Source organism: Acidovorax sp. LjRoot129 (genome assembly GCF_964253765.1).
In the GTDB taxonomy this organism is placed as follows: domain Bacteria; phylum Pseudomonadota; class Gammaproteobacteria; order Burkholderiales; family Burkholderiaceae_C; genus Acidovorax.
Window position 1 is genome coordinate 4323831 of the sequence record NZ_CAXUSE020000001.1, and the last position, 56842, is coordinate 4380672.

Here is a 56842-nt window from a genome sequence, read left to right on the forward strand (position 1 = left end):
GCCCCCGTCGCTTCCCAGCATGGCCATGGGCACAGGCTCTCCTCCCAGCAGCTTGAGGCTGTAGGCAATGTTGCCGGCGCACCCGCCGAAATCGCGGCGCAATGACGGGACCAGGAAGGACACGTTCAGGATGTGCAGCTGGTCGGGCAGGATCTGCTCGGCAAACCGCCCCTCGAAGGTCATGATGGTGTCGAACGCCAAGGAACCGCAAATAAGGGCAGCCATATCGGAAGGTTGGTAGGTAGTGGGGAGAGAACTAGCTCAGGGGTAGAACGCAAGCAGGCGGTAGCCCGCAACACGCGCCCCGCCCGTGGTCACGATTACCGATACCGCGGTGGACCACTCACCTCGGGCCGGCAATTCTACAGGCGCGCCCATGTCGCCCGGCAGCAGGACGCGGCGAAGCACCGGCTGGTCCTGGGCATCGGTCAAGGTGAGCTCCACGGCGGGCATGGCCAGCGGAATATTTGCCTTGCTCTTCATCGCCAGCGTGAGCTGATAGCTGTCGCCCCGCGCCTTGTTGAATGAAGAGCTGTCGATGACCACATCGGCGATCTGGCGCTGTGGCGCGATCTCGCAATGCAACGGGCCACACAGCGCTGCCAGCCAAGGCCGCGTGCGCGCGTCCTTGGCCACAATGTGAGCACGTTCTTGGAAAGCCACCTGGAGCGCCAGACCCACGGTGGCCAGCAGCATGAGCATCACCAGCACCGTTCGCACCACAGGCTTGCGCCAGAAGGCCTTGCGCCGTGCGGCGACCACAAAGCTCACTTCTTCTTCGGCGGCCTGCCCTTCCTCGGACTCGTCGGCAGCATCTTCACGCGCCTTTCGAGACCTGGGCAGCAGAACTGCAGCGGGGGAATCGTCTTCGACCAAGGCCAGCCCCTCTAGCATTTCCCCCGAGGGCTGCTGAGACGGGTGCGATGGACGTGAGCTCTGGACAAAGTCCACAGATGGGAGATCTTCTTCGCCTGCACTTTTTTCTTCAGTGCCGGGGAGGGGCAATGGTCCACCATCACCATCCAAGCGGTACGCAGGCTCCGGGGCGGGAGTCGCCGGCGGCACTGGCTTCGCAGGCAGCTCCAGAGGCGGATAACCCATAGGGGTCAACTCCGCAGGCACAGTCACGTCAAACGAAGGCGGCGGGGTGTCGTCGAGAAGCGCCTCTTCCTCGTCCCGCAGGTCAGCAAAAGGCAATTCATACCCCGCTGGCGCGCGAGGCACCGTCACCTCCTCTATTGCTGAGTTCGCGGAAGGCAGGGCCGCCGGCGCCGGCACAGGAACCGGTGCAGCAATAGGCACAGGCGACGCCTCATCGGCCAACGAGGGAAGAACATGCACCGGTCGGCCCAGGTCGACATCACCGACAGGTGCGCCATGCCGGGCCGGTGAGCCGCTGGATGCGCCCCAGCTGAACGGAGTCAGAGGATGCAGGGAAAGCTCGCCATCGAAGGAGCGGCCTGCACTGCCCGCGGCAAGAAACGCGGGTACCGCAGGTTCCGGGACTGCCAGCACGGGCTCGGGTGCCGCTTCTAGAGTGACAGACGTTGCAGGAACGGCGGCAGCAGACGAGTCAGTCGCAAGCAGTGAAAACTCCGCCCCGCTGAGCAAAGGCGAGGCCGGCGCAGGAGTTGCTGAAGCCGTGGCGCCCGCAGGAGGCTGGGACTGCGGAGGGGGCGGCACCTGCCCCCAGGCCCGTGCAGTGTCTGCCTGGCGCACCACCGGCGCCGGGGGTGGCCGCACATCCGTCAACGAGACATCGGGCAACAGCGGCGGAGGCGCCGCCGGCAGCAGATGCGCCGCTGCGTCGAAGACCTCTTTGCATTGGCCACAACGCACCCACCCTTCCGAGATGCGCAATTGGTCCGCGACCACCTTGAAGGAGGTGGAGCAGGACGGGCAACGGGTGATCTGGCTCATCAGCGGGCGATTGTAGGGGCCGATACTTTCCCACCGGGGGTGGGCAAGCGGCTCAGCGCCGGGCGGTCATCAATATCCAGCCGTCTTCCGTGTCCGCCACCTCGAGCTGGAGCCAGGGCGCGTAGGCTTCCTTGAGCTCATCGCGCTGCCGCTCCAGGATGCCCGCCAACACAAGGTGGCCTCCGGCTGCGACGTGTGCGCAAAGCAAAGGCGCGAGCACCCGCAGCGGGGTTGCAAGAATGTTTGCCAGCACGGTCTGGTACTGGCCCTGCGCCTTGTCTGGGAGCCCTGCCCGCAAAACCACGTCGTTGGCCGCCGCGTTCTGGGCGGTGGATTCCACGGCCGCAGGGTCGATGTCGACCGCGTCGATCTCCGTGGCGCCGAACTTCGCAGCGCCGATGGCCAGAATGCCGGAACCGCAGCCGTAGTCCAGCACACGCCCCAGCGGATTGCCCGCAGCCTCATCGGTGGCGCCATGGCGTGCGATCCAGCGCAGGCACATGCGCGTGGTGGGGTGCGTGCCCGTGCCAAAAGCAAGGCCCGGGTCCAAGCGAATACTGCGTTTGGCTTCGGGGGGCAGCTCGTGCCAGGTCGGGACGATCCAGAAATCCGGCGTGATGTCCACGGGCGCGAACTGCGACTGCGTGAGCCTCACCCAATCCTGCTCCTCGACCTTCGCAACGCCCAGCGCCTGACATCCCTCAAAGAAATCCTGCATGGCCAGCAGATCACGCGCCTCGGTAGCCAAAGCCTCGGACGCGAACAGCGCCACCACCCGGCTGCGCTGCCATCCGTCCTTGGGCGGCGGCATGCCAGGCTCACCAAACAGCGCTTGCTCGGCATCGGTCTGGGCATCGGCATCTTCGACCGACACCGACAGCGCATCCAGCGCATCCAGCGCGTCGCTGACCGCTTCGATACTGTCTTCCGGGCACATCAGGCTGAGCTCAAACATGGGCGACTCTCAGAAAAAATGAAATGCCGGCCCCCGTTGCCAGAGGCCAGCATATGGATGGAGCACGCAACCCTTGCAGGCCGCGCCAACGCGGGAAGACCTATCGCTTGTGTTGCGACAGCCACTCTTCCAGGTAGTGGATGTTGGTGCCGCCGGCCATGAACTTGGCGTCCACCATCAGTTCGCGGTGCAGCGGCACATTGGTGTTGATACCTTCGATCACCGTCTCGTTCAACGCCGTGCGCATGCGGGCCAGGGCCTGCTCGCGCGTGTCACCGTGCACGATGATCTTGCCGATCATGGAGTCGTAGTTGGGCGGCACGAAGTAGTTGGTGTAGGCATGCGAATCCACCCGCACGCCCGGCCCGCCCGGTGGATGCCATGTGGTGATGCGTCCGGGGGATGGGATGAACTTGTAAGGGTCTTCAGCATTGATCCGGCACTCGATGGCATGGCCGCGGATCTCGATCTGGCGCTGGGTGAACGGCAGTTTCTCGCCCGCTGCAACCATGATCTGCGTCTTCACGATGTCCACGCCCGTGATCCACTCGGTCACGGGGTGCTCGACCTGCACGCGCGTGTTCATCTCGATGAAGTAGAACTCGCCGTTCTCGTACAGAAACTCGAACGTGCCCGCGCCGCGGTAGCCGATCTTCTTGCAAGCGGCCACGCAGCGCTCGCCGATTTTTTCGATCAGCTTGCGGGGAATGCCGGGCGCCGGTGCCTCTTCGATCACCTTCTGGTGGCGGCGCTGCATGGAGCAGTCGCGCTCGCCCAAGTACACCGCATTGCGGTGCTTGTCGGCCAGGATCTGGATTTCGATGTGGCGCGGGTTCTGGAGAAACTTCTCCATGTACACCGCAGGATTGCCGAACGCAGCGCCAGCCTCGGCCTTAGTCATCTGCACGGCATTGACCAGCGCGGCCTCGGTGTGCACCACGCGCATGCCACGGCCACCGCCGCCGCCTGCGGCCTTGATGATCACCGGGTAGCCCACTGCCTTGGCAATGCGGCGGATCTGCACTGGGTCATCGGGCAACTCGCCCTCGGAGCCGGGCACGCAGGGCACGCCCGCGCGGATCATTGCCTGCTTGGCCGAGACCTTGTCGCCCATCGTGCGAATGTTGTCCGGCGTGGGGCCGATGAACTGGAACCCGCTCTTTTCCACACGCTCGGCAAAGTCGGCGTTCTCAGACAGGAAACCGTAGCCAGGGTGAATGGCCTCGGCATCGGTCACTTCAGCCGCAGAGATGATGGCTGGCATGTTGAGGTAGGACAGCGGCGACGGCGCGGGGCCGATACACACTGCTTCGTCAGCCAGCTTGACGTACTTGGCGTCTCGGTCGGCCTCGGAGTAGACCATCACGGCTTTGACGCCGAGCTCACTGCAGGCGCGCTGAATGCGCAAGGCGATCTCGCCGCGATTGGCGACCAGTATCTTTTTAAACATATTCGGTATCCAGGGTACATCGCGCTGCCCGCGACGCTTGAAACAGACTTGTCGCCGCACCGGCGAACGCCGCATGGGGCCCACCCCGCCGTGCTGTCGTCGTCCCGCTTCCCGGCGCCAGCCGGACGAAGCGGAAAGCGGCGCAGCCGCTCAGGGGGTGGCTCCCACTCATTCGATAACGAACAGCGGCTGTCCGTATTCCACCGCCTGGCCGTTTTCGCCCAGGATGCGGGTGACCGTGCCCGACTTGTCGGCTTCAATCTCGTTCAAGATCTTCATGGCTTCGATGATGCAGATCGTCTCGCCTTCCTTCACCTGGCTGCCCACTTCCACAAACGCTTTGGCGCCAGGGCTGGACGAGCGGTAGAACGTGCCCACCATGGGGGACTTGACGATGTGGCCGGTGGGCGCTGCAGCGGCCGGCGCTGGCAGTTCGGCCACCGGGGCGGCGGCTGGGGCAGCAGCCGCCGGGGCCTGCATGGGGGCCGCAACATATTGCTGGACAACCGCACCACCACTCTTGACGATGCGGACTTTGCCCTCGGCCTCGGTGATTTCGAGTTCAGACACGTTCGACTCGGAGACAAGGTCGATGAGGGTTTTGAGTTTTCGCAGATCCATGGAAGCTCCAACGGCTATAAAACTGAATAGGGCGCGAATTTACTCCAATTTCACCCTATTCCCGTCTTCCACGCGCATTTTTGATGAACTTCTGCATCCGCCACAAGGGGCGGGGCAGGCTGAAGAGGGAGCCGAAGGGCTCGCGCGCTAGCGCAATGCCGACCAAAGCTGCAAATCCTGCGGGGTCACCTGCCCCATTTTACGATGGAGCACTTTACCGCTGTCCCCCAGGACCACGGTGAAAGGGAGCCCGCCCGTCAGATTGCCCAGCGAGCGGCCCAATTCGGTTCCTCCCAATCCGGCCAGACCCACGGGAAACTCCAGCGGGATACGCGTGAGGAATTTGCGTACCGCCGAAGGCTGATCGATGGCCAAACCGAGAACCTGCCAGCCGTTCGCGGCATGTTCACGGAAGAAGGCATTGAGCATGGGAAGTTCTTCCACACACGGGGGGCACCAGGTCGCCCAGAAGTTGAGCAGCAGGGGTTTTCCCGCCAGCGACTGGAGGGCAATGGTGCCGCCCTCCGGCCGCTCGAACTCCAACGCCCAAAGCGCTTGCTCTGCCCCACTCTCCATGGCGTGCGGCTGGAACTTCCACCATGCTAGGCCCGCACCGCCCAGTGCGGCCGCGCCGGCCACCCCCGCATACAGCCAGCGCCGGCGCGCGGGCGATGGTGGCAACGTCGGGTCTGCCGCGGCAGACGGCTCAGAAGAAACAGGGATGTTCATGGACTGGCATTTTCCTGCAGCAGGCGGAGCACCGCTGTCATGTCGCCACGCGGTGTGCGGCCTTTGGAGTCAGGGCGCAGGGCACCGCGTAAATCGTCCAGGTCGTAAATCATCAGGTGCACACCGATCATTTCGTTGAGCTCTGGTGACTTGCTGCCCAGGCTCAGCGCTTCCACCGATTCGCCATGGAATCCGGTCACGGTGCGCGGCTCGTAGTCCACGTGGTGATCGATGAGGGCAATTTCTGCAGATTTGGAGTCATCGCAGAACAATTGCAGATAAATGTCCGACAGCCGTGTGGCCGTGCCGTGCCAGACAGCCCCGGCCAGATGGGGGCGAAAGGCGGCCATGCGCTCCATCCAGACCAGCGCCAGCTGCCGCAGCGCCCGCAGTTCGCGTGGTTGGGTGTCCGCGCAAAAGAGGTCGATGTATTCACGCACTGCCGACTCGACCTGGTCGTTGTCCGGTAGGGGTGTGCGTGCGGGCAGGCCCATCTGGCGCAGCGCCCGGCGCTTGGCCGGCCCCCATTCCAGGCCTTCTTCCACCACCAGGCGGGCCGTGGTGTGGGCGATTTCTTCGCTCAGGGGAGTGTGCATGGCAGTGAAGGATGGCTGGGGAACATCACCATTGTGGCCTCAACCGGCGCCGTAGCCATGGGTTGACCCTCAGACCCGCTCAGGTCAGCGTTCCATAATTTCACTTGCTACATTTTTAATAGCAATAAATGATTGATGAATAAGCGCTAGAGCATTATTTGGCTCAAATTTGGCATCACGACCTGGGTGGAAGGTTCCGCCTGAATCTGTCCGCCCGCTCTCATCTGCGCGCCGGCCGGGTTGAACGGCTGCTCTCACCCAACCCCGGGGAGCGCAGCCGCCCCCACCCACCACATTTCACCCCTGACCCCCGCGGGCCCCGGTCCCTAGCCCGGTCGCCATGGGCCGGCTCTTAGAATCTGCGCCCATGCATATACACATACTGGGCATCTGCGGCACGTTCATGGGCGGCCTGGCGGCGCTGGCGCGTGAAGCGGGCCACAAGGTCACCGGCTGCGACGCGGGGGTCTACCCGCCGATGAGCGACCAGCTCCGGGCCCTGGGCATCGATCTGATCGAAGGTTTTGGCGCCGACCAGCTGGCCTTGAAGCCCGACATGTTCGTGGTCGGCAACGTGGTGAGCCGCGCCCGCCTGCCGGATGGCAGCCCCAAATTCCCCTTGATGGAAGCCATTCTGGAAGCCGGCCTGCCTTACACCAGCGGCCCGCAATGGCTGGCCGAACACGTGCTCCATGGTCGGCACGTGCTTGCAGTGGCTGGCACCCACGGCAAGACCACCACCACGTCGATGCTGGCGTGGATTCTGGAAAGCGCCGGGCAGCAGCCTGGTTTTCTGATCGGTGGCGTGCCGCTGAATTTCGGCCTGTCGGCGCGTCTGGGGGCCGCCAAGCGCCCCACCCCCGGCAGCACGACGCTGGGCGAGTCGCCGCTCTTTGTGATCGAAGCCGACGAATACGACACCGCCTTCTTCGACAAACGCAGCAAGTTCGTGCACTACCGCCCCCGCACGGCCGTGCTGAACAACCTGGAGTTCGACCACGCGGACATCTTTGACGACCTCCCCGCGATCGAGCGGCAGTTTCACCACCTGGTGCGCACCGTGCCGCCGTCCGGCAGGGTGGTGGTCAACGGGCTGGAGGAAAGCCTGGTCCGTGTGCTGCACATGGGCTGCTGGAGCGAGGTCAGCAGCTTTGGCGAGGCCGTGAGCGACTTCTCGGCCGACGGCGCGCCCCACGCGTTTGACGTGCTGCACCGTGGCCAACGAACCGCTCGGGTGGAGTGGAGCCTGACCGGTGTGCACAACCAGCTCAATGCGCTGGCGGCGATTGCGGCGGCGCACCACGTGGGCGTGAGCCCTGAGCAGGCCGCGGTGGCCCTGGGCGCGTTTCAGAACGTCAAACGGCGCATGGAACTGCGCGGCACCGTCGGCGGCATTGCGGTGTATGACGACTTTGCCCACCACCCCACGGCCATCCGCACCACGCTCGACGGGCTGCGCCGCAGCATCGGCAAGGGTGACGGGACGCGCATCCTGGCCGTGTTCGAGCCGCGCAGCAACACCATGAAGCTGGGCGCCATGAAGGCCCAGTTGCCCTGGTCGCTGGAGCCCGCGGACCTCGCGTTCTGCCACACGGCCGGGCTGGACTGGGACGCTGCGCAGGCGCTGGCGCCGCTAGGCGTAGGCCCAGGGCAGCGCGCCCAGACGGCGGCAGACATCGACACGCTGGTTCAGCAGGTCTGCGCGGCCGCCCGGCCCGGGGACCACATCGTCTGCATGAGCAACGGCGGCTTTGGAGGCGTGCACGCCAAGCTGCTGCAAACACTACACGCGCTACAAAATAAATAGCATTTAGCGCTTATCCAACAAGCGCTAGATGCCAATTTTTTATCAAATCAGAACGTGACGGCCATGCCGGGTACGTCCACGCGCACCACAGGTTTGGCCAGCGCAGCGCTGGCGGCCCGCGCAAAGTTGAGCGACCAGTCCGGGTCCGCCAGGAGCGGTGCCCCGGCAGCGCGGGCCACGGTCAGCACCTTGTCGGCCAACAGCACCTTGCCGCTGGCACGCAGCGGCTCGCAATCGAGTGCGATGAATTGCTCATCCAGCCAGCGCCGGCCAGCCTCATGACCCATGGGCTCGGCGGACTTCAGGTCAAAACGGAATTCCTGGTGTCCGGCCAGGCGGACGGAGACTTCGCTGTGCATGGTGGCTGCCTTTCTTTTTCTGAGACCGTAGCGCAGGGCCGCGGCGCAACGATTGCGCCTGGCCTAGGCTCCTCAGTTTAGGGCCGCTCGCCGCGGCCCCTCACTGCATCAGAGGGCGCGGCGTGCCGTCACTGCGGCGGACAACTCTGCGAGCGACTGCAGCGAATCGTCCCAGCCCAGGCAGGCGTCGGTGATGCTCAGGCCATAGGTCAGCGCCGCAGCGTCGTCCTTGCCGGGCGTGAACTTCTGCGCGCCCGCCGTGAGGTGGCTTTCGATCATCAGGCCGAAGACGCTGCGCGAACCCCCGGCGATCTGGCCGGCCACGTCGCGCGCCACGTCCATCTGCTTTTGGTGCTGCTTGCTGCTGTTGGCATGGCTGCAGTCCACCATCAGCGTGGCGGGCAGCTTGGCGGCTTCCAGGTCCTTGCATGCGGCGGCCACGCTTTCGGCGTCATAGTTGGGCGCCTTGCCGCCACGCAGGATGACGTGGCAGTCCTTGTTGCCGTTGGTGTTGACGATGGCGACCTGACCATTCTTGTGCACCGACAGGAAATGGTGGCCGCGGCTGGCCGACTGGATGGCGTCGGTGGCGATGCGGATGTTGCCGTCCGTGCCGTTCTTGAAGCCGATGGGCGCCGACAGGCCCGAGGCCAGCTCGCGGTGCACCTGGCTTTCGGTGGTGCGTGCGCCAATGGCGCCCCAGGCGATCAGGTCACCGATGTACTGGGGTGAGATCACGTCCAGGAACTCGCTGCCCGCGGGCATGCCCAGGCGGTTGATGTCGATCAACAGCTGGCGCGCAATGCGCAGGCCTTCGTCGATGCGGTAGGTTTCATCGAGGTAGGGGTCGTTGATGAGGCCCTTCCAGCCGACGGTGGTGCGGGGCTTTTCGAAGTAGACGCGCATCACGATCTCCAGCGTGTCCTTGTACTGCTCGCGCGCCACCTTGAGGCGGCGCGCGTATTCGAGCGCTGCGGCCGGGTCGTGGATGGAGCAGGGCCCGATGATGACCAACAGGCGGTCGTCCTCGCCGGCCATGATGTTCTGGATGTTCTTGCGGGTCTGGGTGATCAGCGTTTCCACCGGCGTGCCGCTGATGGGGAAAAAGCGGATCAGATGCTCTGGAGGAGGCAACACGGTGATGTCCTTGATACGTTCGTCGTCGGTCTGGCTGGTTTTCTCGACGCTGCGGTACCAGGAATCGCTGGTGGGGGTGGTGGAGACCGTCATGGTTGCTTCCTCGTGGAGTCGTTGGGAGAGAGTGAGAGGGAAAGAAAACGGGAGGGCAGAAAAACAAAAACCGCCGGGCTTTGCAGCGTCGGCGGTTGGTATGGGGAGGTGTGTTTGCTTGCGCGTTTTCCTCTCATCCGCCTTGGACTGAGATAAAAAACCAAAAATAAAACGCGCTGCGAACTTGCATGGAGGGCAATGTAGCACAGGACTGCGGCACTGCAGCAAGCCGTGTGCGTTGCAGTTGCGCAACAGACAGATCGCTCAAAACCCCGAGCGTGACGGCTTCAACGCGGTTTTCTCCAAGGTGTTTTTGGGGGGCGCCGCGGTGGCAGCCCACGCATCCAAGGACCTTGAAAAAGAGCCAAGCAGGCCTGCTTTTCTCAGCGCGTCCAGCGGCGAAACCAGTTGCGCAATCGCTGCAATGTGGGCACTGGGCGCCGGCGCTCGGTGTCGGAAAGATCACTGAGCGGGTCGCTCTGGTGCTCGTACATGTCGATGAGCAAAAGAGCCTCGCCCAAGGTGCGCCAGGCCAGCAATTCGAACTGGTCAAAACACGCGCTTTCTTTGGCACTGCGGCGCTCCAGCATCTGCTGCCAGTCTGCCACCGCATGCCGCAGCTCACGCAGCGCACGCTGGTAGGCGCCAAACTCGTAGAGCGCATGCCAGGCAGATCCCAGCCCCGTGAGGAACAACTGGTGCTCGCGCGCGCATTGCGCCAAGCTCACCACACGGCGTGTGATGGCGGCGGTGTCTGTGGTGGTGCGCCGCTCGCGCACGGCATCGTCGATGTGTGTGGACAACGCGCTCAGGCTGTCGCGCAGCTGGCGGGAGTCTTCGTCGGCCACGCCTTCCCGCAGAAAGCGGCTGATGTCTCCGAATGATTGAAGGGTCAGCAGCTGGCTCGGGCGCGTGGCGGGCATGGGTGTCATTTTGCGCTGCAGTACCGGCGCCGGTGCAATTTATGCACGGTTACGCCTCGCCGGTTTGGGCTGCTTGCAACAGCTCCGCGCCACAGGATGCTGGGCGCAGACGAGCCGCCGCCGCCCGCGCACTGGTGCGCAAACCGGTCAGGCGGTTCCGCCCACCGTCAGCCCCTCAATGCGCAGCGTGGGCTGCCCCACCCCGACGGGCACGCTCTGGCCCTCCTTGCCGCACGTGCCCACGCCGCTATCAAGGCGCATGTCGTTGCCGATCATCGTCACCTTCTTGAGCGATTCCGGGCCGCTGCCGATGATGGTGGCGCCCTTCACGGGGTACTGGATCTTGCCGTTCTCCACCCAATACGCTTCACTGGCAGAGAACACGAACTTGCCCGAGGTGATGTCCACCTGGCCGCCGCCAAAGTTGGAGGCGTACAGACCCTTCTTGATGCTGGCGATGATCTCCTGGGGGTCCTTGTCGCCGCCCAGCATGTAGGTGTTGGTCATGCGCGGCATGGGAATGTGCGCGTAGCTTTCGCGCCGGCCGTTGCCGGTGGGCGCCACGCCCATCAGGCGGGCGTTGAGCGAGTCCTGGATGTAGCCCTTCAGGATGCCGTCCTCGATGAGCACATTGCGCTGGCTGGCATTGCCCTCGTCGTCCACGTTGAGCGAGCCGCGCCGGTCAGCAATGGTGCCGTCGTCCAGCACCGTGACGCCCTTGGCCGCCACGCGCTGGCCGATCCGGCCGCTGAAGGCGCTCGAGCCCTTGCGGTTGAAGTCGCCTTCCAGGCCATGGCCGATGGCCTCGTGCAGCAGGATGCCGGGCCAGCCCGAGCCCAGCACCACGGTCATCTCGCCTGCAGGTGCCGGGCGAGACTCCAGGTTGACGAGGGCGGCGTTCACCGCTTCGTCCACGTACTTGCCCATCTGCTCGTCGTCGAAATACGCGAGGCCAAAGCGGCCGCCGCCGCCGGCGGAGCCCACCTCACGGCGGCCGTTTTGCTCGGCGATCACCGTCACGGACAGCCGCACCAGCGGCCGCACGTCGGCCGCCAAGGTTCCGTCGGCGCGCGCCACCAGCACCACGTCGTATTCGCTGGCCAGGCCCGCCATGACCTGGGCCACGCGCGGATCCTTGGCGCGGGCGCGCTGCTCGAGCTTTTCCAGCAGCGCCACCTTGGCCGTGCTGTCCAGCGAGGCAATCGGGTCCACTCCGGGATACAGGCTGCGGCCAGCCGCTATCTTTTTGGGAGCTACTCGCGCTTTACCTGCCTGCGCTGAGGCTGAAATAGACCTCACAGTGCGGGCCGCGTCCAGCAGCGACGCTTCGGAGATGTCGTCCGAATACGCAAAGGCTGTCTTCTCCCCGCTGACCGCGCGCACGCCCACGCCCTGGTCGATGCTGAAGGAGCCGGTCTTGACGATGCCCTCCTCCAGGCTCCAGCCCTCGCTGCGCGTGTACTGGAAATACAGGTCCGCGTCGTCCACCTGGTGCGTGCGGATTTCAGCCAGGGCACGGGCCAGGTGGCTTTCATCGAGACCAAAGGGGGTCAACAGCAGTTCGCGGGCAACATCAATGCGCTGGCTGGTCGCCGCGCGCTGGGGGGCGGCAGTGGGGGTGCGGAGGGTCATCGGCACATTTTAGGCGCGCAGCCCGTGCCCCCAGAGCACCGCCTCACATGCCCCTGCGCCACCGTGGTGGACCCACCGCCAGCGGAAAGCTGTGTGCTCAGGCCGCAGTCTGGTCGTCCACGCCGGCTTGTGGGGCGTGGTCCTGCACGGATTCGATGCCCGCATCGCGCGCCTTGGCGCCCCCATACATCTGGCTCTGCCCGATGACCTGGCCGTTGCCCGCCTTGAGGGTGAAGTAGGGCGACCCGTCCTTGGCGCTCAGGCGCCCGAACCGGCCGTCCTGCGGCGCGTGCTTGCGAACCGACTCAATCCCGCTCAGCGCACTGGCGCGGGATTCGTACAGTTCACTGGTCAGGATGACCTGACCATTGGTGGCCAGCAGGTTGAACACAAACTTGTCGTTCTTCGACTTCTTCAGCTCGAACTTCGCCGCCATGGGATGCCCTCCGGTTGCACTGGACAAGGAACGCAGGAACAGGCGATTTGTACCCTGCCGCGGCGGCGAGCGCAACGCATGAGGTCAAGGCGGAGGGCCGCAAGTGCCGCGGCGCCCGGAACGGTTTCCGGACCACCGTTTGGCAAGAAGGCACAGGGCGCAACAGCGCGTCAGCGCCAGTCGCCAGCCCGCTACGCCGACGAGCCCAGCAGCGCAGGCCGCGCATCTTTGGAATCCTGCTTTTGAGCCCGCGCCACCGACATCAGAATGCCCAGCGCCATCCCCAGGGTCACCATGGCGGTGCCGCCGTAGCTGATGAACGGCAGTGGCACGCCCACCACCGGCAGGATGCCGCTGACCATCCCCATGTTCACGAACGCATAGGTGAAGAAGATCATGGACACCGCGCCGGCCATCAGGCGCCCGAACAGGCTGGTCGCGCCCACCGCGATCGCCAGGCCCCGCCAAACCAGCATCAGAAAACACACGTTCAGGAACAACGTGCCGACCAGACCAAACTCTTCGGAAAACGCCGCAAAGATGAAGTCGGTGGTGCGCTCGGGAATGAACTCCAGGTGGGTCTGCGTGCCGGCCATGAAGCCCTTGCCCCACACGCCGCCTGAGCCGATGGCGATCATCCCCTGGATGATGTGAAAGCCTTTGCCCAACGGGTCCCGCGTCGGGTCGAGCAAGGTGCAGATGCGCTGCTGCTGGTAGTCGTGCAGGATCGACCAGCGCACCCCGTCTGCGCACAGCTGGTCGCCCAGCAGCACCAGCGTGAAGATGCCCAGGCCGCCCAAAAGCACGGGCGGCAGCACCAGCTTCCAAGGCAGCCCCGCAAAGAAGATCACCGACAACCCCGCCGCCAGCACCAGCAACGAGGTGCCCAGGTCCGGCTGCTTCATGATCAGGCCCACCGGGATCGCCAACAGCAAAGCGGCTGCCGCAAAGTCGAGCGGGCGCAGCGTACCTTCGCGCTTCTGAAACCACCAGGCCAGCATCAGCGGCATGGCGATCTTCAAGATCTCGCTGGGCTGAATGACGATGCCGACGTTGACCCAGCGCTGCGCGCCCTTTTTGGTGATGCCGAACACAGCCACAGCCACCAGCAGCGCGACGCCCGCCACATACAGCGGCACGGCAAAGGCCATGAGTTTCTGCGGTGGCACCTGCGCCACGACGAACAGGATGCCTGCGGCAATGAGCATGTTGCGCCCATGGTCCATGAAGCGCGTGCCGTGGTCATAACCCGATGAATACATGGCCAGCAGCCCGGCGCAGGCGAGCAGCAGCACGATCATGAGCAGGGGTAAATCGAACCCGCGAAACAGGGGGAGAACACGCTGGGCGAGCGTGGGCTTTTCAAAAACAACGGCCATCGCGAGATTATCGGGCCCCGCAGCCTGCGTGCCGCGCCGCGGGGTCAACCCGCCTGGCGAAAGGCCATCACCGCCTGGTTGCGCAGGGTGCGTAACAGGCCCAGGGCCTTGTCATCCACCACGATGCCCCCTGCAGTGGACTGGTCAGCGTAGATGAGCGCAAACGCCTGCCCCTTGATCTGAAGCGGCAGCAACAGGAACGACGGCGCATTGATCCCCGTGCGGTACCACTCGGGCAACCGGCCCTGCATCTTGGGTTCCGTGGCGTCGTTGATGAGGGTGTCAGCGCCGCGCAGGCACACAGCGGCAAACAGGTCGCCCGGGGTCTTGAGCGGCACGCGCATCGCCCGCACCGCGGCTTCGCTGCCCTCGCCCAGGCCGAATCGCCCCGTCAGCAGATCGGTGCGCGCCTCGCGCAGGCAGAACACCATGCGCCGGAACCCCAGCGCGCGGAACATGGTCTCCAGGATCATGCGCAGCACGTCGTTGAGCTGAAAACTCTCCACCATGGCATTGGTGATGTCCTGGATGCCGGCTGCTAGCACCTCATTGACCTGGGCTACCGACACCGCGCCACCCGCCTGCGACTCCAGCACGGCCGGCAGGGGCTGTGTTTCGTTGGCCCGCAGTTCGTGCGATCCCAGGGGATCGTCCTGGGCGACCGCAGCACCTGCCGCGGGCGGCAGCTTCAGGAGCCGGGCGGCGGGCGCGCCGGGTTCAACGTGCAGGTCCAGCGCCTCGGCCAGCTCCACCAGCTTGTGCCGGGCCCGCAGAGTGGCGTCGGCAATGGCCTCGGCCGACAGCGCCAGCGTGCGGGAATAGCGGGTGCCGATCTGGGCCAGGCGCCCTTCGAGCAAGCCGGGCTCGCTCAGCAGCATCGTGCTGGCCACCTCGTTGGCAGCCATGGCGGCCCACCGCAGCCGCTCCGGCCCCTGCTCCGGCGCGCGTTGCATGGGCGAGCCCATGGGCTTGCGCATGCAACGCTGCAGGCTGTCGGGCAGCCCCCAGACCCGGGCCACGCCCACGCCCAGATCTTCGAACCCCAGGCCCAGCACCTGCAAGGCGGCAGACTCCTCGCCCCCTTCCACGCGGCCGGAAGCGACCAGGCTGCGCACCTGCCGGGCTTCTTCAGGAAAGTAGAACTCGCACAACATGCGTCCCAGGCTCTGGAACATGGCGCAGATGAACGCTTCTTCCGCCCCCTGCGCCGACGCACACAGCTCGGCCGCCACAGATCCCGCCATCATTGCGCGCAGGAACTCCTCGCGCATCTGGCTTGCATGGGTCTTGTCCTGCATGTGGTCGAGCAGCACCAGGCTCAGCGCCATGTTGCGCACGGCTGTAAAGCCCACCAGGCTCACCGCGCGCGACACGGTGCTGATCGTGCCGCGTCCGGCATGGGCAAAGTGCACGCTGTTGACCAGCCGCAGCAGCTTGTTGGTCAGGGCGACATCCTTCAGGATCTCGTGCGTGAGGTCGCTGATGCTGTCGTCTTCGGAATTGGCCACGCGCTGGATGCGCGCGACGGAGTCGGAAAGCGCCGGGAAGTCGCTCTTGTGGCGCATGCGCCGCAGCAGGAAGTCGAGCGTGGCATTGCTGGCGGCAGTGGGCGCACTGGCCGGCGCAGCCCAGGCGCGCAGGGCATCGCGAAACTCCGCGGCCGAGGCGTAGCGCTCGCCAGGCTCGCGGGCCATCGCACGCTGCAGGATGGCGCGCAGCCCATCGTCCACCCCCGGCCCCAGGTCCGGCGGCAGTTGCAGGGGCTCATTGGCAATGCGGTACAACGCCTGCCAGGTGTCTTTTTGGTGGATCAGTGGCTGGCCGGTAAGCATTTCCACCAGCACCAGCGCGGCCGAATACACATCCATGGCCGGTGCGGGCGACGCCCCGGACGCGGCCTCGGGCGCCAAGTAGGCCGGGGTGCCGCTGGCCAGTTGGGCATCCGGCTGGGCCTGGACCGGCGCGGCCATGCCGAAATCCATCACCCGCGCGTGGCGCTGGGTGTCGATCATGATGTTGGACGGCTTGAGGTCGCGGTGCACGATGCCGGCCTGGTGCGCGGCCTGCAGGCCATCGAGCACATCCACCATCAGAGCCACCGCATCGTGCGGGGTGCACCGGCCCTGCTGCGCCAGGTGTTCGGCCAGTGTCTTGCCGGGTACGTATTCAAAAACGATGTAGGGCTGGCGCCCCTGCACATCGGCTTCAAACACCGGCACGATAAAGGGGTGCGCCAGGCGGCCCACATGCCGCGCCTCGCGCAGCCACTGCTCAAGTACCGAGGGGTCCTGGTCCTGCACGGGCCGCATCAGCTTGATGGCCACCTCGCGCTGCAGCCGCGGGTCGAGCGCGAGCCAGACGGTGGCCTGGGCACCTCGGCCCAGCATCCTTTTGAGCTCGAACCGGCCCACCGAAGCCGGTGGCTTTTCGGCGGTTCCCAGGGCCCAGCGTTTGGCGGTAGAAAGCGGGGCAAAATCGGTCATGGTGGGGATCAATGCAGCGGGGCCTTCGGCACGGCGCCCATGCCAATCATCTTAGGCCCCGCATGTCCCCTTTCGCAGCAGTGATTCCCCTGCCCTGTTGTTTTCCCTCTCCATGACCACCACCCATCTTTTGTACCTGCACGGCTTTCGCTCGTCGCCCCAGTCGGCCAAGGCCCGCCAGATGGCAGCGCACGTGGCGCGGCACCACCCCGGGGTGACCTTCTGGTGCCCGCAGTTGCCGCCTTCGCCCCAGGCTGCCATGGCGCTGGTGGCGCAGGGTATTGCCGACTGGTCTGGTGAGGCAATGGGGGTGGTGGGCTCGTCGCTTGGAGGTTTTTACGCCAGCTGGGTGGCGCAGCACAAAAGCTGCGCGAGCGTGATGCTCAACCCCGCCGTCCACCCTGCCCGCGACCTCACGCGCTACATCGGCGAACAGACCACCTGGCACGATCCGGCCGAGCGGTTCTACTTTCGGCCGGAATACATTGACGAGCTGCGGGCTCTGGACACCTCCGCCCGGCCGCCGGCAGCCCGCGAGATGGCCGTCATTGCCAAAGGCGACGAGGTGCTGGACTGGCGCGAGATGGTGGCGCGCTACACCGCGGCGCGGGTGGTGCTGCTGGAAGGCGGGGAGCACGCGCTGTTGAATTTCGAGGAGCACCTGCCGGCTGTGGCGGAGTTCCTGGCACTGGCCTAGCGCGCCCCGGCTCAGCCCGGCGCCGACGCGGCGGCGGCCCGGCGGCGAAGCCACCGTTCGTGCTCGCTCGGGTACGCCAAGCGGTAGCGCCGGGTGTGGAAGGCGGCCTCGTCGGCTTTGCCCAAGGCGGTGGCGCTTTCAATCAACGCTTCGATGACACGCGGCTCGGGCGAGTAGTGCAGCAGCTCGTGGGCCAGCGTATTCATCCGGCCAGCGTTGTCGGGGGTGAGCGCCATGGTGGTCAGGCGCGCGAAGTCCAGCTGGGCAGAAAACAACACGGAACGGGTGACCTTGGCCTGCGTATCGTCCCGGTAGGCCGCCGCGCGCTCGTTCGCGGGCTTGTACAGCTGGCTCACGCGGTGGTAGTCCCACACGGCAAACGCGCACACAGCCCAGATCAGCAGTGCGCCCGCCACACCCGCCCAGGCCCCGCGCGCAGTTGCCGCGGCCTGCCGGGGCCACAGCAGCAGCGCCAGCGCCGCCAGGGTCACGATCTGAAACGGGCCATACCAGAGCGGGTACTCCAGCAGGCTGTGCAGGCCGATGATGGCCAGCACGCCCCACGCCAGTTGGCGCGCGGGCTCGGTTTCGCGCCAAGGCTGGCTGTACAGCACCCAGCCCAGCACGCCGCCACACAGCGCGGCGGCCGCAGGCACACCCAGCTCCACCGCCAGGTGCAGGGGCAGGTTGTGCGCGTTGTCCAGCAGCACACAAAAACGTTCCCCAGCGAACGGCGTGACGTAGTGCGCATAGTCGAGCTCGCCCCACCCCCAGCCGAGCCAGGGCTTCTGCGCGATGAGGGTGAGCATGTTCGACCACAGCACGCGCCGGCTGGTGCAGGCCCTGGGGTCGCCCGCGAAGCGATGGAACAGCGCGTCGGCCCGCACGCCCTCCAGCCGCCACAGCAGCTCGGGCAGCACCCAGGCCGCGGCCACAAACAACAGCAGCGCCGCCAGCGCCAGGCGCAGTGAGGGGCCTGCGCCCGTCCGTCGCCAGCACACCACCAGTGCCACGATCAGCAGCCACTGCACAGCGCCGGTGCGCGATGCGGTCGCAGCCTCGGCCAGGGCCATCCAGGCCACTGCCGACACCACCAGCATGCTGCCGGCGCTGGCCAGCCAGCGCCGCCGCGAAGAGAGTTCCGATGGGTCACCCGAAGGCGCGCTCCAACGGGCACTGTGCAGCGTCCACCACAGCAGCGCCCACAGCGCCAGGCTCAACAGCGACGCCTGCTGGTTGCGCTGCCGCAGGCTGCCGGCCGCCTGCCCGGGGGCCGACGCCGGAACCAGCGGCGCCAGCCCGGGGTCACCGACAAAATATTGGGCGAGGCCAATCACGCTGGCCACCACGCCCGCCAGCGCCAGGCCCCAGGCCAGCCGCCGCGCCCATTCCTGGCGGCCCGGGCGTCCATCCACTCCCGGCCACGCGGCCTGCACTGCGGCCACCAGGAGCAGCACAGCGCCGCACACCCACGACGCCAGCATCGGCCAGAAGTTGGCCGTGGGCGAATCGGTAAAGGCAAAAAGAAACGGCAGCGCCACCGCAATCACGAACAACGGTGCAACGGAAAAGGGCATCTCAGCGGTGGCAGGCGGGTGGTGGGAGGGCCGGGCGTGGCGTGACGGGGATCATAGAGGCAGGCCCGCCCAGGCCGGCCACCCGCCCATGGGACAATCCCCGCCATGCATGCACTGTTTGAAGAAGCCGGCAAATTCATGGCCGGCCGTATCCTGTCGGAGGCCGATACCTCGGCCCAGGTCGAGCTCGATTCCGGCAAGCGGGTCAAAGTCAAGGCCGCCAACATCCTCCTGAAGTTCGAAAAACCGGCCCCTGCCGAGCTCATCGCCCAGGCGCAGGCCGTGGCCGAGTCCATCGAACTGGACCTGGCCTGGGAATTCGCGCCCGACGACGAGTTCGGCTTTGCCGACCTGGCACGGGACTACTTCTCGGAAAACGCCACCCTGGTCCAGCAGGCCGGCGCCCTGTTCAGGCTGTACGACGCCCCGCATTACTTCCGCCGCGCGGGCAAGGGCCGGTTCAAGAAGGCATCGGCCGAGATCTTGCAGCAGGCGCTGGCCGGTATCGAGAAGAAAAAGGCCCTCCTCGCGCAGATCGACGAGTGGGCGGCGGCGCTCGGACGCGGCGAATGCCCGCAGCCCATCCGCGACCAGCTCTACAAAATCCTGTTCAAGCCCGACAAGAACGCGCCCGAATACAAGGCCGTGGTCGAGGCCAGCCGCGCCACGCACACCGCGCCGCTGGATCTGCTGCAAAAGGCCGGCGCCATCGACTCGGCCTACCAGTTCCACTGGAAGCGCTTTTTGTTCGAGAACTTCCCCAAGGGCACCGGCTTCCCGGCCGTCACGGCGCCCGCCATTGCGGACGAGCTGCCGCTGTCCACCGCGCAGGCCTATTCCATCGACGACTCGCAGACCACCGAAATCGACGATGCGCTGTCGGTGCAGGGCCTGGGCACCGGCACCGTGGTGCTGGGCATCCACATCGCCGCACCCGGCTTGGCGATCCAGCCGGGCAGCGCGATTGACCAGTTGGGCCGCGCGCGTTTGTCCACGGTGTACATGCCGGGCTACAAGATCACCATGCTGCCCGACGATGTGGTGCAAACGTACACGCTCGACGAAGGCCGCGCCAACCCGGCCGTGTCGCTGTACGTGACCATCGACGAGGCCACGCTGGAGTTCAAGAGTTCCGAAACCAAACTGGAGCGGGTGCACGTGGTCGCCAACCTGCGCCACGACCAGCTCGACAGCGTGGTGACGGAAGAATGGCTGTCCAACCCGGGTTTTGAGCATCAAAACGACCCCCAGCGCTTGTCTGACCTGCGCCCACAGCTATCATTTTTGCACCGCTTGGCTAAAGAGCTGAAAGCCCGCCGCGAAGTCGTGCGCGGCAAGCCCGAGAACTTCAACCGGCCGGACTACAACTTCCGCCTGGTCGGCAACAACGGTGCCGAGCCCACCGGCGACGAGCAGGTGCAGATCAGCGTGCGCCAGCGGGGCGCACCGCTCGACCTGATCGTGGCCGAGGCCATGATCGTGGCCAACAGCACCTGGGGCAGCTGGATGGCCGAGCTGGGCGTGCCCGGCATCTACCGCAGCCAGGCCAGCATGGCGCCGGGCGTGAAGGTGCGCATGGGGACCAAGGCGCTGCCGCATGCGGGCATCGGCGTCAAAGCGTATTCGTGGGCCACGTCGCCCCTGCGCCGCTACACCGACCTGGTCAACCAGTGGCAGATCATTGCCTGCGCGCGCAACGGCAAAACCGCCGCGCTGGCCGCGCCCTTCAAGCCCAAGGACGCCGATCTGTTCTCCATCATCAGCAGCTTTGACGGCGCCTACAGCGCCTACAACGGCTACCAGGCGGGTATGGAACGCTTCTGGACGCTCAAATATGTAGAGCAGAACGGCATCACCGAGCTGAATGCCACGGTCTTCAAGGAAGGCCCCGGCGGCAGCTTCCTCGTGCGGGCAGACGACATTCCGCTGGTCTTCCCGGTGCTGGGCGCGCAGAACCTGCCGCGCGGCGCGCGTCTCAAGGTCAAGCTGGGCGAGGTGGACGAGATCACCCTGGACATCCACGGCACCGTGATCGAGCGCCTGGACGACCCGACCGACGAGAGCGATGACGGCCCGGTGGATGACGAGGCCGATGACGAAACTGTCGCCGGCCCCATCGCCATTGCAGTGGATATGGACGAGGCGCCCGCCGACGCCGCGGCGGCAGCGACCGCCCCCTGATACCCCCTGATAATTGCCGGCGATGAAATTCCCCGCCTTCCTCCGCACCTTGAGCACGCTGCAGCTGGCGCTGGGCATCTCGGTGGCTGTGCACGCCGCGCTGATTTCGGTGCGCTTCATCGACCCCGAGGGCTTTAACCGTGTCTTCCAGGACACCCCGCTCGAAGTCATCCTGGTCAACGCCAAGTCGAACGAGCGCCCGGACAAGGCCCAGGCGATCGCCCAGTCCAACCTGGCAGGCGGCGGCGATGCCGAGAAGGGCCGCGCCACCAGCCCCCTGCCCTACTCGGCGCTCACGGCCATCGGGGATGATTTTGAGGAAGCGCAGCGCAAGATGGACGCGATGCAGGAGCAGCAGTCGCAACTGCTGGCCCAGCTGCGCAAGCAGCTCGCCACCCTGCCCGAGCCCGACCCGCGCAAGCCCAGCCAGAGCGCCGAGCAGGTCGCAGAGCAGGAAAAGCGCCGCCAGCTCGTCAAGCTGCTGGCCGAGATCGAAAAGCGCATCAACGAAGAAAACTCGCGCCCCAAGAAGCGCTACATCAGCCCCGCCACGCGCGAAGAGGCCTACGCCATCTACTACGACGACCTGCGCCGCAAGGTGGAGGACAAGGGCACCGAGAACTTCCCCGAACAGGCCGGCAAAAAGCTGTATGGCGAGCTGACGATGATCGTCACCGTCAACCACGATGGCCGTGTGCTGGAGACCGAGGTGGTGCAAAGCTCGGGCAACGCCACCCTGGACCGCCGCGCTGAGGCGATTGCCCGCGCCGCCGGGCCGTTTGGCAGCTTTGGCGCCGACATGCGCAAGAAGGCCGACCAGATCGCCATGGTGGCGCGCTTCAAGTTCACCCGGGACCAGACGCTTGAAACCAGTGTGAGATAGCCACCCCGAGCCGCTGGCCTTGCCTTTGCTTCCGGGGACGAGGCCCGTGGGGCAAGATCCTGCGCCACCTCGGCGCGCCCCGCACGATGCACGCAGCCCACAAAAAAATGACGACTTCTGCCAACTCTGCCGATCTGTACTGCGTGATGGGCAACCCGGTCGCCCACAGCCGCTCACCTGCTATTCATGCCCGCTTTGCCGAACTGACCGGCGAGTCCATCGCCTATGAACGCCGCCTAGTGCCCATGGACGGCTTTGCCCAGGGCGTGCGCGAGTTCAAAGCGCATGGCGGGCGCGGCTGCAACGTCACGGTGCCATTCAAGATCGACGCGCCGGGTTTGGCCACTGCGTGCAGCGAGCGCGTGCAACTGGCGGGCGCGGCCAACACCCTCAGCTTCCGCGCCGACGGCAGCATCTACGCCGACAACACCGATGGCCTGGGCCTGGTGGCCGACATCACCCGCAACGCCGGTGTCTCGCTGGCGGGGCGCGACGTGCTGCTGGTGGGCGCAGGTGGCGCCGCTGCCGGCGTGCTGGGCCCGCTGCTGCTGGCCGGGGCGCGCCATATCACCGTGGCCAACCGAACGCTGGCCAAGGCCGAGGCGCTGGTGCAATCGCACAGCGCACTGGCCATGCTACAAAAATCAGAGCTATCAGCCCTACAACCACAAGCGGTAGAGGCCGATTTTGATGTAATTATCAACGCCACAGCCAGCAGCCTGGCCGGGGCCGACGTGCCCGTGGCGGCGCACGTGCTGCGCCCCGGTTGCCTGGCCTACGACATGATGTATGGCCCCGCCGCCCAGGGTTTTCTGGACTGGGCCCGCCGCCACGGCGCTACGCCGCGCGACGGCCTGGGCATGCTGGTGGAGCAAGCCGCCGAAGCCTTCCTGCTGTGGCGCGGCGTGCGCCCGCCATCGGCGCAGGTGCTGGCTGAAATGCAGCAGGTCGTCTGAGCAGACCTTCGCAGTACAACAACAGGACACAGGAGACACCGCAATGAAAGCCGTGCTGCGCTGGCTGGGACTGGTGGTGCTCGCCTTCGTGGCACTGCAGCTGTTTTTTGTGGTCCGCATCGCGGCCATGGTGGTCATCGACCCCGAGTCCACCAGCTTCCAGCGCTCGGAAGCCTGGGCCCAGTTGTCCACCACAGGCCACGTACGCTGGCGCCAGCAGTGGGTGCCGTATGCAGAAATTTCCGACACCCTCAAGCGCGCCGTGATCGCGTCAGAAGACGATGGTTTTGTGAGCCACGACGGCGTGGACTGGAACGCCATTGAAAAAGCCTGGGAACGCAACGCCCGGGCTGAAGCACTGGCCAACAAGGCACAGGCCCGCGCCCCGGACCGCCCGCAGCGCGCGCCCAGGATCCGGGGCGGCTCCACCATCACGCAGCAGCTGGCCAAGAACCTGCTGCTGTCCGGCGAACGCACACTGCTGCGCAAGGGGCAGGAGTTCGTGCTCACGCTGCTGCTGGAGCAACTGCTGAGCAAACAGCGGATCCTGGAGATCTACCTCAACAGCGTGGAATGGGGCGAAGGCGTGTTCGGCGCTGAAGCTGCCGCGCAGCACTACTTTCGCAAAAGCGCCAACCGGCTGAGCACGTCCGAGGCAGCCCGCCTGGCGGTCATGCTGCCGGCCCCGAAGCGGTTTGAGAAAACGCCGGGGTCGGCGTATCTGGCCGGGCGGTCGCGGACGATCCTGGCGCGCATGGGGAGTGCGGAGCTGCCGTGACCGCTCCGATGCCGAAGCGAGAAACCTGCAATGAAACTGACGCGGACTGAGCTTTGGGTTGCAGCTATAAACGTCGCAATGGTTGTGATCTTTAGCGCGTGGGGCCTTGGGATCGCCTATGGCGCAATTCCGCACTCTGCCTGCTGCGGCGTTGCAGACCACGCCGAGAAGGCGCTGGCAATACTGAACTTCCCTTCATGGGTGCTCTCGGCGCTTACCGCAAAGGCCCTCTGTGACCAGGACTTCATCGCATTCACCACCGTCAAGCAATTGATGTGGGTCGCCCTCTGCACACCTCAATGGTGGGCATACATCGCCGCCTTCAGGTTTTTGAGTAACCGGTGGCAAGCCTCCCCGTAGGAGCGATCCGGCTTCATCTCCCTCGGCGGCGGATTCAAACGACCAAAACCTCTACCCGCGTCGCGCCAACCGCAGCATCACCGGTGCATCCGGCCGCAAAGTGACATGCAGCTTGGGCGCACACGCCACCGCCGGTTCCGGCAACTGAAGGATGTACCGCTGCAGCAGCATCGCCGCCAAAAGCGTCATCTCCAGCATCGCAAAGTGCTGGCCAATGCACACGCGCGGGCCGACGCCGAATGGAATCCACGCGCCCTTGGGGATGGGCGGGGTGCCATCCAGAAAACGGTCCGGCACGAATTGATCGGGTTGCGCAAACCAGCGCGGGTCGCGGTGCAGCACCCACGGCGTGATGCGCAGCATGGCGCCCTGGGGCACGTCCACGCCAGCCAGCGTGATCGGCGCTGTGGTGCGCCGGGTCATCAAAGCCGCCACCGGAGGGTACAGGCGCAGCGCCTCTTTGAGCGTGGCACTGAGAAACGGCAGCTGCGCCATGTGCTCGGGCCCGGGCGTGTGGCCGGGCGGCAGCACGCTGTCCACTTCGGCCTGCGCGCGCTGGGCGGCCTCGGGGTGTTCGGCCATGAGGCGGCTCCACCACAGCAGGGCCGTGGCGCTGGTTTCGTGCCCGGCCTGGAAGCTGACCATGCACTGGTCGAACACTTCCTGCCGCGACAGCGGCTCCCCAGTCGTCTCGTCGCGCAGCGCCAGCAGCATGTGCAGCAGGTCTGTGCGCAGCGGTATGCCGGGCTTGCCTTGATCTTGCTCGCGGGCGTCGATATGCCGCCACACCAGCCCCCTCAATGCCTTCAAGGCGCGCCGCTTGGCGGATTTGCCTGGCAAGGGTAGCCAGTCGGGCAGCGTGAAGAGCAGGAACATCTCGCGAAACGCGGTGGCCGACAGGGTCTGCGTGGCCCAGGCGGCATCGCGGGCATCGGCCTGGGCCGATTCGCTGAACAGCGTGCGCAGAATCACATCCATCGCCACATCGGTCCAGAGCGTGTCCATGGGCACCAAGGCCTCGGTTTGGCCTGCAGGCACCGCAGCATCCAGCGCGCTGCTGGCCGCATCGGTCATCAGCTGCGCGTAGCCCGCCACCCGCTTGGGGGTAAAGGCCGGCATCAGCATGCGGCGCTGGCGCTGCCAGGTGTCGCCTTCGGTGACAAGCACACTCTGGCCAAACACCTGCTCGAACACGGCAATGCCGCGCTCCCAGCGGATCATCTGGTCCGCGTGGGTCACCAGGGCTTCGCGCACCAGGTCGGGCGACAGCAGATCCCAGGCGTCCTCTTTGCCCAGGCGCATGCGGGTGAGGTCGCCGTGGTCGCGCTGCAGGCGCGTGACAAAACCCAGGTAGTCGGCGCGCATCTCGCGCAGCAGGGGCAGGCCCCACCAGCGGCCAGACGGGCCGCGGGGTTGTGCGGCCGGCTGCGGGGGCGCAGGGTGTGTCGACGTGGCGGGGGTTGTGTGGGCCGGTGCGGTGGTAGTGGGGTTCATGCCGGCATGGTGCAACGCAGCAACGCGCGGGTATTGAACGAATTCGACATCGCGGCCCAGGCGCTAGGAGCCTGCGCGGCAGAAGGCATCGAAGCGACACGCGCGAAAACCGAGGATCGTGTGGTGCTACCGACAAGCCCAGGGTGAGCCCCTGGGCGCAGGAGGCAGGACTGCACGAGACCGGTTTGTCGCGCGTTGCAGCCGATGTTCCTTCTGCCGTGCAGGCTCGTAGCGCGGCGGAATGCATCCAAGCGACACGCCGATGTTCCTGCTGCCGCGCAGGCTCCCTGGCCTACACTCGCGCCGCATGGCAACCCTGGTCCCCCTTTCTCCACGGCAGCCCCCGGGGCTGATCCCCTCGGGCGAGCTGTGGCTCCCGCGCGCCACCCTGGCCGCCTGTGTGCGCGGCACCATGGTGCGCAGCACCGTGGGCCATGCGCTCAGCGATGCCGAGCGCATCAACCGTTTTCCGGCCACGCCGCTGTGCAGCCTGAGCTGGTGGTTTGAGGGCCGCAGCGAACGCCTGCTGCCCCCTCGCCCCGACACCATGGCCGACCTGGACAGCCCGCGCGAGCCCATCCCGGGCAGGTGGGTGCTGGCCGGCCCGCAGACGCGGCCATCCACCAGCTACTGCGCCGAACCCACGCACGCCATGATGGTGATGTTGATGCCCGATGCGCTGTACCAGCTCACCGGCCTGGAACCCGAAGCACTGACCGACCGCATGGTGGACGCGCAAACCCTGCTGTCGCCCGACTGGCTGGCGATGTGCGAAGCCGTTCAGAACCAGAGCGACAACGCTGCACGGATGCAGTGCCTGGAGGATTTCCTGGAGCCCCGCTGGCAGGCCTGCCGCCCCGTGGCGCCGCTGCAGACGCAGCGCTATGGCGACTGGGCCATGCACCTTGCACAGCGCGCCGCCATGTCGGCCCCGGGCCGCAGCCTGCGCCAGCTGGAGCGCCGCATCAAGCGCTGGGCCGGGCTGCCGCTGCGCGAGCTGCGCGGCTTCGGCAAGGCGGAGCAGGCGTTCTTCGACACCGTCGCGGCCGACGCCGCCGATGGCAGTGTGAAGTGGGCCGACGTGGCCGCCGGCGCGGGCTTTTCCGACCAGTCCCACCTGTGCCGCGTCACCCGCCGCATCACGGGCTATGCACCGCAGGCGCTGTATGAAGGCATGTATGGCAACGAGGCGTTCTGGGTGTACCGGCTCTGGGTGTAGCCGGTTTCGCTGAGGTGCGCGGTAGTGGCCCAGCCTGGGGGCGGCGCCGCGTCAGACCCCAGCACCTCGCCACGTATCATCGCCGCCATGCTTGCCAAGTTGATGAGTATTCTTTTGCTGGGGATCGTGCGGTTTCTGACCGGCTCCCAGGCCCGTTGGTATGGTTGCCCGCCGAAGGCCGAGCAACGCATCTATTTCGCCAACCACCAAAGCCATGCCGACATGGTGCTGATCTGGGCCGCGCTGCCTGAGGAGCTGCGCAGCATCACACGGCCCATTGCGGCCAAGGACTACTGGACGAAAACGCCGTTTCGCCAGTGGATCACCACGGCGGTGTTCAACGCCGTGTACGTGGACCGTCAGGCGGCGCCCGCGCGGCCCGCAGCCCCCGCGGTCACCGAGCCCGCCGGCCCGCTCGGCGCTACGCCCCCATCAGTCAGCGATGCCGACACCGCAACGGCCGGCGGCCCGGATCCATCGCCTGAAGCGCCGCCACGCGCACCCACTCCCGAGGAACTGCGCGCCGCCCTACCCCCGTCCGACCCGCTTGCGCCGCTGGTGCGCGCACTGGAGAGCGGCGACTCCATCGTGATCTTCCCTGAAGGCACGCGCGGCCATGGCGACGAGCCGCAGCCGTTCAAGTCGGGGCTGTACAAGTTGGCGCAAATGTTCCCGCAGGTGGTGCTGGTGCCCGCCTGGATCAACAACGTGCAGCGCGTCATGCCCAAGGGCGAAGTGGTGCCCGTGCCCATCCTGTGCTCGGTGACGTTTGGCGCACCCGTTCAGCTCGAAGCCGGCGAAGAGCGCCGCCCTTTCCTCGACCGCGCACGTCGCGCGGTCATCGCGTTGCGGGAAGTGTGAGCATGATGACGACAACCCCCACGCTCATCGCTTCGCGTATCGCTGCCCCCCGAGGGGGCGCGTCGTTGCCTTCGGGCGGCCGGGCGGCAACCATTCCAAGAGCCCCCACGCTCATCGCTTCGCGTATCGCTGCCCCCCAAGGGGGCGCGTCGCTGCCTTCGGGCGGCCGGGCGGCAACCATTCCAAGAGCCCCCACGCTCATCGCTTCGCGGATCGCTGCCCCCCAAGGGGGCGCGTCGTTGCCTTCGGGCGGCCGGGCGGCAACGACATGAACAACAACTTCCTCCGCAACCTCACCGCAACCCAGCAGATCGGGGCGCTATTCCTGGTGGTGTTTGGCATCCTGTCCATCGTCACCGTGTGGGCCTTTGTGCGCAATCTGCGCGAGCATGCAAGCGACGACCCGGAGTCTGAAGCGCGTGTCGTGGAGGCCAAGCGCTTCTGGGGCCTGCTCAAGACCTCGTGGATGATGGCCACCGTGTTCTGGGTGGGCTGGGTGCTGGGCGAGACCGTGGCCACCGTGCTGTTTGCCATCGTGGCGTTTTTCGCACTGCGCGAGTTCATCACGCTGTCGCCCACCCGGCGCGGCGACCACCGCAGCCTGGTGCTGGCGTTCTTCGTGGTGCTGCCGCTGCAGTTCTGGATCGTGGGCAGCAAGCACTTCGACCTGTTCACGGTGTTCATCCCGGTCTACGTGTTCCTGGCCATCCCGGTTGTGAGCGCGCTGGCCAACGACCCGCAGCGCTTTCTGGAGCGCAACGCCAAGCTGCAGTGGGGCATCATGGTCTGCGTGTACGGCATGAGCCATGTGCCGGCGCTGCTGCTGCTCGACTTCCCGGGTTATCGCGACAAGGGCGCGTTCCTCGTGTTCTTCCTCGTCTTTGTGGTGCAGACCTGCATGGTCGTGCAGCACCTGCTGGGCCGACGCTTCCCCCACAAACCGGTGGCGCCGCAAGTGAGCCAGAGCTTTCAGTGGGTGAGCTGGCTATCCGGCGTTGCGGCTGGCGGGCTGGCGGGGGTGCTGCTCACCTTCATCACCCCCTTCAAACCCGGCCAGGCGCTGGGCATGGCCCTCCTGGCCTGTGTGGCCGGCAGCCTGGGGCATCTGGTGATGAAGGCCCTGAAGCGCGACCGCGGCATCACGAGCTGGGGCATGCAGGGCATGTCGGTCACCGGCGCGGGCGGCTTGCTCGACCGCGTGGACGCGCTGTGCTTTGCAGCGCCGGTGTTCTTCCATTCGGTGCGCTGGTACTTCGGACTTTGAGCCAAATTGGCCGCCAGCGCTTTATCTACAAGCGCATACAGCTATTGAATTGAGAGCAAATGCGCATTCTTGGCATTGACCCCGGCCTGCAGACCACCGGCTTCGGCGTGGTCGACATGGACGGCCACAAGCTCAGCTACGTGGCCAGCGGCACCATTCGCACCACCACGCTCGCGCTGGGCGACCTGCCGGGGCGCCTGAAGATTTTGTTCGACGGCATCACCGAAGTGGCCGCGCGCTACGAGCCGGATGTGGCTTCGGTCGAGATCGTGTTCGTCAACGTCAACCCGCAGTCCACCCTGCTGCTGGGCCAGGCCCGGGGCGCCTGCATCACCGCCCTGGTAGCCAGCAACCTGCCCGTGGCCGAATACACCGCCTTGCAGATGAAAAAAGCCGTGGTCGGCCACGGCCGTGCGGCCAAGAGCCAGGTGCAGGAGATGGTGCGCCGCCTCCTCAGCCTGCCCGGCCTGCCCGGGACAGATGCAGCAGATGGCCTGGGCATGGCCATCACCCATGCGCACGCGGGGGCGGCCATGGCGCGGCTGGGAGAGGCCGCCACGCTGAACCGGCGGCAACATGCGATGTACAAGGGGGGGCGGAGTTATTGAAGGATCATCGGCAGCGATCACGCAGCGTTAGTTCATTGCGAACCCGCCCCGTTGACACGCGGCAACCGGTCAGAAAAGGCCGGCTGCGTACCAAGATTAATCGCACTGCCGGAAATCTCGCGGCTTCGCTGCAGCCACCTGTTTACCGATTCGTCGCGCAATGGCCAAGAAATCCTTCGTAGCCGGGAAACTGGCCCCCGTCCCGGGCCAATAAAGGCCCTTAGGGCCAGAGCACAGCGTCAATATCTGTGGGGTAGTGCTCACAGAAGCCCCCTCTCCGGCTTCTGTGATCACTTCATACTGAATATGAGTGAGCGCTTTGCCGCGAAAAGTTTCTAGAACACGTGCGCGGTAGGTGTGAATTTCATCCACGGCATCCCCCGGTTCATTCTTAGAATTTTTCTTTTCTTGCAACGGGCGAATACTGACGCTGGTATGCACAACCAGCGCCGAATAATGGGTCTCAGGAATGGATTTGGCCAAAAACTCCCTGGCTTCCGTGTCTGTCACATCAACCGCCTGAGGGACAGACTGCGGACTCTCTGAGGACTCTGCGGCAGCGCTGACGCGGGATAACGCAACCACACAGGCGAAACAAAAATCCCTAGCTTTCACAGTCATGCCTCACTCCCTGCATCCTGGGCTGGTCCGTCATAGACAGGTAATGAGCTTCCAGCTTGCGCTCCCGAAGGAAAGACGAATGTCTCCCAGACCTTAGATTTGTAGCGCGTGATGTTTACCGAGTCGCCTTGATTCCCGCCCAGCATGAAGTAATGCTTTTCATCACGACTCTGTCCCACGATGAAGGCAACGTGCCCCCCGCCGGAGCGGCTCTTGCAGCAAATAGCCCCGTAAACAGGCTTTTTCAAAGCCGTGCCAAAGCCGGCCCACGACTTGGCTCGATATGCATGTGCGGGAGCCTCAAAGCCATGCTGCTTTAAGACCCAAGCCACAAACGATCCGCACCAGGCATTCTCCTTATCGGAGTCATCCTTGGCCCAGTGCTTGGAGGCCTTGTGGTACTCCATGATGCGCGGATTGGCTTTCGCACCCGCCACTTCCTTCTGACCGATCTCACGCTCTGCCGTGGCGATCCAAGGGGCGCCAAGGTCCGCGCTGGTAGGCGCAGGATTTGTCAGCGCCAGTTGCGCATGGACAGTGTTCTCCGCATCAGCACGGCACATCAGCTCTGTCATCGTCTTGCTGCGCGGCTGGATGAGGCCATCCGGGCGGGGGATTCCGATGCTTCGCTGAAACTCCTGAATCTTGAAAATGGTCCTGACTCCCGGTGAGCCATCAGCGACCAACTGCTGGCTACCGGGCATGTCGATCTGATTGAGTAGCCGCTGAACAATCATGGTGTCGTTCAGTGCGTTGCGGCCACCTTGGCCCACCGTGTCTGTGATCACTTCGTTCCCTTTTGCACTCGTTGGTTTTCGCCCACCCTCGCCGTGGCTTCCTCAAGCCACCTGCGTCTTCATCCGATCCGCCCGCTCTTTCGGCGAGGGGTGGGTGGACAAGAAGCTGGTCGAGTCACTGCCCGACATGGCGGCCAGCTTTTCCAGGGCGCTGACGCAAGCAGCCGGTTGGTAGCGCTTGGCTTTCATGAACTGCATTGCGTAGTCGTCGGCTTCGCGCTCGTTGCTTTGCGAATGCTGGGCGCGCACGACTTTTTCAAACAGGTCGCCCAGTTGCGAATTGGCGATGGTGCCGGCGCGGCTGTTGCTGGCCGATACCGCGTTGCGCAGGGCGCTGGTGCGCAGGGCGGCCTGGATGCGGGCCTTGCTGTGGCCTTTTTTGACGTGGCCGATTTCGTGGCCGATGACGTAGCGCACTTCGTCGTCGGTGAATTTGTCCATGAGGCCGGAGTACACGCGGATGGTGCCGTTGGCCATGGCGAAGGCGTTGATGTCGGGCGTAAGGTAGACCTTGAAGTTCATCTTCAGGCCGTCATACGTGCCCAGCCCGGAGGTGAGCTTGGTCAGGCGCGATGCGTAGGGGCTGCCGGCGGGGGCGATGCGGTTTTGGCGGTCGCTTTCTGCGGCCATCTGGTCGAAGGCGGCTTTCACTTCGTCGTCGGTCAGCGACTCGGATTTGGCAAGGTCCTTGCCTGCGTCCATCATCTTGCCCAGGTCGAACTGTGCCCACACGGGCGACACGGCGCTGACGCCAGATGCCAGGGTGGCGAGCGTCAACAATTTACGGCGGTCCATAGGGAATCCCTCTCTCTTATCTATCGCTTGGTTTTTTGTGGTGTGCGCGCTTCAGGGCTGCAGGCCGCAACCGTGCTGACGCGCGGCGAAGGATAGCCACGGGCGCCGCGTTTTCAGGGCACCTGCTTGTCTTCAGATGTAAGAGGTGTGTGCCGATGCTGGGCGCAGCGGGTGGCCACGGGCGGCACCACCCAGATCAGCGTGCCGACGACGCCAATATTTGAATAAAAACAGGCCCTAGCGCTTGATTGACAAGCACTTCATGCTATCGAATAAGTAGCAATTGAACAAAGGCGAAATACCGCAGCACCTCAGGCGGCCTGTCCACCTTGCGGCCATAGGCCAGACCGCTTCAGCGCCCCAGCCCGCGCTTGAGCTCCTTGAGCAACAGCAGCACCTGATTGGACGCATGGCGGCAGCTGCTGTTGAGCAACTGCACGGCCTTGTGCTGGTCACCCGCCTGGAACGCGACGACGACATCTGCTGCCTGCTGGTGAAAGTACTTGTGGCGTGCGACCAGCATGGCAAATGCCGGGTAGGTGCCCAGGCGGACCTTGCCCGTGCCATAGAGCCAGCGGCCCAGGTCGCAGCGGTCGTCCTGGCACACGCGTTCGGGCCGCATGACCTCCTGCGAGCGGCCGTTGACCATGTCCTGCAGTTGCAGGCGCCACCGCTCGTGGCTGGCGATCGCGGCGTCGATGTCGATCTCGGTCATGAGCATGGTGGCGTACTCGGCGTCCAGCACCAGCTCGCTACCGTTGTCCTCCATGGCCCAGGTGGTGTCGGGGCTCGTGGGATCTTGCTCCCTGATCTTGAACAAACGGCTGAAAAATCCCATGCGTGGTCCCGGTGAAGGCCTCGTGGACGGGACCGGAAATCATCCCACCAGACATGCCTTGAAACATTCTGTGGGTGCCGCGGATTTTTGGCTACCAAAAAATCACCCGATGTCAGCACGGGCAGCGGTCAACCCTTCTGCCGCTGCCGACTCTGGCGCTGCGATGGGCGCGAATGCCGCGCCCGCCAGACAATGCCTGGATGACCTCCATCGCCCCTCGCTCCGCCCTGTCCATGCTCGACCTCGTTGCCGTCCGCGAAGGCGGCACGGTGGCCGAAGCCCTGCAGATCGCACTGCGCACCGCCCAGCACGCCGAAAAGCTGGGGTTTTCCCGCTACTGGCTGGCCGAGCACCACAACATGTCGGGCATTGCCAGTTCAGCCACCGCCGTGCTCGTGGGCCACATTGCAGGCGGCACGTCGCGCATTCGCGTGGGTTCGGGCGGGGTGATGCTGCCCAACCATGCGCCGCTGGTGGTGGCCGAGGCCTTCGGCACGCTGGCCGAGCTGTACCCCGGCCGCATCGACCTGGGCCTGGGCCGCGCGCCTGGCACCGACCCCGCCACGATGCGCGCGCTGCGCCGCAGCCGGGTGGAGACGGCCGACGACTTTCCGCAGGACGTTGCCGAGCTGCAGCGCCTGCTGGCCCCCGAGGTTCCGGGCCAGCGGCTGATTGCCATGCCGGGTGCGGGCACCAATGTGCCCGTCTGGCTGCTGGGCTCCAGCCTGTTCTCAGCGCAGTTGGCGGCAGAGCGCGGGCTGCCCTACGCGTTCGCCTCGCACTTTGCGCCACGCCTGCTGCACCAGGCCATCGACCTGTACCGCAACCTGTACCGCCCGTCCGCCGCCTGGCCCAAACCGTACCTCGCCATCGGCGTGCCGCTGATCGCCGCCCCCACCGATGACGAGGCCGAGTACCTGGCCAGCAGCACCTACCAGCGCGTGCTGGGCATCCTGACGGGCGACCGGCGCCGCCTGCTGCCTCCCATCGAGAATTTTGCTGCCCGCCTGCAACCGCAGGAGCGTGCGGCCATTGGCGATTTCCTGGCAGCGGCCGTCATCGGCGGGCCTGAGACGGTGCATGCGGGCCTCGCGCAACTGGCCGAGGCCACGCAGGCCGACGAGTTCATGCTGGTGAGCGATGTGTACGACCCGGCGCTGCGGCTGCGCTCGCTGGAGATTGCAGCGCAAGCCCATGCGGCGCTGGTGGCTGGCGGGCCGGCAGTGGCAGCCTGATACGGCTCACAACGACGTTACGCGTCGGCCGTCCTCAAGTTCGGTGGCTCGGCTCGACCTCCGAAGCGTCCGGACTTCCCCAGCGGGTGCCTTTGACCTCGGGTGCCCGTCAGCCCCCATCGCGCACCAGCCGGTCCCCCCGCGAATAGTGAGCAACGGGTAGCGGCTACCATCTCAGGCTACCGAACGCTCTGCCGGTCATCGCCCTGCAAAAGGCGCCCGGCCCACCGACCGCCCTCTCACGCCGAAGTCCACGCCCGCATGCCCGCTTTTTCCTTTGAAGCCCTGGACGCCCAGGGCCAGACCCGCAAGGGCCTCATGGAGGCCGACACCGCCAAGGCCGCGCGTGGCCTGCTGCGGGCCCAGGCCCTGGTGCCGCTGGTGGTGGAGCTGGTGCAGACGGGCCAGTCGACCCACGGCGGCGCGCCCAGCCTCAACCAGCGCCTCTTCACCCGCCCGGTGTTCGGTGCCACCGCACTGTCCATCTGGACGCGCCAGCTCGCCGGGCTGGTGTCCTCGGGCCTGCCGCTGGAACGCGCGCTCACCGCCTTGTCTGAAGAGGCCGAGGACGAACGCCAGCGCCATCTGGTCGCCGCCCTGCGGGCCGAGGTCAACGCCGGTTCCACCTTTGCGCGGGCGCTGTCGCAGCACCGGCGCGAGTTCTCGGACATCTACTGCGCGGTGATCGGCGCGGGCGAGCACAGCGGCAATCTGGGCCTGGTGCTCGAGCGGCTGGCCGACGACCTCGAAGAACGCCAGGCGCTCAAGGCCAAGCTGATGGGCGCAGCGCTGTACCCCGCCATCGTGACCATCGTCGCCATCGTGATCGTGTTGTTCCTGGTGGGCTATGTGGTGCCGCAGGTGGCCAGCGTGTTCGCGGGCACCAAGCGCGCGTTGCCGTTCCTCACTGTGGCGATGCTCGGCATCAGTGCCTTTGTGCGCAACTATGGCTGGGCCATGCTGGTGGCGCTGGTGGTGCTGGGCGCCGGGGCGCGGTGGGCGCTGACCATCGGCTCGGTGCGCGAACGCTTCGATGCAGCGTGGCTCAACCTGCCGCTGGTGGGCAAGCTCGCGCGCGGCTACAACGCGGCACGCTTTGCCGGCACGCTGGCCATGTTGTCGGGCGCGGGGGTGCCCATCCTCAAGGCCCTGCAGGCCGCTGCAGAAACGCTGAGCAACCGCGCGCTGCGCGCCGATGCGCTGGATGCACTGGTGCTGGTGCGCGAAGGCGCCCCGCTGGCTTCGGCCCTGGCGCAAAAGAAGCGCTTTCCAGGCCTGCTGTCGATGTTTGCGCGGCTGGGCGAGCAAACCGGCCAGCTGCCGGTGATGCTGCAGCGCGCAGCACGCCAGCTGTCCACCGAGGTACAGCGCCGCGCCATGGCACTGGCCACGATTTTGGAGCCCCTGCTCATTGTGGGCATGGGCCTGATCGTCATGCTGATCGTGCTGGCCGTGCTGTTGCCGATCATTCAGCTCAACCAGTTTGTGAAATGAAATACCTCTCAAGCGGCGGCTCCCCCTGCCGCGCGCTCGCAGCGCACAAAGTGATCGCCACCAGCGTACGCACGCCAAGCGCCCGCACCGTACCTTGGCGGCGCGTCGCATTCGGCACGTTGAACTACGGCAACGGAGCATCCTGATGGCGGTCACCCTGGACGACAAGCTGGTCGTGGCGATTTCCTCACGCGCGCTGTTCGACCTGGAGGAAGAGAACCGCATTTTCGAATCTGGGGACGAGGCCGGCTACATGCGCCGCCAGCTCGAACTGGTCCGCCAGCCCGCACGGCCCGGCATCGCCCTGCCGCTGGTGCGCAAGCTGCTGGCTTTCAACACGGCCGATGTGCAGCGCGTGGAGGTGGTCATGCTGTCGCGCAACGACCCGGCCAGTGGCATGCGTGTCTTCGCCTCGGCACAGGCAGCCGGCATGCGCATCGAACGCGGCGTGTTCACGCGCGGGCGCAATCCCTTTGCCTACCTGCGGCCGCTGGGCTCGCACCTGTTTTTGTCGGCCAATGAGGAGGACGTGCAGCAGGCGCTGAGCATCGGATTCCCCGCCGCGCGGGTGATGACCGATTCCACCCCTGCAGGTGACCGCTACCCCCATGAAGTGCGCATCGCGTTCGACGGCGATGCCGTCCTGTTCTCTGACGAGGCCGAGCGCATCTACCAGGAAGGCGGCCTGCCCGCCTTTCAGGCCAATGAAGTCACCAAGGCCGCCCAGCCACTGGCCGGCGGCCCGTTCAAGCCGCTGCTGGCGGCGCTGCACCGGCTGCAGCAGCAGGCCGACGCCTCCAAGACCATGCGCATCCGCACGGCCCTGGTCACCGCCCGCAGCGCCCCGGCGCACGAACGCGCGGTGCGCACCTTGCTGGACTGGGGCATCACTGTGGATGAGGCGATGTTTCTGGGCGGGCTGGAAAAAGGCCCGTTCCTGCGCGAATTCGAACCCGACTTTTTCTTTGACGACCAGCGCAGCCATGTGGCGTCGGCGGCACGCCACGTGCCGGCGGGGCATGTGAACAGCGGGATATCGAACCCGCAACTCCCGGCGGTTGAATAGCCGGGTAGCGGCGTTCATATCGACGGCCAGCGCGCCGCGTGACGAAAAGTTCTGCAAAGCTCTGCAACGGCCAGTGAAAGCCTGCAAAGCCGCGGTTGCAATCGGCCTGCGCACGCCCAACTGTGCAAACATCGTGATCGATCCCGCATTGAAGGAGCTAGTTTGCGCAACAGAATTTCCCTTGTGGCCTGCGCCGTCGGAGTAGCGGTGACGGTGGTGGCTACTGTCACCCCGGCGGTCGCGCAGACGCCCGCCGCCGCGCAGCGCTTCCAACCTGCCGCAAGCGCCCCCGCGGAACCCCAGGCCGGGCTGACCAAAGGCGAAGTCAAAGCCATGCGCGATTTCAAGATGCTGGACTTTGATGGCGACGGCAAGCTCAGCCGCAGCGAGGTGAAGCTGTTCCCCCGCCTCGCCGCAGCGTTTGAAGACGCTGACACGGACCGGGACGGCTACGTGTCCTACGAAGAGGTCCGCGTATTCGCCGGCAAATACCGGGCCGAGCGGGACCGCAACAAGGCCGCCCAGGCCGCCGCGAACGCCCCGGCCTCTGCAGCGAAGCCGTGAGCCCCGGAGCGGCGCCTGCGCGGGATGCCGCCGGGCTCCAGCGGGGCAGCCCGGACCACGGTTCGGAGCACAGCAGAACTCCCGCCACTCAAATTTTTTAGTTAAATTGGGCTCTAGCGCTTATCCATAAAGCATTTGTAGCTATATTTTTAATAGCATTCAATCCACGGAGAGCCTGCCCACCTCAGCGGGCCCGGTTTGCAGCGCTACTGCTTACAGCGCCACGACCTACCGCCCAAGAAAAAAGCGCAGTACGAGTCACCGTACTGCGCTTCGGGGTCCGAAACCCTTGGCGAGATCGTCACAGCCCCCCGGTGCGCTTCACCTTGGGGTCTGAATAGATCAGGGGTTCATTCTTGACCTGCTGGGCCAGCCGCTCCTGCAAGGTCATCTTGTTGATGTCCTGGGCCACTTCCACCGCGCTGCCGCTGGCGCGCCACATGGACTGTATGAGTTCGAGCAGCTGCTTGTAGATCGGCTCCTTCGGTGGCTCGGGCGGCTCCTCCACGGTTTCCTTCTTCTTGACCTCGGTCCAGTCGCGGTTGGCGGCGTCGGCGTTGGAAGGCTTGTCCGGCTCGCGAACAACCGCCCCTTCACCGAGCCGGTCCATGGATTCGACGGGGGTCGGAGGGTTGATGGGGCGCACTGGCGGTGCGCCCGACGCGCCAGTGGAATACAAATCAGCGCCCTGAGGACGCCAACTCGGCGATCGGTCGACAGGTGGCATTTGCATGACATTGGCCCGGTAGTTGAATGGAAACTGCGGAGGGTTTTTCACCTTCTTCGTAATTCATAACGGCAAAAAGAAAGGGAAATTAAGGTCTTTTTCACCGATTGAACAAAAAATAGGGTTTACCCTAGTTTTTTGGCGCGGTATTGGGGCGGTTTTGGATCACTGCGGAGGCAGATGTGCGGATAACCACTGTTCACGGTGGCAGTGCGAACGCAGAGACAGGAGCCTGCGGGGCCGAGACGGCCGCGGCGGGTTGCAAAAAAAGGACATTCCGGGTCGAAACGCGGCGGAGCAACCGGGTTTCGGATGGAAGCGGGCACATGTCTGGCCCTCAATGCCACCAAAGAATGCCGAGACCCGGTTTGGGGCGGCCCCTTACTTATCCAGCAGCAAACCCAGGCCGACTCAGTGAAATACGGCCCGCAGAGGAGCGGCAGACACCAAGGTGCGCGGCTTTCGCTTGGCGGTCAGCGGGCCAGCTGCGAGCCGCCAGCGATCAAAGAAAGCGTTCCAGCAGCTTGCGCGAATGCTTGTCGAGCACGGTCGTGTCCGGCACCCGAAACTGCAGGCCGTCCCCACCGGCAATCAACAGCTGAGTGCGGCCACCCAAGCGTCGAATGTCTTCTTCGGCCTTGAGCACGAGCCGGGCTGCACCGCGGTCTGTCACCACGTCCCAGGTGCTCGGGGTCGAGAAGCTCGACACAGCCACGATTTTTTCGATAGTGGGTACAAACTCGCGGGCCGCGAGCTCTTCTTCAATGAGGCTGCGCACGGGGGTCTCCAGCTCGGCCAACCGGTCGATCCACAGGATTTCATGGCCATCCGAGCCCACCAGGGACAGCCCTTCGCCCGGTGCCGCGATGGGAAACGCCCGCACCGGCGTGATGCCTTCATGGACCGTGCCGTTGGCCAGTGTCAGTACGAGGCGGCCGTGGGCATTGCGCGCCAGCGCAAAACTGCCGCGCCCCGCTGAATGGGTCGGCACCGAGGAGCCGGCAGGAACAGGGGTGAAAGGGGAGGCGTTGTTCATGGCGAGGTCCGGCGGTCGGCGGTTCAGGAGTTGCCGGCGGGGTGGGCCGGATGGAGCAGGCTGCTGTCGATAACAACCACGCCAGCGGCCTGGGCGTCTTCCTCGGCGCGGCGGGCCTGGGCTTCATACAGCCGCCAATAAGCGCCCTGCTTTTCCATCAGCTCGTCGTGCGGGCCGACCTCGACCACCTCGCCACGGTCCATCACGACCAGGCGGTCGGCCTTGCGCAGGGTGGACAGGCGGTGGGCAATGGCGATGGTGGTGCGGCCCTGCACCAGATTGTCCAGCGCCTTCTGGATCTCTTTTTCCGTCTCGGTGTCGACGGCCGAGGTGGCCTCGTCCAGGATCAGGATGCGCGGGTCGATCAGGAGCGCACGCGCAATGCTGATGCGCTGGCGCTCCCCACCCGACAGGCCCTGGCCGCGCTCACCGACCAGCGAGTCGTAGCCGTGCGGCAGGCGCAGGATGAACTCGTGCGCATGCGCCGCGCGGGCGGCGGCAATGATTTCCTCGCGCGTGGCCTCGGGCTTGCCGTAAGCAATGTTCTCGGCAATGGTGCCGAAGAACAAGAACGGCTCCTGAAGCACCAAGCCGATGTGGCGGCGGTAGTCGGCCACGGCAAAGCGGCGCACGTCCACGCCGTCGACCTGGATGGAGCCCTCGCTCACGTCATAAAAGCGGCTGATCAGGTTGACCAGCGTGCTTTTGCCCGAGCCGCTGTGGCCCACCAGGCCAATCATCTCGCCGGGGCGGATATCGAGGTCCAGCCCCTTGATCACTGAGCGGCTGCCATAGCGGAAGCCCACGTTGCGCATGGCGATGGCGCCTACGACACGGTCCACCTTCACGGGCTGGGCGGGGTCGGGCACGTTGCTCACGTGGTCCAGGATGTCGAAGATGCGCTTGGCGCCGGCAGCGGCCTTTTGCGTGACCGACACGATGCGGCTCATCGAATCGAGCCGGCTGTAGAAGCGCCCGATGTAGGCGATGAAGGCGGTCAACACACCCACCGTGATCTGGTTGCGCGACACCAGCCAGATGCCGAAGCCCCAGACCACGAGCAGGCCGATTTCGGTGAGCAGCGAGACGGTGGGGGTGAACAGGCTCCACGTCTTGTTGAGCTTGTCGTTGACTTCCAGGTTGTGCTGGTTGGCCGCGCGAAAACGCTCGGCCTCGCGCTTTTCCTGGGCAAAGGCCTTGACCACGCGGATGCCGGGAATGGTGTCGGCCAGCACGTTGGTCACCTCGGACCAGACGCGATCGATCTTCTCGAAGCCGGTGCGCAGGCGGTCGCGCACGGTGTGGATCATCCAGGCGATGAAGGGCAGCGGCACCAGCGTGACGAGCGCAAGCCAGGGGTTGATGGAAAACAGGATGGCCGCCGTCATCATGATCATGAGCACGTCGGTCACGAAGTCGAGCGCATGCAGCGACAGGAAGACGTTGATACGGTCCGTCTCGGAGCCGATGCGCGCCATCAAATCGCCAGTGCGCTTGCCGCCGAAATAGTCGAGCGACAGGCGCAGCAAATGCTCGTACGTGGTGGTGCGCAGGTCGGCGCCAATGCGCTCGGACACCAGCGCCAGGATATAGGTGCGTGCCCACGACAGGCCCCAGGCGGCCAGGGCCGACGCGAGCAACCCGCTCAGGTACAGCAGCACCAGGCTCGGGTCGATCTGCTTGCCGTTCTGGAACGGGATCAGGATGTCATCCATCAGCGGGATGGTGAGGTACGGCGGCACCAGCGTGGCGGCGGTGGAGGCCAGCGTCAGGCAGAAACCGGCGGCCAGGTGCTTGCGGTAGGGCCGGGCAAACCGCCACAGGCGCAGCAGCACCCAGGTGGACGTCTGCGGCGGCTGGGCGCGGGCACAGGCCGGGCATTCTTCAGTGTCAGGCGGCAGGGGCGTGTGGCAGGTGGGGCAGACCGGCTCATCCGCGTCGGCCTCGGCGCCGGTATCGCCCAGCGCGGTCTGCTGCTCGAACCGCAGCACCAGGCGCAGTGCCTGCGCGTGGTGCGCGAGGGTGAAGCGCCACAGGGCAAAGCGCGCCTCGGGGCCATGCAGTTCCAAAGAACCCACACCGCCGTGGTCTTGCAGGCGCAACGACAACCCATCGCCCAAGGGCCAGCCGCGCCAGGCGGTCGCGCCAGGGTCGCAGGCCAAAAGCCGAGCAGAAGTCACCACCACCCAGCCGGAGCCAAACCGCAGATCTGCGCTCAGGTCAACCTGTAACGCCGCCAGTACGTTCTCTTGGGGAGCGAGCATGGCCCGCAGATCAGCCCCCAAGGGGCTGGAAAAGACACCCGAGGCGTCCACAGAATGGTGATGTTGCATTTTTGGTTGGTATCCCCGCCCCCGGCAGCCTGCCGCAACCGGTCTCGCGAAAGCGCGAATTCTCGCCGATACTGCGCCCAAGAACCTGTTCTCGGGCATGACGACATCCTCATCCAACGTCTGCGGCGACCATTTGGCTGACTCTGCCAACGGCCGCCGCTCTGGCGCACAATCGCCGTCCATCGACGTGTTCCTCTTATTCTTCCTCTGAAAAGCCCGCCCCCGGGCCAGAACATCCGCTGCAATCCATGGCGAAACTCAACGATATCCAACTGCTTCGCATCAACTACCTGCGCGGCCCCAACATCTGGACGTACCGGCCGGTTCTGGAGGTCTGGCTTGATCTGGGCGAGCTGGAGGACTACCCGTCCAACACCCTTCCCGGCTTCAACAGCCGCCTCACGGCCTGGTTGCCGGCACTCATCGAACACCACTGCGGTGTGGGCGAACGCGGTGGATTCCTGGAACGCCTGGAAGAAGGCACCTGGTGCGGCCACGTGCTGGAACACATCGTGATCGAGCTCTTGAATCTGGCGGGCATGCCCACCGGGTTCGGCCAGACCCGCAGCACGTCGCAACGCGGCGTGTACCGCATGGTGTTCCGCGCCCGCGACGAGAGTGTGGCGCGCGTGGCACTGGCCCAGGGCCATGCGCTCATCATGGCGGCCATCCACGATGAACCATTTGACGTCAAAGCCGCTGTGGCCCGCGTGCGCACCGAGGTCGACGACCAGTACCTGGGCCCCAGCACCGCCTGCATCGTCACCGCCGCCACCGACCGCGGCATTCCTCACATTCGCCTGAACGACGGCAACCTGGTGCAGCTGGGCTACGGCGCCAGCCAGCGCCGCATCTGGACAGCCGAGACCGAATTCACCAGCGCCATCGCCGAAGGCATCGCCAGCGACAAGGACCTGACCAAAAGCTTGCTCAAGGCCTGCGGCGTGCCGATCCCCGAAGGCCAGGTCGTCAACAGCCCCGAAGAAGCCTGGGAAGCCGCACAAGACATCGGTCTGCCCGTGGTGGTCAAGCCCTCTGACGGCAACCACGGCCGGGGCGTGACGCTGGATTTGCACAAGAAGGAAGACATCGAAGCGGCCTACCACGTGGCCTACCCTGAGGGCAGCGACGTGATGGTCGAGCGCTTTATCCCCGGTGACGAACACCGCCTGCTGGTGGTGGGCGGCAAGTTGGTGGCTGCAGCCCGCGGCGAGGTGGTCAGCATCACCGGCAACGGCCGCTCCACCGTGCGCGAACTGATCGACACCCAGCTCAACTCCGACCCCCGCCGCGGCTACGAAGAAGAGTACCCGCTGGAGATTATCAATCTAGAGACCGACACCAAGGTGCTGCTCGAACTTAAGCGCCAGGACGTCCTGCCCGACACCGTGCCCACGGCCGGCCGGACCATCGTCGTGCAACGCAATGGCAACGTGGCAGTGGACTGCACGGACGATGTGCACCCCGAGGTCGCCTACATCGCCCAGCTCGCCGCCAAGGTGGTGGGCCTGGATATCGCCGGCATCGACATGGTGGCGCTCGATATTTCCAAGCCCCTGCACACGCAGGGCGGCGCCATCGTCGAGGTGAATGCGGGCCCGGGCCTGCTCATGCACTTGAAGCCGGCGGTGGGCGCCCCCCGCCCTGTGGGGCAGGCCATCGCCGAACACCTGTTCCCTTCCGAAGACGACTCCGGCCAGGCCGGCCGCATCCCCGTGGTGGGCGTCGCGGGCACGCGCAGCACGTCGACCATTGCACGCCTGGTGGCATGGCTGCTGCATCTGGGCGGCCACCACACGGGGCTGGCCTGCCGCGAAGGCCTGTTCCTGGACCGCCGCTGTGTTGAGACGACAGATTGCGCGCACTGGGAAGCTGCCCACCGCCTGTTGATGAACCAGACCGTGCAGGCGGCGGTGATCGAAAGCGATGCACGCACCATCCTGCGCGACGGCCTGGCCTATGACCGCTGCCAGGTGGGCGTGGTCACGGACATGGACGGAGTGGAAACCCTCGCCGAGTTCGACGTGCACGAGCAGGACCAGATGACCAAGGTGATGCGCACCCAGGTCGACGTAGTGCTGTCCGAAGGCGCCGCCGTGCTGAACGCGGCTATCCCGCAGGTGGCCGACCTGGCGCCGCTGTCAGACGGCGCGGTGGTGCTCTATGCGCAAGACGCCACGCTGCCTGCCATCGTGGAGCACCGCGCTACCGACAACGGCCGCGCTGTGATCGTCAAGAACGGCCGCGTGGTACTGGCCACCGGCAGCGCCGAGCACGTGCTCGGCTCGCTGGCAGACCTCACCTTCGGCCGCAACGCCGTGGTGCCAGATACCGATGCGCTGCTCGCCGCCGTGGGCGCCGCCTGGGCGCTGGACATTGCGCCCGACCTGATTGGTGCGGGCATCAAGACCTTCGAGCCGGACCTGCCTGCGCCTGTGGGCCTGCCCAGCTGAGCCGCTTGCACCGCGCCACCACCTGATAGATAAACGGGCCCAGCGGCCCTTGATGGATCACTGAAAGAGACTCCCCATGGATGTATCCCGCACCCGGGCCCTGCGCGGCCCCAATCTCTGGAGCCGCCACATGGCCATCGAGGCCATCGTGACCTGCACCGAAGCCGAGCGTGCCGTCGGCCAGATCGCAGGATTCGAAGCAAGGCTGCGCGCACTCTTCCCCGGGATCGGCGCGCTGCACTCAGAAAGCGGCGGCCCGGACATCTCTCTGGCCCATGTCATGCAGACCGCTGCACTGGCCCTTCAAGCGCAAGCCGGCTGCCCGGTGACCTTTGCCCGCACCACCGCCACCACCGACGCCGGCGTGTACCAGGTGGTGGTCGAGTACAGCGAAGAAGCCGTGGGCCGCAAGGCGTTTGAGTACGCCGAGCAGCTCATCAACGCCGCACAAGGCACCGGCAGCTTCGACGCCGAAGCCGTCATCGCCGAGCTGCGCGAGCTGGACGAAGACGAGCGCCTGGGCCCCAGCACCGGCTCCATCGTGGCCGCCGCCGTGGCGCGCAACATTCCGTACCGCCGCCTCACGCGCGGCAGCCTGGTGCAGTTTGGGTGGGGCTCCAAGCAGCGCCGCATCCAGGCCGCCGAGGTCGACTCCACCAGCGCCGTGGCCGAATCCATCGGCCAGGACAAAGACCTGACCAAGCGCCTGCTGCATGCCGCCGGTGTGCCCGTGCCGCTGGGCAAGCCCGTCGACACGATGGACGAAGCCTGGGAAGTCGCCCTCAAGGTCGGCCTGCCCGTGGTGGTCAAGCCGCAGGACGGCAACCAGGGCAAGGGCGTCACCGTCAACATCACCGACCGCGCGCAGCTGGATGAAGCCTTCCGCACCGCGGCCGAATACGGCACCGTGATGGTCGAGCGCTTTCTGCCCGGCCACGACTTCCGCCTGCTGGTGGTGGGCGACCAACTGGTGGCCGCCGCGCGCCGCGAGCCGCCCCAGGTGCTGGGCGACGGACAGCGCACCGTGCGCGAGCTGGTGGACATCGTCAACCAGGACCCGCGCCGTGGCGAAGGCCACGCTACCTCGCTCACCAAGATCCGCCTCGATGACATCGCCGTGGCACGCCTTACGCTGCAGGGCTTGACGCCCGACTCCGTGCCCGACAAAGGCCAGCGCGTCATCCTGCGCAACAACGCCAACCTGTCCACCGGCGGCACCGCCACCGACGTGACCGACGACGTGCACCCCGAAGTCGCCGCGCGCGCCATTGCAGCCGCCCAGATGGTAGGCCTGCACATCTGCGGCGTAGACATGGTCGCCGAGACCGTGCTGCGCCCGCTCGAAGAGCAAGGCGGCGGCTTTGTCGAAGTGAACGCCGCCCCCGGCCTGCGCATGCACCTGGCACCCAGCTACGGCAAGCCCCGCAACGTGGGCCAGGCCATGGTCGACAAGCTGTACGCCCATGGCGACGACGGCCGCATCCCTACCGTGGCCGTCACCGGCACCAACGGCAAGACCACTACCGCACGCCTCATCGCCCACCTGTTCAACGCCCAAGGCCTGCGCGTGGGCATGACCAACACCGACGGCGTGTACGTGAACGGCCGCCAGATCGACAGCGGCGACTGCAGCGGCCCCAAGAGCGCCCGCAACGTTCTGCTGCACCCTGAGGTGGACGCCGCCGTGTTCGAGACCGCCCGGGGCGGCATCCTGCGCGAAGGCCTGGGTTTTGACCGCTGCCAGGTGGCCGTGGTCACCAACATCGGCGCGGGCGACCACCTGGGGCTGAACTACATCACCACCGTGGAAGACCTGGCGGTGCTCAAGCGCGTGATCGTGCAGAACGTGGCCACCACCGGGTACGGCGTGCTCAACGCCGCCGACCCCATCGTGGCCGCCATGGCACCGTCGTGCCCCGGCAAGATCATCTTCTTTGCGGCCGACCGCCACCACCCCGTGATGGCCACGCACCGCGCGCAGGGCCACCGCACCGTGTACGTGGACGGCGACTCCATCGTCGCATCCGAAGGCTCGTGGCGCGAGACCATCCACCTGCGCGACGTGCCCATCACGCGCAACGGCAAGATCGGCTTTCAGGTCGAGAACGTCATGGCATCCGTCGCCGCCGCCTGGGGCGTGGGCATGCCCTGGCAGACCATCCGCCGCGGCCTGTCGGGCTTCGTGAACGACAGCGACAACGCGCCCGGCCGCTTCAACATCATGGACTACCGCGGCGCCACCGTGATCGCCGACTACGGCCACAACCCCGACGCCATGCGCGCCCTGGTGCAGGCCGTGGACGCCCTGCCCGCCAATCGCCGCAGCGTGGTCATCAGCGGCGCGGGCGACCGCCGCGACGAAGACATCCGCGAGCAGACCGTCATCCTGGGTGCCGCGTTCGACGACGTCATCCTGTACCAGGACGCCGCCCAGCGCGGGCGTGCCGACGGCGAAGTGATGAACCTGCTGCGCGAAGGCCTGGCCGGCGCGCCGCGCACGAAACACGTCGAAGAGATCCGCGGCGAGTTCATCGCCATCGACGCCGCCTTGGAGCGCCTGCAGCCCGGCGACCTGTGCCTGGTGCTGGTGGACCAGGTCGAGGAGGCCCTCGCGCACCTGGCCCAGCGCTGCACCGAAGCAGGAGCCACTGCGTGAAAGCCACGGCGACGACGACCGCCGCCGCCCTGCTGGCCGTTGCGGCTTTGGCGGGCACGGCCAGCACGGCCCAGGCAGCGGCGGGCGAAAAGATTGGCACCGTAGACACGGCCTTCCAATGGTTTGGCCGTGACCACGACATCATCGTGGAGGCATACGACGACCCGGGCGTACCGGGCGTGACCTGCTACGTCTCCCGCGCCCGCACCGGGGGCATCAAGGGCTCGCTCGGACTTGCCGAGGATCGCGCCGAGGCCTCCATCGCGTGCCGGCAAGTGGGGCCTATCAGCTTTCCCGAGCCCCTGAAGAAGCAAGAAGAAGTCTTCAGCGAGCGCATGTCCATCCTGTTCAAGCGCCTGCGCATCGTGCGCATGGTGGACGTCCCGCGCAACACGCTGGTGTACCTCACGTATTCCGAGAAACTCGTGGACGGATCACCCCAGAACAGCGTGACCGCTGTGCCGGTGGACCGGGCGACGGCGATTCCACTGCGCAAGTAACGCGGGTAGGCGAGTGCATCGTCAAATGCAGGCTCACCGGCGTCACTGACGCCGGTGAGCCAAGCACCACGGTCGCCGGTTCGGCAACAAAAGGGAACGCTCCGGGACGTTCCCTTTTTCTTTTGGACGGCTAGCAATTGCCGCCCATCTCGCACACTCTGCGCGCACCCTCGGTGCTACATTGCACGCGCCGAATCCACTTCGCACCGGCCTTTTCAATCGCCTGACCCGCACACCGACAGCCGCTGTCCTTTGCCGTGAAGTTCCTTCTCCTGGACGATCACCCCCTGTACCGCCAAGCCCTCAAAGGCATCATCCAGCGGATCGACCCCGTTGCGACTGTGCTGGAATGCGCGGCGTATGACGAGGCACGGCCCCTGCTCCACGACGACCTGGACTTGGTGCTGCTTGATCTGCGCCTGTCCGGACTTGACGGCATCCAGGTGCTCACAACGCTGCGGACGCAGCACCCAACATTGCCGGTGGTCGTGGTATCGGCGTCCGAGGACAAGCAGGAGATCATGGCCGTGTTGCGCCTGGGAGCCCTCGGCTTTGTCCCCAAGGCTGCGTCTGCCGAAGTCCTGGAATATGCGCTGCGCCTGGTGCTGGCGGGCGATGTCTATTTGCCCTCCCACATCGCACTGGACGTGCAGACAACCCCGTCGCCGCAGCAAGACGGCGCGCTCGACCTGACCGAGCGGCAGATGCAGGTCATGCGGCTGATGGCGCAAGGTCAATCCAACAAGCAGATTGGGCGCTCGCTCAACCTGGCTGAAAACACCGTCAAGGTGCATGTCACAGCCATCCTGCGGGTCTTGAACGTCAGCTCGCGGGCCGAAGCCATCGTGGCGCTTTTCCAGCGTGGCGACGATCTCGTTTAGCGCCCTTCCCGAGCGCCCAGCCGTGCAAGACGCCTCCTGGACCGCCCGCATTCGCACCGAGCAGGTGCGGCTGATCTACCGCAATTACCCTTTCACACTCAGTGCCAACTTCATTCTGAGCTTGCTGGTAATCTGCGCGTTGTGGGGCGAGGTGCCCACCGCGGCGCTGCTGGGCTGGGGTGCGTTCGGTACCGCGCTCACCTTGAAGGGTGCGGCGGACTACCTGCTCTGCCGGGGCCCACTGGCAGGGCCCTCGCCAACCGCCGTCGACACGGCCGCGCGCCGGTTTGCAGAGATCGCATGGTGCACTGGGGCGATGTGGGGAGTGGCGGGGCTCTCGCCGTTTCTGGCGCCATCCACGCAGGTCCAGCAGGTGCTCTTTCCAGCCATCACGGGCATGGCTTTCGGGGGCGCCGCGTTTCTCTCCGCCGACCGGCGACTTTTCTACGGCTACATCGTTCCGATGCTCGGCCTCACCCTGCTCGGTGCAGCGCAGATGGAGCAAGGCAATGGGCTCGTCATCGCCGGGCTGACGTTCGCGTTGGCGTTTGCCACGCTGGCGTTTGCGCACAACGTGCACGCAATGATCCAGCGCTCCCTGGTGTTGCGGTTCGAGAACATGGACCTGATCCAGGCGCTCAAGCTGCAAAAGGAGCAGGCCGACTACGCCAACCTTTCCAAGTCGCGCTTCCTTGCAGCCGCCAGCCATGACCTGCGTCAGCCCATGCACGCGTTGGGTTTGCTGTTTGAATCCCTGCGGCCGCGCATCGATGACGAAGCCTCGCAGCACCTTCTGCGCACTATCACGACCACCATCCACACGCTGGAGGACCTCTTCAACGCGCTGCTCGACATCTCCAAGCTGGACGCGGGCGTGATCCAGTGCGCCCCCCAGCCGCTGCCCTTGCGGCACACGCTGGAGCGGATCGAGGCCGAGTTTCGACCCCTGGCCGAACGCAAAGGGCTCAGATTTGCAATGCACCTTCCGGCACCACACATCGCCGTCCACAGTGACGCCGCGCTGCTTGACCGCATGGTGCGCAACCTGGTCAGCAATGCCATCCAGCACACCCGCCGCGGGACCGTACTGGTCGCGTGCCGCCCGCGCGCCACGGCCGTGCTTATCGAAGTGCGCGACAGCGGCCCGGGCATTCAACCCGAACTGCACAAAGAAATCTTCCAGGAGTTCTACCAAATCAACAACCTGGAGCGCGACCGCAGCCACGGGGTAGGCCTGGGCCTCGCGATCGTGGACCGCCTCAGCCGCATGCTCGGCCACCCGGTGGCGCTGCGCTCGTCGCCGGGACGTGGCTCCACATTCACGGTCGAGCTGCCCCGTTGCCACATCAGTGCAGTGCCGCCGGTGTTACCGGCAGCGCAAGTCATCGAAGGCCTGCAACCGCTGCGGGGGCGGTCGATCGCCGCGATCGATGATGACCCGATCGTGCTGGAAGGCATGCGCCAGCTGTTCGAGCACTGGGGGTGTTCGTTGACGGCAGCGGCCAGCGCCGACGAACTGCTGGCCCGCCTGGCGACGCAGAGCGTGGTGCCGGAGATCGTCATCAGCGACTACCGCCTGCGCAACGGGGAGACCGGCGCGCAGGCCATTGCCAAGGTGGTGGCCTTCTGCGGCCATCCCATACCCGGCGTGCTCGTGACGGGCGACACCGCGCCCGAACGCCTGCGCGAAGCCGCGGACAGCGGCCACGCCGTGCTGCACAAACCGGTGCGGCCCGGCAAGCTGCGCGCGCTCATGCTGCACCTGCTCGACGGTCCGGCGTAGTGCGTTGGGAGCAAGCGGGGGGGCAAATTGCGGCGGGGTGCCGCGCAGGTGCTAAGACCTAAGTAGTAGCCGTTCAGTCCAATGGTCGCGGGGTTCGTTTTGGCCTGAAATGCGCGGATGAAAAACTCCGCCCGCCCGCACCCGCCTGCCCCGCAACAACATCAAGGCCCTGACACACGGCATGTGGCCACCCACGCCCCACACACCGCGCAAGGTGGCATTGAAATAACGTGTCGTTCATGGTGCCGCACGGTCGGTGCTGTGGGTACGGCTTCTCCATCGCGGACCGACACGCTGCGGCGCTGCACCCCATGAAAGCCGGTGTGCACGGCACCCCTGAGCGGGCAGTGGTGGCCACCAGTTTTGTCCTCACCCTGCTTCAGATTTGCACCATCGAAACCACATGGCTGCTAGCCATCGTACTGCCCGTGCAGTGGCTGTTAGTATTCCGCCCGATCGAGCGCAAGGAGTGGGTGATGTTCGCCATCGTCGGCCCTTTTTTTGTTGCGCAAAACTACGTTGCGCTGTTCTCGGGTGCCTTCACTTTTCGGCAGCAGGACTTCCTGCTCATGCCGTGGCATGAACCCCTACTTTGGATGGGCTGGTATTTGCACATTGTCCGTTTCGTGGGCCGCCCTGCACAGGCCGTTCGGCTCAGCCCGTCGGCCTGGATCGGCTTGTTGGCCACCGTGCTTGCGTTCTCGCTGTTTGGCCATGACGCACGCGCACTGACCATCGCCAGCACAGCGTCTTGCGCGGTGCTGCTTGCCTTGTTCCACAGCCGGGACGACCTTGGCTATGGCCTTTGCGCGGTGGTGCTCGGCTTGTCGGTCGAATGGGCTGGGGTGGCCAGCGGCCTGTGGTCTTACCCGGACGCAGGCTTCGGCGGCATCCCCGGCTGGTCTTTCATGATGTGGTTGTCGGTGGGTCTGCTGGGGCGCCGATTCGTGGTACCACTGGCTGAGTGGCTGACGCCCATGGGAGGGCGCCATGCGTGACCACATCAGCACGTCGACCTTGCAGCGCCTGATGCAGGCCCTGAAAAAGCGCTGGACGCAGCAGCCCGAAGGCGGCCCCGTGTCGCGCAGTCCGTCGTCTGTCTTTGCTGGCGACGCGCCACACAGCACGCTGTTCATGCGCTCGGCCTTTTCGCCGGAACTCAAGGGCGAAGGCTTCAAGATCAGAATTGCCAGGCGCCCGTCGGTGCTGCAAGACGCCGTCGGCTTGCTGAACCGCCGCTATCGGCAGCGAGGCTATGGGTCCCAGACCTTGACCATGTCGCCCGAGCGCATGACCATCGTCGCCTACGAAGACAAACAGGTCATCGGAACGCTCACGGTCCAGCTGGACTTGGGCACGGGCTTGTTGTCGGACGAATGCTTTCCGGAGTTGTTGAACGGCTTTCGGGCCAGCGGTGCGCGCCTGTGCGAATTCACCAAGCTGGCCACCGCGCCCCATGCGCCGATGCCTGCGACGTTGGCTTCCATGTTCCATGTGGCCTTCATCTTCGCGCACCAGATCAATGGGGCCACGCACATCGCGGTCGAAGTCAACCCGCGGCACGTGGGCTTTTACACGCGGGTGCTGGGGTTCCTGCCGCACGGCTCGCCGCAAAGCAATCCGCGCGTGAAGGCACCGGGCGTCTTGCTCATCGCCGACTTCAAGGACATCGGGCGCCAGCTCCTGGCGCGCGACACCCGAGGGGCAGGCGCTGGAGAGCCACCACCGTTCTTTTCTCACAGCTTCTCCAATGCTGAAGAAAAGGGCATTCGCAAACGCATCGCCGCTGCGCTGAGCCGGATGGAGGATGCCGCATGATTGCGGCACCGAACCCACCCAAGCCTGCGTGCCGGGCGGTGCGCAGCACCAAAAGGATTCAATGAGCGCATTGCTGCAAGCTTTGGAAGATTGGCGGGCCCTGGTGGGCGCCGACAGCGTGTTGTCGGCCCACGACGGGGGCGCCCTCTACGGTGCAGGCGGTACACGCTCCATCGCGGCGGCCTTGCGCCCGGCGCAGGCAGAAAGCGTGCAGGAGCTCGTGCGCATCGCCTTGCGGCACCGCGTGGCCTTGTACCCGGTCAGCACCGGGAGGAACTGGGGCTACGGCGGCGCCACCCCCCCATCCGAGCACTGTGTGGTGCTCGACCTTTCGCGGCTGAATCGCGTGATTGCCGTGGACGCCGAACTGGGCACCGCCACCATTGAACCCGGCGTCACCCAGGGGCAACTGCGGGCCCACCTGGACCGGCTGGGCTTGCCGTTCATGGTGCCCACCACAGGCGCGGGCCCGAGCACCAGCCTGGTGGGCAACGCGCTGGAGCGTGGCTACGGAATCACTCCGCACGCAGACCATTTCGACGCCGTGATGGCGCTGCAGGCCGTGCTGCCTGACGGCAGCCTCTACCGCTCCCGCCTGAGCGCACTGGGGGGCGAGCGCATCGGCCAAGCCTACAAATGGGGTACCGGTCCCTACCTGGACGGCCTGTTCTCGCAGTCAAATTTCGGCGTCGTCACGCAGATGACGATTGCCCTGGCGCAGCGCCCGCCACACGTCGAAGCGTTTTATATCTTTCTCGACAAAGAAGACCAATTGCCAGCCGCGCTGCTCGCACTGCGCGGGCTATTGCGCACCACCGGCGGCGTCATGGGCGGTGTGAACATCCTCAACGGCTACCGCGTGGCATCGATGACCTGCCCCTACCCCGCGCACGCCCTGGAGAGTGGCAACCCCCTGCAGGCAGACGACATGGCCGAACTGCTGCGGGCGCACAAGCTGGGCCCCTACCTGATCGTGGGCAGCGTCTACGGCGAGAAGTCCGTGGCCCGTGCGGCGGTCAAGGTGATCATGCGCGGGTTTGCCCATTGCAGCGGCCGCCGTGTCAGCCTGACCCGGCGCAAGGCCGAGGTCCTGCAGCGCCTGGCCATCCGCTTTCCCCGCATCGCAGCGGGCTTTGGCTTTGGCCAAGACCACGCGGCGCGGATGTTGAGCGCGCTGAACCTGATGGAAGGCATCCCCGACGATGTGGCGCTGCGGCTGCCGTACTGGAAATCGGGCGCCCCGTTGCCCGACGATCTGACACGCGGCCTGTTGAGCGGCGACCGCGGCCTGATGTGGTACTCGCCCCTGGTTCCGATGGCACCCGACGTGGTCCTGGCCTTTGAGGCAATGGTCACACGGGTATGCCTGCAACACGGTTTCGAGCCCCTGATCACGCTCACCAGCCTTTCGGACCGCTGCTTTGACAGCTCCGTGCCACTGCTTTTTGACGGCCGCTCATCCGCCGACAAGGAACGTGCCCAGCGCTGCTACGAGGCGCTGTTCGGGGAAGGCCGGCAACTGGGCATCGTTCCGTACCGCGTCGGGGCCCAGGCCTTTCACCTGCTCGATACGCCAGACGACTCCGCGCTTGCCCTGGGCCGCAGCCTCAAGCGGCAGCTGGACCCGCACAACATCCTCTCGCCGGGCCGCTACAACCTTTGAACGGCTCGGCGGCGACCCCCAGCGCGGGCAGGACGCCAGCGATTCAGGAAATTCCGCTCAGCTGCCGCAGCGCCTGCTCAAACACCTCCACCGGCTGCCCGCCCTGGATCAGGTGGCGGTCATTGATGATGATGGCCGGCACCGAATGGATGCCGTTTTGCAGGTAGCGCTGTTCGCTCTCACGCACCTCTTGGGCATAGCGGCCCGACACGAGCACCGCGCGGGCGTCCTCGGCGTCTAGCCCCACCGCGCTGGCCACGCCCACCAGCACCTCGTGATTGCTCGGGTCCTTCCCGTCGGTGAAGTACGCCTTGAACAGCGCATGTTTGAGGGCCCGTTGCACACCCTTTTCCTCGGCCCAGTGCAGCAGGCGGTGGGCATCAAAGGTGTTGTAGATGCGGCTGCGTTTGTCCATGCTGAAGGTGAAGCCCAGTTCCGCACCGCGCGCCGCGATGGCCTCGCGGTTCTTCTGGCTCTGCTCGGGGGTCGCGCCGTACTTCTCTTGCAGGTGCTCGCCGATGTCCTGGCCTTCCGGTGCCATCTGCGGGTTGAGCTCAAAAGGCTGAAAGTGCAGGTCCAGCGCGACCTCGTCCTTGAGGCGGCTGGCTGCCTGCTCCAGCGACTGCAGGCCGATGATGCACCAGGGGCAGGACACATCGGAGACGAAATCGATCTTGAGGGTTTTGGCAGTCATCGCAGGGGCTCGCTGAAGTGGGTGGAGAGCAAACAGCCCCGCATGGTAGACCGATGGCTTGCCCTTTGCAGGGCGGGCTTTTTTGGCGAGTGTGTGGTGGGCGCGAAGCACCTGGTTACCAGATGTCCGCAATTCCCCACGCGCTGTGGCGTTGAAAGCCGCAGGCCTAGACTGCATGTGGACCAAGCACTTCGTGCCCTCTGCGCGCGGTGCACCTTTGTTTTGTACCCACCGCCCTGCCATGGGCCGCACGCACATGAATCTGGACCAGCAAAAATCTATCCTCACCATCGCCCTTCTGGCCGCTTTTGCCGATGGCAACAAGGACGATGCCGAGCGCGAGGAGATCCGCCGCATCGCGCAGTCGCTGGCCGGCGATGCCGGCATGGCCGACCTGCCCCGCATTTACCAGGACGTGCTGCTCAAGCGCACCAGCGTGCAGGCGGCTGCCAGTGCATTGACCGATCCTGACCACCGCCAGTTGGCCTATGAAATGGCGGTGTGCGTGTGTGATGTGGACGGCCGGCAGTCGCCTGCGGAAGCGCAGTTCCTGGCCACGCTCAAAACGGCGCTGCAGCTGGGCGCGCAGCAGACGGCGGCTTTTGACCACGATGCGGATGCGCTGGTGGACGTGACCGAAAAGGCGTCGCCGTCGGCCGCGCCATGGGGCATTGCAGGTGCGGCAGCCGGTGGCGCTGCGACGTACGCGGCGACGCAGAGCACCAGCACCGCGCCCAGTCGGGCATCGGCCTCCGCGCCCTCAACACCCTTAGGCCCGGCCGATGCGGAGCTCGACAAATCCATCCTGAACTACGCGATGCTCAACGGCGCACTGGAGCTGCTCCCGCAGTCCTGGGCGTCCATGGCCATCATCCCGATGCAGGTGAAGATGGTCTACAGCATCGGCAAGGTGCACGGCGTGGAGCTGGACCAGGGCCACATCAAGGAATTCATCGCCGCGGCGGGCGTGGGCATGACGTCGCAGTACCTGGAGCAGTTTGGCCGCAAGCTGCTGGGTGGCCTGCTGGGCAAGGTGGCGGGCCGCACCATCGGCGGAATGGGCGGCGCGGCCACGGGCATGGCGTTTTCGTTTGCCACCACCTACGCGCTGGGCCAGGTGGCCAAGCGCTACTACGCCGGCGGCCGCGTGATGGGCACCGAGATGCTGCGCGAGACGTTCCAGAGCCTGCTCGGCCCGGCCAAGCAGATGCAGACGCAGTACCTGCCGCAGATCCAGCAGAAGGCCTCGACGCTGGACGCGGGCAAGATCATGGCCATGGTGCGGGGCGCGTGACACCAGGCGGTCGTTTGCTATTGTTTTTATAGCTATAAGTGCTTATTAGATAAGCGCTGGCGGCCATTTTTATTCAAAATTGAGGTTTCCGCAGCGTGTGGAACTGGCGGCGGCGCCCTGTGCGGCAAGCTGCGGCCCACCCGCGGCGCGGCAAGCCAACAACAGCAGCGCCCGCCGCACCGCATGCGCGCTGGTGCATGACAGAATCGGGCATGCACGCCACCCCGGACCCTGCAGACTCTCTCATCCCCTCCATGTCGCTGGACTCGCCCTCGGACAACGCGATGACCGCGCTGTACCGCGTCGCGCTGGGGCCGGTGAACAAGGACTACTACCTCCCCGTCTTCGCGCACTTTGACGACACCGGCCGCACCACCACGAGCTGGAACTGGGCCGCCAGCCTGTGCACGCTCAACTGGATGGTGTTCCGCCAGATGTGGAGCGCCTTGTTGGTGTACGTGGCAGCGGCTGAGGGACTGGCCCTGCTGGTGTTTGGCTTCGGGCGCCAGTTTCTCGATTGGCCCCAAGGCGTGGTTTTTGGCGTACTGGCTGCTTTTGTGGTGCTGGCGTTTGCGGTGCCGGGGCTGTACGGCAATGCCATCCTGCACGCCGACACCCGCCGCCGCATCGCCCGCGCCCTGGCCGCGTCGCGCACCGTGCCCGAGGCCTGCGCGCTGCTGGACCAGCGCGCCAGCAGCCGCAAGCGCCTGCAGATGCTGGTGGCCGCCAACGTCGCCATTGCCGTTGTGGCGCTCGCCGCGTACTTGGCGCTGCCGCGCGAAGGTTTCCAGGCCGGTACTGATACGACCATGGCGCCGTCAGTGACTGTGGCGCAGGCGGCCTCGGCTGCTGCGGTTGCATCGGCCGCACGGGTGGCATCCGCACCCGCAACGCAAACCACTGCCACCGCGATGGCGGAGCCGCCTGCGCCCGAAAAAGCGACGCCAGCGCCCACCGCGGCCACTGCGGCGTCCGAGCCCGCCACCCAGTCCGCTGCCGTGCCAACGCCTGCCGCGGCATCCGCCCCCCTCGTCGCTGCATCCAGCGCCCGGGCCACCCGCCCTGCCCCGCCTGCCGTCACCGCGGCTGCCGCACCCCCCGCCAGCGCGCCCACCATCACAACGGCCAGCACACCCCCAGCCGCGCCCAGCGGCAAAGCCCCCGCAGCCGCGGACAAGGCGAAGGACGATCCGCCGCGCACGGCCGCCGCTGCGAAGAACGAGAAATCCGCCAGCTTGACCACCAAGGCTGAAACGCCTGCCTCCAAGCCCGCGGCGCCCGCAGCGAAAGCTGAGAAAACCGAGAAAGCCGCCAAGACCGACACCGCCGCCAGCAAACCGGCGCCGACCACGGAGCGGCCATCACGCACGCCGCCAGCAACCACTGCCACGGCGGCATCCGCGTCGGTCACCGCATCGCGGGCACCAGCGCCCGCGGCGTCCGCGGCTCAGGCCACTGCGTCCACGTCTGCATCTACAGCCCCCGAGCCCGCCAGCAGTATCCCGCCCGCCGTCGGCAGCACCGCTGGCTACTACATCAATGTGGGCCTGTTTGCCGACGAGGCCAATGCGCGCAAAGCCCAGGCGCGGCTGCTCAACGAAGGGTTGCCCGCGTTCCGCCAGGAGCTGAACAAGGCCAAGGGCCGCCGCATCCGCGTGCGCGTGGGCCCTTATGAGAGCCGCGCGCAAGCCGACACTGCGGCGCAGGCGATCCGCGCGTTGGACCTGGAAGCCGTGGTGTTCCGGCAGTAGCCGCACCTGCGCCCGCCGCATCGCATCGGTGCGCGGTGCGCGGTGACTGCGGGCGCGCCCGTCCTACGTCTGGCGCACCACGCCGCCGACGCCAGCACCGCGGACAAGCCACTAGCCTGCGCTCATGACGCCGCGCAGCCCCCCTCCATCCCAGCACCTCAACCCCCAACGCCCCCGGCACCAGTGGTTTTCCACGCCCCGCCTTGCCGCCCTGCTGGCCGTCGCAGCCGGCGCGTTGTTGCTGACCGGCTGCGCGCCGGGGCGCATCTCAAACTTGGCCGAGCTCACACGCAACGCCGAGCCCTTTACGGCGCACCCCCCGCAGCCAGAAAAGCGCCTGCTGATCGTGGGCGATAGCACCGCCGTCGGCACCGGGGCCGACACGCCGGCGCAGAGCCTGGCCGGCCTGATCGGCCAGCACCATCCGCGGTGGCACATCGACAAC

The 56842-nt window shown here is 65.9% G+C and carries 50 protein-coding genes and 1 pseudogene (2 of these 51 only partly in view); 26 read left to right on the forward strand and 25 right to left on the reverse strand.

From position 1 onward, the window contains the following. From ACSQ3Q_RS19835 to ACSQ3Q_RS19870, 8 genes and pseudogenes are all read right to left on the reverse strand, one after another. A protein-coding gene (locus ACSQ3Q_RS19835; RefSeq protein WP_436136045.1) for a carbohydrate kinase family protein crosses the window boundary here: on the reverse strand, positions 1-225 show its 5' end (the start). It extends 672 nt beyond the left edge of the window; the window shows 225 of its 897 coding nt (coding positions 1-225); the start codon lies at positions 223-225; its stop codon lies beyond the left edge, outside the window. Positions 226-261: 36 nt separating this feature from the next. Beyond that, positions 262-876 (reverse strand): DUF3426 domain-containing protein, encoded by a 615-nt coding sequence (locus tag ACSQ3Q_RS19840; protein WP_436137039.1) that lies wholly within the window; start codon positions 874-876, stop codon positions 262-264. Positions 877-1854: 978 nt separating this feature from the next. Further along, positions 1855-1920, reverse strand: a pseudogene (locus ACSQ3Q_RS19845) (MJ0042-type zinc finger domain-containing protein); the annotation flags it as partial. A 52-nt stretch (positions 1921-1972) separates the two neighbouring features. After that, on the reverse strand, positions 1973-2875 hold the full coding sequence (gene prmA / locus ACSQ3Q_RS19850) for a 50S ribosomal protein L11 methyltransferase (RefSeq protein WP_436136046.1): 903 nt from the start codon (positions 2873-2875) through the stop codon (positions 1973-1975). Positions 2876-2975: 100 nt separating this feature from the next. After that, positions 2976-4325: an acetyl-CoA carboxylase biotin carboxylase subunit gene (accC, locus tag ACSQ3Q_RS19855; RefSeq protein ID WP_436136047.1), complete on the reverse strand. Its 1350-nt coding sequence runs from the start codon at positions 4323-4325 to the stop codon at positions 2976-2978. A 168-nt stretch (positions 4326-4493) separates the two neighbouring features. Continuing rightward, positions 4494-4946, reverse strand: a complete 453-nt coding sequence (gene accB / locus ACSQ3Q_RS19860) for an acetyl-CoA carboxylase biotin carboxyl carrier protein (protein ID WP_436136048.1) — start codon at positions 4944-4946, stop codon at positions 4494-4496. A 147-nt stretch (positions 4947-5093) separates the two neighbouring features. Continuing rightward, positions 5094-5675 carry a TlpA family protein disulfide reductase gene (locus ACSQ3Q_RS19865; RefSeq protein WP_436136049.1) on the reverse strand — a complete coding sequence of 194 codons (582 nt, stop codon included), beginning with the start codon at positions 5673-5675 and terminating at the stop codon, positions 5094-5096. Next, a complete protein-coding gene (locus tag ACSQ3Q_RS19870) occupies positions 5672-6271 on the reverse strand; it encodes a hypothetical protein (protein WP_436136050.1) in 600 nt (199 codons plus the stop codon). Before ACSQ3Q_RS19870 ends, ACSQ3Q_RS19865 begins: the two co-directional genes overlap by 4 nt. A gap of 367 nt (positions 6272-6638) precedes the next feature. Here ACSQ3Q_RS19870 and mpl point away from each other — a divergent pair, with 367 nt between their 5' ends. Further along, the gene (mpl, locus tag ACSQ3Q_RS19875; RefSeq protein ID WP_436136051.1) at positions 6639-8078 is read left to right on the forward strand and encodes a UDP-N-acetylmuramate:L-alanyl-gamma-D-glutamyl-meso-diaminopimelate ligase; all 1440 of its coding nucleotides are present in this window, start codon (positions 6639-6641) and stop codon (positions 8076-8078) included. Positions 8079-8125: 47 nt separating this feature from the next. On the opposite strand, the gene ACSQ3Q_RS19880 is transcribed toward mpl, so the two are convergent. The 7 genes from ACSQ3Q_RS19880 to ACSQ3Q_RS19910 form a co-directional block, all read right to left on the reverse strand. Further along, the gene (locus tag ACSQ3Q_RS19880; RefSeq protein WP_436136052.1) at positions 8126-8437 is read right to left on the reverse strand and encodes a hypothetical protein; all 312 of its coding nucleotides are present in this window, start codon (positions 8435-8437) and stop codon (positions 8126-8128) included. A 108-nt stretch (positions 8438-8545) separates the two neighbouring features. Further along, positions 8546-9667: a 3-deoxy-7-phosphoheptulonate synthase gene (locus ACSQ3Q_RS19885; protein ID WP_436136053.1), complete on the reverse strand. Its 1122-nt coding sequence runs from the start codon at positions 9665-9667 to the stop codon at positions 8546-8548. A gap of 383 nt (positions 9668-10050) precedes the next feature. Then, complete coding sequence (locus tag ACSQ3Q_RS19890) at positions 10051-10590, reverse strand: hypothetical protein (RefSeq protein ID WP_436137040.1); 540 nt, start codon at positions 10588-10590, stop codon at positions 10051-10053. A gap of 147 nt (positions 10591-10737) precedes the next feature. Beyond that, a complete protein-coding gene (gene tldD / locus ACSQ3Q_RS19895) occupies positions 10738-12222 on the reverse strand; it encodes a metalloprotease TldD (RefSeq protein ID WP_436136054.1) in 1485 nt (494 codons plus the stop codon). A 97-nt stretch (positions 12223-12319) separates the two neighbouring features. Further along, the gene (locus ACSQ3Q_RS19900) at positions 12320-12658 is read right to left on the reverse strand and encodes a YegP family protein (RefSeq protein WP_436136055.1); all 339 of its coding nucleotides are present in this window, start codon (positions 12656-12658) and stop codon (positions 12320-12322) included. A 191-nt stretch (positions 12659-12849) separates the two neighbouring features. Beyond that, positions 12850-14037, reverse strand: a complete 1188-nt coding sequence (rodA, locus tag ACSQ3Q_RS19905) for a rod shape-determining protein RodA (RefSeq protein ID WP_436136056.1) — start codon at positions 14035-14037, stop codon at positions 12850-12852. A gap of 44 nt (positions 14038-14081) precedes the next feature. After that, positions 14082-16520, reverse strand: coding sequence for a protein kinase domain-containing protein (locus ACSQ3Q_RS19910; protein ID WP_436136057.1), 2439 nt, complete (start codon positions 16518-16520; stop codon positions 14082-14084). 112 nt (positions 16521-16632) lie between these two features. On the opposite strand from ACSQ3Q_RS19910, the gene ACSQ3Q_RS19915 reads away from it, so the two are divergent. After that, complete coding sequence (locus ACSQ3Q_RS19915) at positions 16633-17217, forward strand: YqiA/YcfP family alpha/beta fold hydrolase (protein WP_436136058.1); 585 nt, start codon at positions 16633-16635, stop codon at positions 17215-17217. 11 nt (positions 17218-17228) lie between these two features. On the opposite strand, the gene ACSQ3Q_RS19920 is transcribed toward ACSQ3Q_RS19915, so the two are convergent. Then, positions 17229-18794 (reverse strand): PglL family O-oligosaccharyltransferase, encoded by a 1566-nt coding sequence (locus ACSQ3Q_RS19920; protein WP_436136059.1) that lies wholly within the window; start codon positions 18792-18794, stop codon positions 17229-17231. Between the two features lie 105 nt (positions 18795-18899). Here ACSQ3Q_RS19920 and ACSQ3Q_RS19925 point away from each other — a divergent pair, with 105 nt between their 5' ends. The 5 genes from ACSQ3Q_RS19925 to ACSQ3Q_RS19945 all read left to right on the forward strand — a co-directional run bounded on the left by ACSQ3Q_RS19925 (position 18900) and on the right by ACSQ3Q_RS19945 (position 23952). Continuing rightward, positions 18900-20975, forward strand: coding sequence for a ribonuclease catalytic domain-containing protein (locus ACSQ3Q_RS19925; protein ID WP_436136060.1), 2076 nt, complete (start codon positions 18900-18902; stop codon positions 20973-20975). A gap of 22 nt (positions 20976-20997) precedes the next feature. Next, positions 20998-21858 (forward strand): energy transducer TonB, encoded by an 861-nt coding sequence (locus ACSQ3Q_RS19930; protein WP_436136061.1) that lies wholly within the window; start codon positions 20998-21000, stop codon positions 21856-21858. 107 nt (positions 21859-21965) lie between these two features. Next, positions 21966-22814 carry a shikimate dehydrogenase gene (gene aroE / locus ACSQ3Q_RS19935; protein WP_436136062.1) on the forward strand — a complete coding sequence of 283 codons (849 nt, stop codon included), beginning with the start codon at positions 21966-21968 and terminating at the stop codon, positions 22812-22814. A 43-nt stretch (positions 22815-22857) separates the two neighbouring features. Further along, positions 22858-23592 (forward strand): monofunctional biosynthetic peptidoglycan transglycosylase, encoded by a 735-nt coding sequence (gene mtgA / locus ACSQ3Q_RS19940; RefSeq protein ID WP_436136063.1) that lies wholly within the window; start codon positions 22858-22860, stop codon positions 23590-23592. A 30-nt stretch (positions 23593-23622) separates the two neighbouring features. Beyond that, positions 23623-23952: a hypothetical protein gene (locus tag ACSQ3Q_RS19945; protein WP_436136064.1), complete on the forward strand. Its 330-nt coding sequence runs from the start codon at positions 23623-23625 to the stop codon at positions 23950-23952. Positions 23953-24003: 51 nt separating this feature from the next. On the opposite strand, the gene ACSQ3Q_RS19950 is transcribed toward ACSQ3Q_RS19945, so the two are convergent. After that, positions 24004-25446, reverse strand: coding sequence for a cytochrome P450 (locus ACSQ3Q_RS19950; RefSeq protein WP_436136065.1), 1443 nt, complete (start codon positions 25444-25446; stop codon positions 24004-24006). Between the two features lie 307 nt (positions 25447-25753). Between ACSQ3Q_RS19950 and ACSQ3Q_RS19955 the strand changes: the two genes are divergently transcribed. From ACSQ3Q_RS19955 to ruvC, 4 genes are all read left to right on the forward strand, one after another. Further along, positions 25754-26665: a helix-turn-helix domain-containing protein gene (locus ACSQ3Q_RS19955; protein ID WP_436136066.1), complete on the forward strand. Its 912-nt coding sequence runs from the start codon at positions 25754-25756 to the stop codon at positions 26663-26665. A gap of 87 nt (positions 26666-26752) precedes the next feature. After that, positions 26753-27526, forward strand: a complete 774-nt coding sequence (locus tag ACSQ3Q_RS19960; protein WP_436136067.1) for a lysophospholipid acyltransferase family protein — start codon at positions 26753-26755, stop codon at positions 27524-27526. Between the two features lie 268 nt (positions 27527-27794). Next, a complete protein-coding gene (locus ACSQ3Q_RS19965) occupies positions 27795-28790 on the forward strand; it encodes a phosphatidate cytidylyltransferase (RefSeq protein WP_436136068.1) in 996 nt (331 codons plus the stop codon). Positions 28791-28849: 59 nt separating this feature from the next. Further along, the gene (ruvC, locus tag ACSQ3Q_RS19970; protein ID WP_436136069.1) at positions 28850-29398 is read left to right on the forward strand and encodes a crossover junction endodeoxyribonuclease RuvC; all 549 of its coding nucleotides are present in this window, start codon (positions 28850-28852) and stop codon (positions 29396-29398) included. Positions 29399-29494: 96 nt separating this feature from the next. On the opposite strand, the gene ACSQ3Q_RS19975 is transcribed toward ruvC, so the two are convergent. From ACSQ3Q_RS19975 to ACSQ3Q_RS19990, 4 genes are all read right to left on the reverse strand, one after another. Beyond that, positions 29495-30019, reverse strand: coding sequence for a hypothetical protein (locus tag ACSQ3Q_RS19975; RefSeq protein ID WP_436136070.1), 525 nt, complete (start codon positions 30017-30019; stop codon positions 29495-29497). Continuing rightward, positions 30016-30807: a TIGR02594 family protein gene (locus ACSQ3Q_RS19980; RefSeq protein WP_436136071.1), complete on the reverse strand. Its 792-nt coding sequence runs from the start codon at positions 30805-30807 to the stop codon at positions 30016-30018. Before ACSQ3Q_RS19980 ends, ACSQ3Q_RS19975 begins: the two co-directional genes overlap by 4 nt. A 51-nt stretch (positions 30808-30858) precedes the next feature. Further along, entirely contained in the window at positions 30859-31611 is a 753-nt protein-coding gene (locus ACSQ3Q_RS19985; protein ID WP_436136072.1) for a M48 family metallopeptidase, read from the reverse strand. A 352-nt stretch (positions 31612-31963) separates the two neighbouring features. Continuing rightward, positions 31964-32449 (reverse strand): CZB domain-containing protein, encoded by a 486-nt coding sequence (locus ACSQ3Q_RS19990; RefSeq protein ID WP_436136073.1) that lies wholly within the window; start codon positions 32447-32449, stop codon positions 31964-31966. Positions 32450-32649: 200 nt separating this feature from the next. Between ACSQ3Q_RS19990 and ACSQ3Q_RS19995 the strand changes: the two genes are divergently transcribed. The 4 genes from ACSQ3Q_RS19995 (at position 32650) to ACSQ3Q_RS20010 (ending at position 36808) form a co-directional block, all read left to right on the forward strand. After that, on the forward strand, positions 32650-33684 hold the full coding sequence (locus ACSQ3Q_RS19995) for an LLM class flavin-dependent oxidoreductase (RefSeq protein WP_436136074.1): 1035 nt from the start codon (positions 32650-32652) through the stop codon (positions 33682-33684). Between the two features lie 261 nt (positions 33685-33945). Continuing rightward, complete coding sequence (gene gspF, locus ACSQ3Q_RS20000; RefSeq protein WP_436136075.1) at positions 33946-35178, forward strand: type II secretion system inner membrane protein GspF; 1233 nt, start codon at positions 33946-33948, stop codon at positions 35176-35178. Positions 35179-35323: 145 nt separating this feature from the next. Continuing rightward, the gene (locus ACSQ3Q_RS20005; protein ID WP_436136076.1) at positions 35324-36244 is read left to right on the forward strand and encodes a 5'-nucleotidase; all 921 of its coding nucleotides are present in this window, start codon (positions 35324-35326) and stop codon (positions 36242-36244) included. Positions 36245-36406: 162 nt separating this feature from the next. Next, on the forward strand, positions 36407-36808 hold the full coding sequence (locus ACSQ3Q_RS20010; protein ID WP_436136077.1) for an EF-hand domain-containing protein: 402 nt from the start codon (positions 36407-36409) through the stop codon (positions 36806-36808). Positions 36809-37109: 301 nt separating this feature from the next. On the opposite strand, the gene ACSQ3Q_RS20015 is transcribed toward ACSQ3Q_RS20010, so the two are convergent. The 3 genes from ACSQ3Q_RS20015 to ACSQ3Q_RS20025 all read right to left on the reverse strand — a co-directional run bounded on the left by ACSQ3Q_RS20015 (position 37110) and on the right by ACSQ3Q_RS20025 (position 40904). Beyond that, a complete protein-coding gene (locus tag ACSQ3Q_RS20015) occupies positions 37110-37541 on the reverse strand; it encodes a hypothetical protein (RefSeq protein ID WP_436136078.1) in 432 nt (143 codons plus the stop codon). Between the two features lie 496 nt (positions 37542-38037). Beyond that, the gene (locus ACSQ3Q_RS20020) at positions 38038-38571 is read right to left on the reverse strand and encodes a DUF1854 domain-containing protein (RefSeq protein ID WP_436136079.1); all 534 of its coding nucleotides are present in this window, start codon (positions 38569-38571) and stop codon (positions 38038-38040) included. Positions 38572-38594: 23 nt separating this feature from the next. Continuing rightward, complete coding sequence (locus ACSQ3Q_RS20025) at positions 38595-40904, reverse strand: ABC transporter ATP-binding protein (RefSeq protein ID WP_436136080.1); 2310 nt, start codon at positions 40902-40904, stop codon at positions 38595-38597. 248 nt (positions 40905-41152) lie between these two features. On the opposite strand from ACSQ3Q_RS20025, the gene ACSQ3Q_RS20030 reads away from it, so the two are divergent. The 8 genes from ACSQ3Q_RS20030 to ACSQ3Q_RS20065 all read left to right on the forward strand — a co-directional run bounded on the left by ACSQ3Q_RS20030 (position 41153) and on the right by ACSQ3Q_RS20065 (position 52658). Further along, positions 41153-43357, forward strand: a complete 2205-nt coding sequence (locus ACSQ3Q_RS20030) for a cyanophycin synthetase (RefSeq protein WP_436136081.1) — start codon at positions 41153-41155, stop codon at positions 43355-43357. A gap of 76 nt (positions 43358-43433) precedes the next feature. After that, a complete protein-coding gene (gene cphA, locus ACSQ3Q_RS20035; RefSeq protein WP_436136082.1) occupies positions 43434-46013 on the forward strand; it encodes a cyanophycin synthetase in 2580 nt (859 codons plus the stop codon). Between the two features lie 29 nt (positions 46014-46042). Next, positions 46043-46513 (forward strand): CreA family protein, encoded by a 471-nt coding sequence (locus ACSQ3Q_RS20040; protein ID WP_436137041.1) that lies wholly within the window; start codon positions 46043-46045, stop codon positions 46511-46513. A gap of 257 nt (positions 46514-46770) precedes the next feature. Further along, positions 46771-47394, forward strand: a complete 624-nt coding sequence (locus ACSQ3Q_RS20045) for a response regulator (RefSeq protein WP_436136083.1) — start codon at positions 46771-46773, stop codon at positions 47392-47394. A gap of 22 nt (positions 47395-47416) precedes the next feature. Beyond that, a complete protein-coding gene (locus tag ACSQ3Q_RS20050) occupies positions 47417-49177 on the forward strand; it encodes an ATP-binding response regulator (RefSeq protein WP_436136084.1) in 1761 nt (586 codons plus the stop codon). A gap of 311 nt (positions 49178-49488) precedes the next feature. Next, positions 49489-50175, forward strand: coding sequence for a hypothetical protein (locus tag ACSQ3Q_RS20055; protein ID WP_436136085.1), 687 nt, complete (start codon positions 49489-49491; stop codon positions 50173-50175). Beyond that, positions 50168-50995, forward strand: coding sequence for an N-acyl amino acid synthase FeeM domain-containing protein (locus ACSQ3Q_RS20060; protein WP_436136086.1), 828 nt, complete (start codon positions 50168-50170; stop codon positions 50993-50995). Before ACSQ3Q_RS20055 ends, ACSQ3Q_RS20060 begins: the two co-directional genes overlap by 8 nt. 61 nt (positions 50996-51056) lie before the next feature. Continuing rightward, entirely contained in the window at positions 51057-52658 is a 1602-nt protein-coding gene (locus tag ACSQ3Q_RS20065) for an FAD-binding oxidoreductase (protein ID WP_436136087.1), read from the forward strand. Between the two features lie 43 nt (positions 52659-52701). On the opposite strand, the gene ACSQ3Q_RS20070 is transcribed toward ACSQ3Q_RS20065, so the two are convergent. After that, positions 52702-53352 carry a DsbA family oxidoreductase gene (locus tag ACSQ3Q_RS20070; RefSeq protein ID WP_436136088.1) on the reverse strand — a complete coding sequence of 217 codons (651 nt, stop codon included), beginning with the start codon at positions 53350-53352 and terminating at the stop codon, positions 52702-52704. Between the two features lie 256 nt (positions 53353-53608). Between ACSQ3Q_RS20070 and ACSQ3Q_RS20075 the strand changes: the two genes are divergently transcribed. The 3 genes from ACSQ3Q_RS20075 to ACSQ3Q_RS20085 form a co-directional block, all read left to right on the forward strand. Further along, on the forward strand, positions 53609-54646 hold the full coding sequence (locus ACSQ3Q_RS20075; protein WP_436137042.1) for a YcjF family protein: 1038 nt from the start codon (positions 53609-53611) through the stop codon (positions 54644-54646). 212 nt (positions 54647-54858) lie between these two features. After that, positions 54859-56397 (forward strand): SPOR domain-containing protein, encoded by a 1539-nt coding sequence (locus ACSQ3Q_RS20080; RefSeq protein ID WP_436136089.1) that lies wholly within the window; start codon positions 54859-54861, stop codon positions 56395-56397. Positions 56398-56521: 124 nt separating this feature from the next. Further along, positions 56522-56842 carry the start of an SGNH/GDSL hydrolase family protein gene (locus ACSQ3Q_RS20085; RefSeq protein WP_436136090.1) on the forward strand. It continues 477 nt past the right edge of the window, so only the first 321 of its 798 coding nucleotides appear in the window; its start codon is at positions 56522-56524; the stop codon falls past the right edge of the window.

Coding starts and splice junctions, on each gene's coding strand:
- prmA (WP_436136046.1), bottom strand. CDS start 2,875: ATGTTTGAGCTCAGCCTGATGTGCCCGGAAGACAGTATCGAAGCGGTC.
- accC (WP_436136047.1), bottom strand. CDS start 4,325: ATGTTTAAAAAGATACTGGTCGCCAATCGCGGCGAGATCGCCTTGCGC.
- accB (WP_436136048.1), bottom strand. CDS start 4,946: ATGGATCTGCGAAAACTCAAAACCCTCATCGACCTTGTCTCCGAGTCG.
- ACSQ3Q_RS19865 (WP_436136049.1), bottom strand. CDS start 5,675: ATGAACATCCCTGTTTCTTCTGAGCCGTCTGCCGCGGCAGACCCGACG.
- ACSQ3Q_RS19870 (WP_436136050.1), bottom strand. CDS start 6,271: ATGCACACTCCCCTGAGCGAAGAAATCGCCCACACCACGGCCCGCCTG.
- mpl (WP_436136051.1), top strand. CDS start 6,639: ATGCATATACACATACTGGGCATCTGCGGCACGTTCATGGGCGGCCTG.
- ACSQ3Q_RS19880 (WP_436136052.1), bottom strand. CDS start 8,437: ATGCACAGCGAAGTCTCCGTCCGCCTGGCCGGACACCAGGAATTCCGT.
- ACSQ3Q_RS19885 (WP_436136053.1), bottom strand. CDS start 9,667: ATGACGGTCTCCACCACCCCCACCAGCGATTCCTGGTACCGCAGCGTC.
- ACSQ3Q_RS19890 (WP_436137040.1), bottom strand. CDS start 10,590: ATGCCCGCCACGCGCCCGAGCCAGCTGCTGACCCTTCAATCATTCGGA.
- tldD (WP_436136054.1), bottom strand. CDS start 12,222: ATGACCCTCCGCACCCCCACTGCCGCCCCCCAGCGCGCGGCGACCAGC.
- ACSQ3Q_RS19900 (WP_436136055.1), bottom strand. CDS start 12,658: ATGGCGGCGAAGTTCGAGCTGAAGAAGTCGAAGAACGACAAGTTTGTG.
- rodA (WP_436136056.1), bottom strand. CDS start 14,037: ATGGCCGTTGTTTTTGAAAAGCCCACGCTCGCCCAGCGTGTTCTCCCC.
- ACSQ3Q_RS19910 (WP_436136057.1), bottom strand. CDS start 16,520: ATGACCGATTTTGCCCCGCTTTCTACCGCCAAACGCTGGGCCCTGGGA.
- ACSQ3Q_RS19915 (WP_436136058.1), top strand. CDS start 16,633: ATGACCACCACCCATCTTTTGTACCTGCACGGCTTTCGCTCGTCGCCC.
- ACSQ3Q_RS19920 (WP_436136059.1), bottom strand. CDS start 18,794: ATGCCCTTTTCCGTTGCACCGTTGTTCGTGATTGCGGTGGCGCTGCCG.
- ACSQ3Q_RS19925 (WP_436136060.1), top strand. CDS start 18,900: ATGCATGCACTGTTTGAAGAAGCCGGCAAATTCATGGCCGGCCGTATC.
- ACSQ3Q_RS19930 (WP_436136061.1), top strand. CDS start 20,998: ATGAAATTCCCCGCCTTCCTCCGCACCTTGAGCACGCTGCAGCTGGCG.
- aroE (WP_436136062.1), top strand. CDS start 21,966: ATGACGACTTCTGCCAACTCTGCCGATCTGTACTGCGTGATGGGCAAC.
- mtgA (WP_436136063.1), top strand. CDS start 22,858: ATGAAAGCCGTGCTGCGCTGGCTGGGACTGGTGGTGCTCGCCTTCGTG.
- ACSQ3Q_RS19945 (WP_436136064.1), top strand. CDS start 23,623: ATGAAACTGACGCGGACTGAGCTTTGGGTTGCAGCTATAAACGTCGCA.
- ACSQ3Q_RS19950 (WP_436136065.1), bottom strand. CDS start 25,446: ATGAACCCCACTACCACCGCACCGGCCCACACAACCCCCGCCACGTCG.
- ACSQ3Q_RS19955 (WP_436136066.1), top strand. CDS start 25,754: ATGGCAACCCTGGTCCCCCTTTCTCCACGGCAGCCCCCGGGGCTGATC.
- ACSQ3Q_RS19960 (WP_436136067.1), top strand. CDS start 26,753: ATGCTTGCCAAGTTGATGAGTATTCTTTTGCTGGGGATCGTGCGGTTT.
- ACSQ3Q_RS19965 (WP_436136068.1), top strand. CDS start 27,795: ATGAACAACAACTTCCTCCGCAACCTCACCGCAACCCAGCAGATCGGG.
- ruvC (WP_436136069.1), top strand. CDS start 28,850: ATGCGCATTCTTGGCATTGACCCCGGCCTGCAGACCACCGGCTTCGGC.
- ACSQ3Q_RS19975 (WP_436136070.1), bottom strand. CDS start 30,019: ATGACTGTGAAAGCTAGGGATTTTTGTTTCGCCTGTGTGGTTGCGTTA.
- ACSQ3Q_RS19985 (WP_436136072.1), bottom strand. CDS start 31,611: ATGGACCGCCGTAAATTGTTGACGCTCGCCACCCTGGCATCTGGCGTC.
- ACSQ3Q_RS19990 (WP_436136073.1), bottom strand. CDS start 32,449: ATGGGATTTTTCAGCCGTTTGTTCAAGATCAGGGAGCAAGATCCCACG.
- ACSQ3Q_RS19995 (WP_436136074.1), top strand. CDS start 32,650: ATGACCTCCATCGCCCCTCGCTCCGCCCTGTCCATGCTCGACCTCGTT.
- gspF (WP_436136075.1), top strand. CDS start 33,946: ATGCCCGCTTTTTCCTTTGAAGCCCTGGACGCCCAGGGCCAGACCCGC.
- ACSQ3Q_RS20005 (WP_436136076.1), top strand. CDS start 35,324: ATGGCGGTCACCCTGGACGACAAGCTGGTCGTGGCGATTTCCTCACGC.
- ACSQ3Q_RS20015 (WP_436136078.1), bottom strand. CDS start 37,541: ATGCAAATGCCACCTGTCGACCGATCGCCGAGTTGGCGTCCTCAGGGC.
- ACSQ3Q_RS20020 (WP_436136079.1), bottom strand. CDS start 38,571: ATGAACAACGCCTCCCCTTTCACCCCTGTTCCTGCCGGCTCCTCGGTG.
- ACSQ3Q_RS20025 (WP_436136080.1), bottom strand. CDS start 40,904: ATGCAACATCACCATTCTGTGGACGCCTCGGGTGTCTTTTCCAGCCCC.
- ACSQ3Q_RS20030 (WP_436136081.1), top strand. CDS start 41,153: ATGGCGAAACTCAACGATATCCAACTGCTTCGCATCAACTACCTGCGC.
- cphA (WP_436136082.1), top strand. CDS start 43,434: ATGGATGTATCCCGCACCCGGGCCCTGCGCGGCCCCAATCTCTGGAGC.
- ACSQ3Q_RS20055 (WP_436136085.1), top strand. CDS start 49,489: ATGAAAGCCGGTGTGCACGGCACCCCTGAGCGGGCAGTGGTGGCCACC.
- ACSQ3Q_RS20060 (WP_436136086.1), top strand. CDS start 50,168: ATGCGTGACCACATCAGCACGTCGACCTTGCAGCGCCTGATGCAGGCC.
- ACSQ3Q_RS20065 (WP_436136087.1), top strand. CDS start 51,057: ATGAGCGCATTGCTGCAAGCTTTGGAAGATTGGCGGGCCCTGGTGGGC.
- ACSQ3Q_RS20070 (WP_436136088.1), bottom strand. CDS start 53,352: ATGACTGCCAAAACCCTCAAGATCGATTTCGTCTCCGATGTGTCCTGC.
- ACSQ3Q_RS20075 (WP_436137042.1), top strand. CDS start 53,609: ATGAATCTGGACCAGCAAAAATCTATCCTCACCATCGCCCTTCTGGCC.
- ACSQ3Q_RS20080 (WP_436136089.1), top strand. CDS start 54,859: ATGCACGCCACCCCGGACCCTGCAGACTCTCTCATCCCCTCCATGTCG.